This is a genomic window from Burkholderia orbicola, from assembly GCF_900100915.1.
GTDB classification, from domain to species: Bacteria; Pseudomonadota; Gammaproteobacteria; order Burkholderiales; family Burkholderiaceae; genus Burkholderia; species Burkholderia orbicola.
In genome coordinates this window covers 1085225-1142028 of the sequence record NZ_FNKW01000002.1, presented here as the reverse complement: position 1 = coordinate 1142028, position 56804 = coordinate 1085225, and the positions used below count along the sequence as shown (strand labels likewise).

The following is a 56804-nucleotide window of genomic DNA, read 5'->3' as shown; positions in this document are numbered from 1 at the left end:
ATTTCGTACGCGGATCTCATCACGACGCTGATGGTGCTGTTTCTCGCGCTGTATGTGCTTCAGCTCGCGAAATACAACGCGCTCGATGCGCGGTATCAGACGCTTGCGCGGCAGGCTGGGGGTGCTGCGACTGCCGCGGCCGATATCGCCAAGGCCGATCCTGCGCCGCCGTGGCTCGCGTTGCTCGATTCGTTGAAATCGAATGGACGCATTTCACTGGTGAAGGCGCCGCATGGCGTCGAGATCGGTATCGACGCGAAGATACTGTTCAACGTCGGCGATGCACGCTTGTTGCCCGATTCGTCGCCGGTGCTTAACCAGATTGCGCAGGCACTGAGCGAGCATGCAACCGGCGACATCCTCGTCGAAGGCCACACGGACAGCGTGCCGATCGCAAACGCGAAATACGAATCGAACTGGGAGCTTTCGTCGGCGCGCGCGGGGAGTGTGGTGCGCTACTTGACCGAGCGCGGCGTCGCGCCGCATCGGCTGGCGGCGATCGGGCGGGCGGATACGCAGCCGCTTGTTGCGGGGGACGATGCGGCTTCAAGGGCACGCAACCGGCGGGTGACGATCTTTGTTGCGTATTGACCAGTGCCTCGTATTTGCGTTGTTCCTCGTGCATATAGGCAGCCGCATATGCCCACCCATCAACAACATAACGAATCTCGAATGATCGCTATCTGAAATCAGCGATGCGGTTCTGCGCGTGCATGCCGATAACCCAATCTGGCTCAGACCGAGCGGTTATCGAGGGTTCCCCATGCATTTCTGGCGCAAGCTTTCCATTCAGAACAAGCTGATTCTCAGCATGACGAGTTGCCTGCTCGTGTTCGTCGCGATTTCGAGCGGGCTCAGCGTCCGTCTGATCGGCAACGCGGTGCGCGATCGCGTCGTCCGCGAAGAGCTGCCGACCGCCGTCAATGGCATCCGCGCCGACGTGCAGCGCCAGATGGCCGGCCCGATCGCCGCGTCGCGCATTCTGGCGCGCGATGCGTTCCTGCTGCAATGGGAAGCCGACGGCGAACCCGATGCCGGCACGCGTAGCTGGATCCAACTCGCGGAGAACGTGAAGGACGAGCAGAAGGCCGCGTCCGTGCAGTGGGTGTCGGTGAAGAGCGGCAACTACTACAACGAAGCCGGCCTGCAGCGGAAGGTGACCGACCAGGATCAGTGGCTGACCAGCTTCCTGTCGTCGGGCAAGGCGTACGACGTGAACATGGATCGCGAAGTGACCGTCGGCGGCTACATGATGTTCATCAACAGCCGCGTGGAACTCGACGGTGTGCCGGTCGGTGCGGCGTGCATGAGCCTGTCCGTCGATGCGCTCGCGAAGGGCATCTCGGCTTACCGGATCGGCGACACCGGGTTTGCGTACCTCGTGCGCCCCGACGGCGCGATCATGATGCATCGCGATACGTCGCTGATCGATGGCAAGCATTTTCTGAAGGATGAATCGGGGCTGCCGGGGGATGCATCGTCGACGTTGCTTGCGGGCAAGCCGTATGCGTACCTCAGCTATGAGGGCGATGGCGGCGCGCGCTTCATCGCGACGTCGTTCATTCCGGAGCTGAATGCGTATGTGGTCGTCCAGGTGCCGCAGGCCGAACTGCTCGGGCCGGTGACGCGCGCGATCCGCAGCGCGGCGCTGGTGGCGGCGGTGGTGGGGCTTGGGGTTGCGTTGCTCGTGATCTGGCTGGTGGGGCGCGCGATTGCCGCGCCGATTCGTCGGGCGGCTACGCTGCTGTCGGAGATCGCCAGCGGTCAGGGCGATTTGACGCGCCGCATGACGGTCGAGAGCGAGGACGAGATCGGGCAGCTGTCGGATGCGTTCAACCGGTTCGTGTCGTCGCTGTCGACGCTAGTTCATCGGATTCGGGCGGCTTCGGCTTCGATTGCGACCGGGTCGGCGCAGATTGCTTCGGGGAATGCGGACCTCAGCGAACGCACCGAAGGGCAGTCGAGCAACCTGGAGCGGACGGCTTCGTCGATGGAAGAGATCACGGCCGTGGTGCGCAACAACACCGAGACGGCGACTACCGCGGCGAAGATGATCAATGGCGCGGCGGATACGGCGGCGCGTGGTGGGCAGGTGGTGGGCGAGGTCGTGACGACGATGGAGCAGATTAGTGACGCTTCGCAACGGATTTCCGAGATCATCGTGATGATCGACAGTATTTCGTTTCAGACGAATATTCTGGCGCTGAATGCTGCGGTGGAGGCGGCGCGGGCGGGGGAGCAGGGGCGTGGGTTTGCTGTTGTCGCTTCGGAAGTGCGGAATCTGGCGCAGCGTAGCGCGCAGGCGGCGAAGGAGATCAAGTCGCTGATCGAGCATAGCGCGGGGACGGTGGGTGCCGGGTCGCGGCTTGTTAGTGAGGCGGGGAAGGTGATGAGCGATGTTGTCTCGCAGGTTCAGGGCGTTAGCGCGATGATGAGCGAGATTGCGGAGGCTAGCCTGGAGCAGAGTGCCGGGATCGATCAGATCGGGGATGCGGTGCAGTCGCTCGATCAGATGACGCAGCAGAATGCGGCTTTGGTCGAGGAAAGCGCGGCTGCGGCGGAGAGTTTGAAGCAGCAGGCGGCGGAATTGACCAAGGTGGTTTCGGCTTTTAAGGTGGGATGAGTGAGGGTTGATTTGAGGTTTGGGATTGGGGTGTTTTGGACGGCTGCCGTGGGTTCATGGCAGTCGTTTTTGTATGTCGGTGCAGAGTTTGGGGGCGTTTATATAAATGAAACATATTCTCAGATAGAGGATTGGGAGGGGTGATATTGCTTGTCGCCGTCCTTCGGCGGTGAGGCGAAGGACGGCGGGTCGCCGACGGATTCCTTATCTGTCTTATCGAGAGAAGGTTACGGCGGAGGTTGGCGCGGCTAGGCTGGAAGAGCAGGCGGATGGGCAAGAAATATGCAGCGGAGGGGAATGCGCGGCTGGTTAAGCTTTTCGAGACGATAAAGGTGAAAGGATTTTCTGTAAAGGTGGGGAGTAATGTCAAAATCGTTGCCGCGGTTGACGGGATGACAGCGGGGGGAAGGTGAGTCTGCTTATTGAGACGGTTCCTCTTTGAATATTTGGGCGAAAACGATGGACGTAAGTGGCAAGTCGCCGGATGATGTTGCTGTTATCGTTGATACCGAGACTTTTATATGGATGCGTGTGCCGATGATGCGGCGGCGTTTCTGGCTGCTGAGCGGCCGGTGAAGCGGGGTCGGTTGATGCGGTGGTGAGGCGTTACTGCTCCGGGTAAGACAAGATGGAGAGCCGAGGGGCTCAGTACTGCAGTAGGTGTGGCTACGCGCGGAGAGAGGTCTTTATATCTTCAGTTGCGAGGTGCGCTGCTGAGGATTGTGGCTTATGAGTCGGGGGGCACGACGAAGGAGAAACTGCGAGCATATTTTGAGATTCGAATGATGATTCAGATGGGCTTGCACATAGTTTATGCTTTTGGGGCGATGTAGCCATTTACTAGGTCGCGCTTGAACTGGCTACGTTGGTGCGTAGCTGTTTGGGTTGCGGTGTTATTTTATGATGATAAATAATATCAATGAAGATTAAAAAATTTGAAGCTACCAAGGTTCATGGAACATTGAATATAAATGTTTCATTTAACGATCAGCTAACGTTACTTGTTGGTATTAATGGAAGTGGGAAAACTACGGTTTTGAATATGGTCAGCTGGTTGATATCGTTAAGATTTGGGGATTTGATATCAATTGCATTTGAGTCTATATATCTTTCTTTTTCAATTGAAAATAAAGATTTTTTATTGACTGTTGGGCGGACCCAGGACCGTCTTGTATTGTCTCTTGTTGGGGATGAAAATTTGGCGATTCCAATAGTCGTTGCGCTTCGTCATCCTGAAATTGAGGCACAAGGGACCGAGTCTTATACCCGTGCTCTCAATCATGGGCTTACTCCTGATGAAGATGAGCGGCCGTTGTGGGATTTTTTGAAGCAGCTTCCTCGAATTACAAACATCACGCTAGAGCGAGTAATGGCTATCGATGATGGCGAGTCGAAGTATCGGACTCCTTGGAAAATGGAGCGAGAAAAAGAAACTCCAATGGAGCGCGTTAATGAGATTATTCGCGACATTGTTTCTGATATGCGAATAAGGATTCAGCATATTGATACGCAATTGACTCGAGATCTTCTCGTTTCCTCATTTATGCCGCGCAATAATTTGCTGCAAGGTGATTTTGTGGAGGATATGGGGGAATTTGCGAAAAATATATACTCTATTGAGCGTGATTTGAATTCCGCCTTGGGGGATGCTCAAAATAATGAGGGGTTGGCGCTCTATTTTCAGGAATTGAGAGGTGCTTGGGATAGGTTTGAGAAAATACCTGAGCATGAGCTGAAAAATGATTTCGTTTATTGGAAGCGTGAAATGACTCGTTTGAGGGCCGTTTCTCAGGCGTTTGATCGCGCGAAAGAGAAGCGGGGCCGTGTTTCGAATAAATGGGATAAATATATCGAGACGCTCAACGATTTGTTCGAAGATAGTGGAAAGAAGGTAAATCTCGGGAAAAAGAGTTCTCAGCTGACGTTTTCGTTTCTCAATGAAACGTCCCATGCTGTGGGAAATAAAATCGTGCGAGTTCCGCAAAGGAACTTGGATAAGCTTTCGTCCGGAGAAAGGCAGTTACTCATTCTTTTAACCTATGTCGCGTTTCCTCAAAAAGGATCTAAAACAATTATTATTGATGAGCCTGAACTGTCATTGCATATTAGGTGGCAGGAGAGATTTTTAAATGCGCTTATTGCTCTTGCTGATAAGGATTTGCAGATTGTGATTGCAACACATTCGCCGGCGATTGTCGGTAGAAATAAGAAAGACTGTGTTGTGATGCCGCGTCTTTATGCTGGAGTGGATGATGTTGAATGATGTTCCGGCATATAGCGAAGATGCACTCGCGGCGATTGACGTTTTTCTTTTCGAATTTAACGACTGTCTTTTTTATGTGGAAGATGTGGGGCAAGAAAATCTTTACTTAAGTATACTTGGAAAGATTATGCCTGACGTTAAAATTGATAACATATTTCCGTTGGGTGGAAAGGAAAATGTTTTGACTCATTGTCGAGAAAATCCGGCAAGTAGGAGGCCTGCATTCTATATTTTGGATATGGATTATGATGATTTACTTGGGGAGGTTGTTGAGGATGAGAGGATAATTTACTTGAAGAGATATTCGATTGAAAATTATTTCATTGAATTTGACGCAATTTTAAATCTAATTATTTCAGAATATCCTAAGAGGCATATAAATGATGTCAGGGAGAATTTGAGGTTCGATGATTTCTATAGAAAAACACTGAATGATATTAGATCTCTTGTTCGGGCGTTTATCTTGACTCAGTTGCATAAAGTCGGGGCAAAGGGGTGTGGGTTGGCAATTGAGAGATTTGTCGGTTGTAGTCGTTATATAATTGATGCAAATAAAGTTGCGCTGTACGAAGCGGGGTTGTTTTTAACCCTGAAGACTAGTGGTGTGTACTCGGATATTGATGAGATGCGTCGTGCCGGCGATCGACATATATCGTTTGATCTTGAGGATGTTGGTCGTCGGGCATGTGGAAAGCATTTGCTGGCGTTGCTTGCACATTGGTTGTCGGACGTATGGGGTGTTAAAAATATCACAAGTGATTCGTTTTGCTATAGGCTTGCAAGTGCGTGTGGGTTTGAGTCTCTTTTGTTTATTTCTGAGCACGTCAAGCGAGTCATGAGAGGAACGGCTGTTGCGGCGTAGTTTTTGGGTTTTTAAGGTGCGAAGTGGCATTAATTTTGCACGGAGTGAGATTTTTAGCCTACTCTATTGAGTCAATATAGTCATGTGAAAATTGGTCAAAAAAATACCTGGATTGAGTCTGATGTGAATGAATTGGATGGGGTCCGTCAGGAATTTCATGTTTAAGGCATAACATGCTCTCAAGGAGACTTTCTGTCTTGCAAACCGAAAGCCCAGCCGGTGGACCTGCCTGCGTTTCTGGCCGAACTGCTTGAGCAGTTCGGCAACGATCCGATGGCAGCAGAGGCCATCCACGGCGCGACGTTGGCGCTCAAGAAGGCGCTGATCGAGCGAGCTCTGGGCGGCTAGATGAGTCATCATCTCGACTGCCCTGCCTGCTCATCGTATTGCTATGCGGAAGGGCTTTCACTTGCACCTAGTACTAGTGGTGCCCGAGAAGTTGGTGTGGCGTGGGCCGCGGGTTGGGCCGCTTGCTTACGCGTAGCGGCGGCCTTTCCCATAGGTTTTTGTTTTCTGGTTTTAAGAAAATCGGAATCTATCGCGATTTTCGAGAGGGCTACGCGAAATCCCAATGCACGAAGATTTAAAATTGCATTTTTCAATGAAACTTTTGAGAAAAATGGAAGGTCGCCGGGGAGATTTTTGGTTGTTGCAATTGCGTATATGATGCGATAGTTGTTTGCGTTTGGAATTTCCGATGCGTCGCGTAGTTTGATTGATGTGGGTAGCGTGCTATTGAGTTTAATTCGAAAATCTCGATGCTTGATAAAGGTTTCTGCTGATACGCTTCCTTGGGCGAATAAATGACTCAGGGTCGCGGAGCTTCGATAGACTTTCACATGAATTAAATCATGGCCGTCGCGAATAAGATCGCAGAACTCGATCTTGTCGTAGGGTCCGCCGACGAAAATATTCTGACGGTCCAGTAATTCATATCCGCTGTTCGGTTGCGCACAGCTAATGTTGTATTGTCCCTCGTCATCATGCGCATAGGTTGGCATCGTGATAGTGTCGATTTCGACGTCCTTGAGCTCTCTGTTTACTCGGTCGACGAAATCGTCGCGAACTACGTGCCAGACACCATTTCGAAGGATATATATTTTTCCTTTGTCCGAGATCTCTGCATAGAGGCATCGATAGGCTGACCAGTGTTTGATGGGATGATAGTTGGTGTCATTTACGTAAATGTGTTGAGCATGAAAAGATTCGCTCGTGGGCGTAATGTTTTTTCGAGCCATGTAGTCAAGCAGTTGCTCAAGCTGCAGGGTGGGATGGATAGATGTTCTCTCGCGCTTATCAAACGAATAACCAGTTTGTGCTTCCCAATCTACAATTTCGGGTTCGCCAAGCCAAATATTGGTGCCAGGTGAATTCGCAGCAAGCAGATCATTCAATAGCAGGTCCAAGAGTTCTATGTCGTTGGTGTCACGTACGCGGTTAACATCGTCTACCCACGCAAAACGCTCAGGAGATTTTTGGTTGTAGCGATTAAGTGCCTCCCCTAAAATTTTTGGTAGATCGGTAAGTATTGCCTCCGGCATGATAGTTAACGCATCACGCCCCGTTACGTGGTCACCAAAAAGCGGCTCGCTAGACGCCCCTGTGAGCGCGTAAACCATGTCATTTTCAGTATCGATTCGCAGATCGAAAATGTCGGCGTCTTTGGGGCTTTGGCTGCGTGTGTTCAATGGATTCGCTTCATAACTCGCTTTGTCGAGACTTCGGAGTTTTTCCGGATCGACAGAATTGAGTGTTACTCGTAGTCCGAAATCCCGTTCGACGAGCTCAAGGTCGATTAGGTGATATCCCATGCCAAATGAAAGGGCAAAGGCTGCATCGGCTATTCGAATAATTAAAACGGCTCCTTCGGATCGATTTCCGAGGAAATAATTATCTGGCGCGTCTTGATCGGAGAATAGAAAGCTCACCCAATCAGGAATTTTGGGTCTCGAATCCTTGACGTGCAGTGTGGCCTCGCTTGAGTTGATCGAGATTTTTATCGGTGTCTTTGTATGCTCGATTTTGATTAATTGCTCATCAAGTAGCTTTGCATCTTTTATTAGATAGATGCTGAGTCGCTCTTTGCGCTGATGTGATTTCATCGTTAGCCCCACAAGTTTTCTACTTGTTAGCACGGCGATGCCTGTTTCCCCGGGCTCGCTGAGGAGACAACGATGCATCTAAACACTAGGAGTCGTCAATGAGGATATGTGAGGGAGAGTGGTAGAAAACTTGATCGCTCGAAGAACGCCATGAAGATGTACATGGGTCGTAAGTGAGACTGAGACCAAGATGCAGCAGAGCTTATGTGATTCGCTCGCAAAAAAATGCCAAGTGATTGCTCGTAGATCCAAGCCCGCGACCAGCGTAGCCCTATACCTAACGGCCAATTTCCCTCATTTCCCCATTTCTGAGATGCCAGCCCGACTACACTGGTCATGAAGCCTTGCTTCTCGCCATCGGAAGTTTGAACGCAGTCCCCTCCGCCCCGATGGTCGAAAGAAAGCCGTCTTGCCCAACAAGCCCAGCGAAGGAGGGGAGAAAGAAGGGGAAACCCAAGGCATCAAAGAAGCGCGGGCCGCATGGGCGGCAACCCATACGACCCGCTGACCACCACCAACTCAACACAGGAGTTGAAAATGGCTGACGCCAATACTAAGCCACGTCGTAGAAAGAACAAACCCGTCAACATGCAAAAGACGTTTGAGCTGGTCCTTCGCAACTACCCGGACCTTCCCAAGCGAGGTTGGCCGTACCTGCCGTGGATGCAGGCGATAGACATTGATTTCAAGATCTTCGGATTCAAGCCGGGCGATCGCATATACCTGAACACCAACTACGTGACCCGGCAGATCACGATCACGCCGGACTACGGCCAGTTGGCGCTGCGAGAGCAGCCGTACCACGATCCTGATTGGGTACCGCCGCCGCTGTAACGCTTGCATGAGCTGCTTGATGCGGCTCTAGCGAGTGGAGTGCAGGCGTTTTCCGAATGCGATTGACCGCCGGGGCGACACCGCCCCGGCCATGGCCGCTAACGCCGCGATTCCCACCTCCAGCGACCTTCAACAACTGTCACGACCACAAGGCCCGTGAGGCAGCATCGCGCCTGCGGAAATAGCCGACTGGCTTCACACATCACCGCCCGCTGGCACCCCGCTTCACAACCGCCCCCCGCTGCAACACATACTCGACCCGCGCGCCTTCATCGGCCACGACGCCAATATCCTCAAACGGATTCCCATCCAGCACGACGAGATCGGCGATCGCCCCCACCGCAACGACCCCAAGCTCCCCGGTCATATTCACAATCTCCGCCGCCACCGTCGTCGCCGACCTAAGCGCTTCCAAATTCCCAAGCACCTCCGCCCGAATCCGAAACTCCCCAGACTGAAACGCATGCATCTCGCCGAGCAGATCCGACCCGAACCCCATCTTCACGCCGGCCTTTGCATAGATCTCAAGCGACTCGCGTCCTTTCTGCTGCACGGAGGCCACCTTCGCGATGGAGTCCGCCGGCATCCCAAACTCCGCCCCATGTTTAGCCAACGCGTCATAAGTCACCAGCGTCGGCACCACAAACGCCCCTCGCTCCTGCATGAGCGTCGCCGCCGCTTCATCCACCAGATTCCCATGCTCGATCGTCCGCACGCCGCATCTCACAGCCCGCGCAATTGCCCGCCCCGTATACGCATGCGCCATCACATAAGTATTCGCGGCCTCGGCCTCATCAACAATCGCCCGAATCTCGTCCTCCGAATACTGCGTGTTAGCGATCGGATCGGTCGGCGAAGCCACGCCGCCTGACGCCATGATCTTGATCTGCGTCGCGCCTTTCTGAATCTCCTCACGCACGGCGAGCCGCACGCCTTCGACGCCATCGACGACCCGCGCAATCGCCCCCGTCCTGAAACAGCAGGAGCAGGGCTCCAGCACATCGCCGCGCGGGCGGAAATCCCCATGCCCGCCGGTCTGCGACAACGCTTTCCCCGACGGAAAAATCCGCGGCCCCGGAATCAACCCCGTCTCAACAGCCTGCATCAAACTCCAATCCGCGCCCCCCGCATCCCGCACACTGGTAAACCCACGCGACAACATCGCATCGAGAATCGGCAGCGACCGAATCGCCGCGAGAATATTCGGCTGCGTCGCATTCGCGCCGAGGTTCGCATTCGACGCCAGCACATGCACGTGGCAATCGATGAACCCCGGCATTACGGTCTTGCCGCGCACGTCGATCACCTGCGCATTCGGCAAATCCACCGGCCGATCGGTGACTTCGACGATCCGCTCGCCTTCGATCACGACATGATGATGTTCGAGCAACACGCCTCGTTCGAGGTCGAGCACGTTGCCGCCTTGAAGCACGGTAATGGTCATGGAAGAAATATCCTTATCGAGTCGTTGCGGCCGCAAGCTTCGCATCCTTCACGAAGCGCGTGCCGACGAAACTGACGGCCGCCGCGAGCATCACGTAGAACGCGGGCGCCATGTTGCTGCCGGTGCGGGCGATGAGCCACGTGATCAGGAACGGCGCGAACCCGCCGAAGATCGTCACCGCGAAGTTGTACGCAACCGATAACCCGGTCGACAGCACCTTGGTCGGAAACAGCTCCGCGAACGCCGCGAGGATCGGCCCCGTATAGGTCGCGATCAGCACGCCGAACACGGCCTGGAACACGATCAGCGACGCGAAGCCGGGCGCATGGTTGATCCACGAGAACATCGGCCACGCGAGCACAAGGATCGCGAGCGCCGAGCCGGACAGGAACACGCGCCGTCCCCACGCGTCGGCGAGTCGGCCGACGATCGGCGAGCAGCACATGATCATCAGCCCGCCGACCATGCCGGCCGTGAAGCCGGTCGATTGCGGTAGATGCAGCGTGCGCACGGAATAGGTCGGCATGTAGAACAGCAGCACGTAGGTGCAGACGGTCCACAGGATGACCATCGAGAAACTCGCGAACGTCTCGCGCGGGTAGGTGTGCAGCACTTCCTTCAGCGGCGAGCTTTCCTTCGCCTGCGATTCGACGGCGCTGAACGCGGGCGTCTCGTCGATATGGCTGCGAATGAAGTAACCGACCGGCCCGACGATGATCCCGAGCAGGAACGGCAGCCGCCAGCCCCAGCTATGGAGCGCCTGCGTGTCGAGCGACGTCGTGACGAACGTGCCGGTCGCCGCACCGAGCAGCACCGCGAAGCCGATGCTCGACTGGATCCAGCTCGAGTAATACGCGCGCTTCTCCGGCGGCGCGTATTCGGTGAGGAACGCGGTGGCGCCGCCCATCTCGCCGCCGGCCGAGAAGCCTTGCAGCAGCCGCGCGACGACGATCATCAGCGGCGCGGCGATGCCGGCCTGTTCGTATGTCGGCGCGATGCCGATCAGCGCGGTGCCGGCCGCCATCAGCAGGATCGTGAGCGAGAGCGCGGCCTTGCGTCCGACCTTGTCGGCATAGACGCCCAGCACGATGCCGCCCACCGGCCGCATGAAGAAGCCCACGCCGAACGTCGCGACGGTGAGCAGCACGGACGTCAGTTCGTTGCCGGTCGGGAAGAACAGCTTCGCGATGATCACCGCGAAGAAGCTGTAGACGGTGAAGTCGAACCATTCGAGGCCGTTGCCGATCACGGTCGCGACAATGGCGCGGCGGCGCTGTTGCACCGCCGCATCGACGGAAGGCGCGGCGCGCGGGGAAAGCGTTCCTTGCATGGTCTCTTCCTTTGTCAGAAGTCCGGAGACGGGACGGCTGCCCCGCGTGAATCCCATGCTAAGGACAGCCGGATTTTTTTCTGAAACGAAAGATTCGCATGCCTGCATGCGCTGCACGCATGCGTCGCGCGCGGGGCAGTCAGGCCCCGGTTTGCTGCTCTGCCTGTTCGAACAGCCAGCGGGTGAACAGGCGGGCGGCCTGGTTCTGCGCGCGGTCGTTCGGCGAGATCACGTAATAGCCGCCGCCGTGGCTCGCGGACGCTTCCGTCACGCGCACGAGCAGCCCGGCTTCGATGCAGGCGTCGATCATGTAGCGCCAGCCGAGCGACACGCCTTGACCGAGTATCGTCATCTGCACGATTTGTGGATAGGAGTTGATCGTGATGTCCTGCGGCTGCGCCTTCTGCCGGTCGACGTCGTTCATGTCGAACCATTCGGACCACGACATCCATTGGCGCTGGCCGTCTTCGAGGCGCAGCAGCGTTTCGTTCGCGAGATCGGCCGCATCGAGCGTGCGGCCGGCGAGATAGCCGGGCGCGCAGACGGGGAACACTTCCTCGTCGAACAGCCGGCGTGCGGTGTATTCGGCCGGCGCCTGCTGGCGCACGTAGTAGACGCCGACGTCGAATTCCGCGGGCGACATCGACGCAAGGCCATCGCGCACGATCAGGCGCAGCTTGATGTTGGGATACGCGGCGCGAAAACTCGGTAGCCGCGGCGTGAGCCACAGCACCGCGACGCCGGACGAGCACGCGATCGTCAGTTCGAGATCGCCGTACGGTTTCATCACGTCGTGCGTGGCTTCCGCGCATTGCGTGAGCAGATGGTGGACTTGTGCCGCATATTGTTCGCCAGCGATCGTCAGCCGCAGCGAACGGTGTTCGCGCACGAACAGCGAGCGGCCGAGGAATTCTTCGAGTTGCTGGATCTGGCGGCTGATCGCGCTTTGGGTCAGGTGCAGTTCGGCGGCGGCTTTCGTGAAACTCGCGTGCCGCACGGCGGCTTCGAACGCGACGAGGCACTGCAGGGGCGGGAGAGGCGTGATGCGCATGGCGGGGAGGGGATCAGAGAGGGCGCTGCCTCCATGATACGGGCGGACCCGGCGAAAATCGCACGCCGTGAAGGGTGCTGTGGGTTCGCCTCCATTCATGCGAAGATTGCGCGAAACAGCACCGACACGTACCCGAGAACGACGTGACCCTATCAAACCCTGAGAGCAAAGTGAAAGCTGCCCACCCGCCGTGGATGTCCGTCGCGCTGGCCGAACTCGGCATCCGCCGCCACCCGCCCGGCAGCATCAATCCGCGTATCGTCGAATACAACAACCAGACGAACCTGGTCGGCTACGACGACAAGATTTCCTGGTGTTCGTCGTTCGTGAACTGGTGCATGGCGCATGCCGGATTCCGCGGCACCGGCTCCGCGCTCGCGCGCTCGTGGCTGGAATGGGGCAAACCGCTGGAGCGGCCGGTCTACGGCTGCATCGCGATCCTGACGCGCGACGATCCGACGAGCTGGAAAGGGCATGTCGGTTTCTACCTGCGCCACGATGCCGAACACGTTCACCTGTTTGGCGGCAACCAGCTGGAAGAGGTTCGGGAACTTGCGTATCCGTTGACCGAAGTGATCGGCTACCGCTGGCCGATGCCGGCCGACCACGGCGCCGAGCTTGCCTAACGGTGCAGGCCGTTGACGCGGCCTGCATCCGTATCGGGCATCGGCTTCAATTCTTCGCCACAGCCTCCACGTCCGGCCCCCCCGCCGCGTCATTCCTGCTCCACCCACCCCCAAGCGACCGATACAACGCCACCGCCGCCAGCGCATGCTCCCGCTTGACCTGATTGAGCGAATCCGAATCCCGCAGATAAACCTCCTGCGCCGACAGCACGTCCAGAAAATCCGTCGCGCCGCCCTTATAAAGCTGATTCGCCAGCCCAAGCGCTTTATCGGAAGCCGCCAATGCGCTACCCAGCCTTCGCGTCGCCTCATCGGAACTGACGAGATTCGCGCGCGCATCCTCGACTTCCCGCAGCGCTTGCAGCATCGTCTGCCGTAACCCGAGTTCCGACTCGCGCATCCGGCTTTCGCTCTGCGAGATATCGGCGGTAATCCGTCCCGCGTTGAAGATCGGGCTCGTCGCACTCAGTGCCGCGCTGAACAGGTTATCGGTCAACGTCGGCAACCCGAGATAGGAAGCCGCCAGAATCCCGTCCGTCAGGTTCAACGAAAACTTCGGATACCGCTCGGCCTTTGCCACGCCGACTTGCGCCGCACGCCGCTCAACTTGAGCGTAGGCAGTCAGCACATCGGGCCGCCGCAACAACGCCTGCGAAGGCAACGTTCCCGGCGCGCCAACCGGCGGCGCGGGAATCTCCCCGGCCTGCGCCAGCACGAGCCGATCGACCGATTCCGGCGTGCGCCCCGAATACACGGCAATCAGATTCAGTTGATGCGAAATCTGCGCCTGCGTCGGCGGAATCCGCGCTTCGAGCGCATCGAGCTGGTTCTGCGCGCGCGTCACGTCGAGTTCCGTCGACAGCCCGAACGCCTGCCGCTTGCGCGTGAGTTCGAGCGCATGCTGGCGGATCTTCGCGTTGTCCTGCAGGATCTTCAGTTCCTGCTGCGCCCAGCGCAGATCGACATACGCGGATGCCGCATCGGCCGCGAGCGCGAGGCGCATCGCATCTTCCGCATGCTTCTGCCCGACCAGCTCCGCTTGAGCGGCCAGCAAATCGAGCCGTTCACCACCGAACACGTCAGGTGACCAGCTCAGCGCAAGCCCCGCACCAGCCTGCCGCACATAACCGAGCGGCGGCGGCGTGTTCTGCCGCGCGTCGGCCGCGTGTGCAGTCGCGTCGAGTTCAGGGAGCAGCACCGCGCGCTTCTGCACGGTCAGCGCCTGCGCCTGCTTCACGCGTTCCGCGGCGGCCTGCAGATCGAGGTTGCCGTCGAGCACGGTCGCGATCAGCCGGTCGAGCACGGGGTCGTGGAATTGCGCCCACCAGACGGCGGCGTCGATGTCCGCGCGCGGCACGTCGGTGTCCCACGCGGTGGGCGCGAGCGTCTGGACGGAGTCGTTCAGCGCCGGATGCTGCGCGGGCTGCACTGCACACCCGGCGGCGAATGCGCTGACGGCCAGCGCGACGAGTAGTTTCTTCATGATGATGATCCCTGGGCCTCAGTGCGCGTCCGGCGGCGGCGCGTTCAACGTAATGGGTTTGGAAAACACGACGGCGAGCAGCGCGACGACGAAGCACAGCGACAGCGCGTAGTACGCATCCGCATAGGTGAGCGTCAGCGCTTCGCGATAGATCAGCCGATGCAGGTTCGCGAGCCCGGCCTGCGCGGTGTTCAGCGTATTGCCGGCCACCGATCCCCAGTACGCGGCCTGGCGATCGAGCAGCGATGCGACCTGCGGTTCGCCGGCGCTCACGTGCTCGTTCAGCCGCAGATAGTGAAAATTCAGCCGGTCGTTGAGCATCGTCGCGCTCACGGCGATACCGATCGCGCCGCCGAGGTTACGCATCAGGTTGAACAACCCGCTCGCCGATTTCAGGCGCGACTGCGGCAGCGAGCCGAGCGCCATCGTGACGATCGGCGGCACGCTGAACTGCTGGCCGATGCCGCGCAGCGCCTGCGGCAGCAGCAATTCCCGCCAGCCCCAGTCGTGCGTGATCGGCGTGTACAGGTAGCAGCCGAGGCCGAAGCAGATCAGCCCGAACACGAGCAGCGCACGCATGCTGACGTAGCGCGCGGCGAACGCATACGCACACAACGCGATCAACTGGAACGCGCCGACCGACAGCAGCGCGATACCGATCTGCAGCGAGCTGAACGCACGCACCTGCGCGAGAAACAGCGGCGTCAGGAACACGGTCACGAAGATCCCGATGCCGGTCACGAACGACAGCAGGCTGCCGATCCCGAAGTTGCGCACGGCGAGCGCGCGCAGGTCGACGATCGGGTCTTTCGCGGTCAGCGCATGCACGATGAACAGGAAGCCGCAGATGCCGGAGATCCACGCGCAGATCACGATCGCGTCGTCGCCGAACCAGTTCTTGCGCGGGCCTTCCTCGAGCACGTATTCGAGGCAGCCGAGGAAGCCGGACATCAACAGGATGCCGAGATAGTCGCCGCGCTTGATCAGGCTGAGATCGGGCGCGTCGATATGCACGTAGCGCGGCACGAGCACGGCCACCGCGATGCCCGGCACGAGGTTCAGGTAGAACAGCCAGTGCCATGACCATTGGTCGGTGATCCAGCCACCGATCACGGGGCCGATCGCCGGCGCGAGCGACGCGAGCGCGCCGATGGTCGTCGACGCGATCAGCCGCTGCCTGCCGGGGAACAGCACGAACGCGGTGGTGAACACGGTCGGGATCATCGCGGCGCCGAGCGCGCCCTGCAGCCCGCGAAACAGGATCATCGAGTTGATGTCCCACGCGAGCCCGCACAGCATGCTGGTGATCGTGAAGCCGACGGCCGACGCGGCGAACAGCCAGCGGGTCGACATCACCTTCGACAGCCAGCCCGACATCGGGATCACGATGATCTCGGCGATCAGGTATGCGGTCTGCACCCACGACAGTTCGTCCTGGCTCGCGGACAGCCCGCCGCCGATGTCGCGCAGCGACGACGCGACGATCTGGATGTCGAGCGTCGCCATGAAGAAGCCGACGCACATCAGCGCGAACGCGAACACGCGCTGCCTGGTCGGTTGCGACGCGGGGTCGCCGGAAAACGCGGTGGTCATCGTCGGCTCCCGCTCAGTGCTGGTGATCGGTATGCACGGTCACGACCGCGGACAGGCCGGGGCGCAGCACGTGTTCGATGCCGGGCTGCGGATCGAGATGCACGCGCACCGGCACGCGCTGGACGATCTTCGTGAAGTTGCCGGTCGCGTTCTCGGGCGGCAGCACGCTGAAGGTCGCGCCGGTCGCGGGCGCCAGGCTGTCGACGCGGCCATGCAGGCGCGTGCTCGACGCATCGAGCGCGACGTCGACGCGGTCTCCCGCGCGCATCTTGCGCAGCTGGTCTTCCTTGAAGTTCGCGTCGATCCACAGGCCGGAGGCCGGCACGACCGTCAGCAGCGGTACGCCGACGTTCGCGAGCATCCCGACGCGGCCCGTGCGGTTGCCGACGTAACCGTCGACCGGCGAGCGGATCGTCGTGTATTCGACATTGAGCGCCGCGACGCGCTGCGCGGCGAGCGCGGTGTTCACGCGGGCCCGCGCATCGGCGAGCTGCGCGCCGAGCACGTCGAGCTGGCGCTTCGACGCGAGCAGCGCGGCGTCGCTGCGTTCGACGGCCGCGCCGGCCTTCGAGTAGTCGGCATCCGCGCGCTCGACGATCTGGTTCGATACGGCGTCCGACTTCACCAATTCGCGGTAGCGCACGCGGTCCGACGCAGCGCGCGTCAGCTCGGCCGACGACGCGTTCTTGTCGGCCGCGTGCTGGCCGATCACCGCGAATTGCAGTTGCTGCTTCGCTTCGAGTTCGGTCACGGCGGAGCGCGCGCTGTCGACTTCGGCGCTGGCCTGCGCGAGCTTCGCGTCGTAGTCGCGCGCATCGAGCTGCACGAGCACGTCGCCGGCCTTCACGCGCTGGTTGTCGGTCACGAGGATCTTGTCGACGAAACCGTTGACCTTCGGCGCGAGCACCGTCACGTCGCCGCCGACATACGCGTCGTCGGTGCTTTCCTGAAAGCGCAGCACGAATAGCCAGTCGAGCGCGGCGGCCGCGACCACGACGACGACGGCGCCCACCGCGATGCGCATCCACGGCACGCGGCGTTGCTGCTTCGCGGGCCGCTCGGTTGTGGCTGCTTCGCGTGACGAGGCAGCGTCTTGGGTCGTATCCATCGATTCACCTATGTATATGCACTTATCAAAACGATCGACCGCACGACGTCGATCGGGGAAGGGGTTAGCGTTCCGGCAGGTTGTGCGTGATCCGGAACAATTCGTCTCTGAGGCGGGCCGCTTGCGCCGACCCGAAGCACCGCTCGAACGCTTGCTGTGCGGCGAGCCAGTGCACGTGCGCATCGGCCACCTTCGTTTCGCCGTGCGCGGTCAGCGCGAACGTCTGACCACGGCATGGCGGCTCGATCCGCCCCGTCACCAGCGCCGCGCCGACGAGCGGCTTGAGCGCGCGCAGCAGCGCGGTGCGTTCGATCACCAGCACGTTCGACAGCGTCGCCATCGTCAGGCCGGGCCGCTCGCGCAGCAGCGCGAGGATGCTGTACTGCGACGGCGTGACGCCCGCCCGCGACAGGTAGCGCTCATAGAACTGCGAGATCCGCCGGGCGGCTTGCCGGACCGCGAAGCAATCGTCATCGGTGAGCGTGGTCTTGTGCATGTGCACATGTTAGGTGGCGAGGCGGCGCGAAGCGAGGGGCGCGGCGGGATCAGATTGGTGCCGTGGCTGTATCAATGGGCGTCGGAAACGCGCATTCGCGCGCCCGGCGTCACGCCGCTGCCGGCACGATCCAGCCTTCGCGGTCGCAGTACGCGGCCGTGTAGTCGATGAACGCCTTCACCTTCGCGGGCAGTAGCGCGCGGTTCGCGTACGCGAGCTTGATTTCGACGAACGCGTCGACGAGATCGGCGTCTTCCAGCAACTGCACGAGCGCGCCCGACGCGAGTTCGGCCTCGACCAGCGTTTTCGGGACGACGCCGATGCCGAAGTCGTGCATGACCATTTCGCGGTTGAACACGGGGCTGTTCGACGAGATGTCGAAACGGAACGGCACGGTGAGCAGGTTGCCGTCGACCCGGAACGACAGCGCCGGGCGGCGCAGCGACGGCGAGATCGGCACGAACGGATGATTGGCGAGGTCGGCCGGCGTCTCGGGGCGCGCATGTGCTTGCAAATACGCGGGCGTCGCGACGATCACGACCGGAATGCGCTCGACCAGCCGCACGACGGTCGATTCGCTCGTCAGCATGTACGGCACGACGATGCCGATGTCGTAGCCTTCGCCGACCAGATCGACCGGGCGCTCGGTCAGCGTGACGTCGAGGCGCACGTTCGGATGCGCGCTCTTGAAGCCGGCGATCAGCGGCACGAGCCGGTTCAGCGCGGCCGTCGTATGCGCGACGAGGCGCAGCAGGCCTTCGGGCTCGCGCGTGTGCGTCTGCGCTTCCACTTCCAGCGCGTCGAGCTCGTCGAGCACGGCCGCGCAACGCTCGTAGATGCGCTCGGCCGTTTCGGTCAGCGATACCTGGCGGGTCGTCCGGTGCAGCAGCCGGCTGCCGAAACGCGCCTCCAGATCCGCGACCGCACGCGATACGACCGGCCGCGCGAGGCCGTGCATGTCGGCGGCGCGCGTGAAGCTGCGCATTTCCACCACGGACCGGAAGATGCGTAGCTTGTCGATGTAGTCCATGTCCGTCTCCTTGACGCGATGGCCGGCCGCCGGCCGCTGTTACGGCGGAGTGTACATTGACTTTATGCATATGCACATATAGATTGCCAAACATGAACGACATCTCGATTGCCCAGGCGTGCAACTGTCTCGCGCTGCGTCAGGCGGCGCGCTTCGTCACGCAATTGTACGAACGCCATCTGGCCCCGGTCGGCGTCACGCCCGCCCAGTTCTCGATCATGGCGAACCTCACGCGTCATCCCGGCCTGCTGATGAGCGAACTCGCCGAGATGCTGGTGATGGATCGCACGACCTTGCTGCGTGCGCTGAAGCCGTTGCAGCGCGACGGTTTCGTGTCGACGGCGGCGTCGGAGCACGATGCGCGTGCGCATGCGCTGCACCTCACGAAGCTCGGCGAACGCACGTTCGCGCAGGCAAAAGTCGCGTGGCAGGCCGCGCAGGACGAATTCGACACGCAGTTCGGCCGCGAGCGGGCGAAGGCGTTGCGCAATGAGTTGTTCAGCCTGACGGCGGGACGTTAGGCAAGGGTTGGGCGGTTCGGCGGAGCGACCAACTGGTGCGGAATTCAAGCCATTGGTCGCCGTCGAAGCATCAGGTCGTGAAAATTGGTTCTATTGGCATCCGATTCGATCAAAATCTGGACAGTTTTTATTTCCAGTCGTAAAGTCCTCTGACTGAGTTCATGAGCCGGCGCCGCCGCGCCGGTCGGTACGCGTCACGAGGAGCAACCGATGCTGCAGTTGAGCGACCGCGACGACGCGATGTTGCGCGGGGATTTCGGCGACGGCGTCGCCCGCGCGATGCGGATCGTCGCGCGCACCGCGCAAGTGATGTCCGCGCCGCACCTGATCGACATTACGTCTGCCCATATCGACGGCTGTCTGTATCACGGCCAGACGAGCCTCGACTTCGTCGACTATTTCGTCGACACGGGCGCGAAGGTCGCGGTGCCGACCACCTTGAACGTCGGGTCGCTCGACCTGATCCATCCCGAGCTGTACCACGGCGACCGTACGATCCAGCGCGATGCGCAGCGCCTGATGGACGCGCATGTGCTGCTCGGCTGCGAATCGAGCTTCACGTGCGCGCCGTATCAACTGAAGAATCGTCCCGCGCTGGGCGAGCAGATCGCGTGGGCCGAATCGAATGCGATCGTGTTCGCGAATTCGGTGCTCGGCGCGCGCACGAGCCGCTACGGCGATTTTCTCGACCTGGCCGCCGCGATCACCGGGCGCGCGCCGTACGCTGGGCTGCATGTCGACGCGAACCGCGCCGCGCGGATCGTGTTCAATGCGCCCGATTTCAGCGGCCTGCCGTCGCGCGATATCTATTTCGCCGCGCTTGGCCTGGCGGTCGGCAAGATCGCGGGTGCGGTCGTGCCGGCGATCGTCGGGCTGCCGGCCGACACCACCGAGGACGAACTCAAGGCGCTCGGCGCGGCCGCCGCGTCGAGCGGGGCCGTCGCGCTGTTCCATGCGGTCGGCGTGACGCCCGAGGCGCCGACGTTCGACGCCGCGTTGCACGGCCGCGCGGCGCAACGCACGGTCGATATCACGATGGCCGATCTCGACGAGATTCGCCGCACGCTGAATCACGGCGCGGCCGGCGACGCGCTCGTCGCGGTCGCGCTCGGCACGCCGCATTTTTCGCTGGCTGAATTCCGCACGCTCGACACATTGCTCGACGCGTTCGACGGCAAACCGGCCTGCGATTTCTACGTGAACACGAGCCGCTTCATTCTGTGGGAGCTGGAGGAAGCCGGTCTCGCGGAGAAATTCGCCGCGCGCGGCATCCAGATCGTCGTCGATACCTGCACGTACATCACGCCGGTGATGAAGCAGTTGTCGGGGCTGGTGATGACCAACTCGGGGAAATGGGCGTCGTATGCGCCCGCGAACATCGGCGTGACGGTGGCGTACGGCAGCATGCGCGAATGCGTGCGGTCCGCGTACGAAGGCAAGGTGCGATTCGATGACTGAAGCGACGGACACATTCTTGACGGGCGACACGCTCGTGCCGGGCAGCGCGTGCGCGCGGCCTTTCGTGCTCGACAAGCCGCTCAGCTTCTGGGGCGGCTACGAGTCGGGCGCGGGCAGGATCGTCGATCGCGGGCATCCGCAGGCCGGCGCGAGCCTCGCCGGCAAGGTGATGGTGATGCCGCACGCGAAGGGCTCGAGTTCGAGCAGCAGCGTGCTCGCGGAAGCGGTGCGCAACGGCACGGGGCCGGTCGGGATCGTGATGAAGGAACGCGATTTGATCATCTCGATCGGTGCGATCGTGGCCGCCGAGCTGTATGCGATCGCGGTGCCGGTGGTGTGCGTGAGCGACGATGTGTATGACGCGATCGTCGCCGCCACGGGCGACGTGCGGATCGAAGCGGGCGAGGGGGACGGCGGCGCGCGGATTTATCTGGGCGCTGATGCTCGTTCGGGCGGATCCGGTTTGACCTGAACGACCGGCGCGCGCTGACGGCGAGTCAGGCGGTGGCCGCGGCGATGCGATCCGGAGCGAGCAGCGTCGTTCGCCGCGCGGTAGCCGCACCTGGCCCGGTCAGATGAAGCGCACGTATCGGGTTTCTTCCTGCGTGAGCGACAGCGCTTGAGCCGCCGCGTTCATTTCGCGTTTGCCGCCCGGCTGCGCCAGTCTTCTGATTTCGGGCCACACGATAACGCCGAACAGGATGCGCAGGATCGCACTGAGCACGCACAAGCCGATTACGCTCGCGCTGATCAGCGCGAACACGTCGAACGTCGATTCCATGCTGAGCGTCACCGCGGATACGATTCCGCTGACGACGGCCGCGCCGATCACGCAAATGAGCATGACGAAAAGGTCGGTTCGGGCGCCGGCGACTTTGGCGGGGCGCAGCAGATAAGCCGAACCGTCGGTCATGTTGCGGATGCCGTAGACGATCTGGCGATCCTGGTCGTCGGCATAGGCGACGTTCAATCGATCGCCATTGGCGATGAACAGGCGCGTCGTCCGGTTGGTCCTGAACACGAGGGGGGACGCGAGCGAATCGAGTTTGAGCGTGATTTCCTCGATACTTTGCGTCGTCGTGCCCAGGTTGTTGCTCCAGACCTTCGTCTCGATCGATTGCTGGCCGATTGCCGTCACGCGGCCGGATACGATCTGCATGTCGTGGTTCGTCATGGGCTGCTCCGCTCCGCGCTGAAACCGGACGGTTCGCCTAGCCAGCAATCCTGGGCTTCGCGTCGCTGCGGCTGGAAGATCAGGTCGGACAAGCCGCCGATGGCGATCAGGTTGCCCACCAGACCGACGATGGACACGACGGTGGCCAGTGCCGAGGTGAACGCCCAACCCGAATGGAGGGCCGCGGCAGCGGTACCCAGGCTCAGCACGACCAGGCACGACGCCCAGGCGAGCAGCGACAGGTTCCGTCGCTTTTGCGCGCGCACGTCGTACGGCGCGATGGCAAGACTGCCGCTCCTGATCCACGCGATTCGGCGACGGCCGCGATGCTCGAATGTGCAGGCGCGCACCGACATGCCGGGCCTCAGTTTCTCGATCTGCTTGAATGCTTCTTCGTCGACGTCGCTGGCCGTGACGAAGTAGCAGACGTTCTGCATCGTCAAACGGTATGGCGGGTTCTTCCTGACATTGGCCTTGACTCGGATGAGGTTGGTATCGACGCGGTCGATCGTGGCCTCGATCAGGGTGGTGCGATTGGGCATGGGTCGGAGAGGGCGCGGGTCCGCGCGACGTCGTTTTGATGTGGCGCCCATCATACGCCACCGCTTTCGGCCGGCCGTCCGGCATTGCCGGGCGACGGGTTGCCCGGCGCGTGGCACTGAAATTCGCGCGCAGCCGCCCCCGCACCCGCACCGTGCCGCCGGCGGCGGTTCGGCGTTATTCGCGCCGGTGCCGGGTCAACGCTGATGCCATCACCTCGCAGCCGCTTCCCGAAATGCGCTCGGCGTCTGCCCGGCCCAGCGCCGGAACGCGCGCGTGAAATTCGCCGGGTCGGTGAACTGCAGTCGTTCGGCGATCGTTTTCAGATCGAGATCCGACGCGGCGAGCAACTGCTTCGCGTCGCGAAACCGCGCTTCGTCGAGCAATTGCCGATAGCTCGACCCGGCTTCCTCCAACCGGCGCCGCAGCGTGCGCGTCGACACGAGCAGCGCGTCGGCGAGCAGGTCCGGCCCCGGATAATCCCCGGCGGCGCGCGCCAGTTCCGCCCGCACGCGCTCGACCAGATCGCCTTCCTCCTGCCGCACCTGCGCATATTCGCGTTCCACCTGCACGAGCGCCTGCCGGTGCGCGACTTCGTCGGCGAGCGGCAGCGGCCAATCGAGCACGTCGCGCGCGATCCAAAGCGCATTGGCCGCGCAGCCGAATGCCACCGGCGGCAACTGATCGCGATAGCGTGCGAAATACATGGGCTCCGGCCACGCGAATTGCAGCGTGATCGGCGGTGACGTGCGGCCCGACCATTGCGAGATGTTCTGCGCGAGCCCCGTGAGCACGAATTCGAACATCACGTGGTGCTGCAGCACGGGGTTCGCCTGCACGCCGTGCAGTTCGAGCGTCGCGCCGCGCGCGTCTTCCGCGTAAGTCAGCCGGTATTGGCGATTGCGCATCCGGAAGTAGCGCTGCGTGACCGACAGCGCTTCGCGGATGTCCCGCGCGGTCAGCGTCGCGTAGCCAAGAAAGCCATGCACGGTCGGTTTCAGCAGCAGCCCGAACGCGAGCCCGATGCCCGGATCGCCGCCGATTTCGATCGCGTTGAGCACCAGCCGCCCCCATTGCGACGGCGCGACGCGCGCGTCCGGTTCGGCCAGCACCGCGTCGCGCAGGCCCGTGCCGGCCCGCACGGCGGCCAGGTCGACGCCGCGTGCGGCCAGCGCCTGCAACAGCAGGCGCGTATAGGCGACCGGAATGGTCGGCCGGCGCAGCCCGAGGCGGTCCTTGCGAGGCGGAGAAGTCATGTCGATTTGGCCGGAAATGACAAGCATTATGGCTGTTTGTCCCCTCACGTTCAAGGCGGCGCGCGCCTACGATGGCAGGCATCGCTTATTGGCCGAATCATCATGACGACACCCTTTCCCCACCTGCTCGCCCCGCTCGATCTCGGCTTCACGACGCTGAAGAATCGCGTGCTGATGGGCTCGATGCACACCGGCCTCGAGGACAGCCGCAAGACGCTGCCGCGCCTCGCCGAATATTTCGCCGAGCGCGCGCGCGGCGGGGTCGGCCTGATCGTGACGGGCGGCTTCGCGCCGAACGTGGCCGGCTGGACCAAGCCGTTCGGCGGCACGCTGATGACGTCGGCCGCCGCGCGCCGGCATCGCGAGATCACCGGCGCCGTGCACGCGGAGGACGGCAAGATCGCGCTGCAGATCCTGCATACGGGCCGCTACGGTTATCACCCGTTCGCGGTCGCGCCGTCGAAGATCAAGTCGCCGATTTCGCCGTTCGCGCCGCACGAACTGAGCGCGCGCGGCGTCGAGCGGCAGATCCGCGCGTTCGTGCGCTGCGCGACGCTCGCACGCGAGGCCGGCTACGACGGCGTCGAGATCATGGGCTCCGAGGGCTACCTGATCAACCAGTTCATCTCGATGCACACGAACAAGCGCACCGACCAGTGGGGCGGTTCGTACGAGAACCGCATCCGCCTGCCGATCGAGATCGTCGAGCGCACGCGCGAAGCGGTCGGTCGCGACTTCATCCTGATCTACCGGCTGTCGATGCTCGACCTGATTCCGGACGGCAGCGACTGGAGCGAAACCGTGCAGCTCGCGAAGGCGGTCGAGCGCGCGGGCGCGACGATCATCAACACGGGGATCGGCTGGCACGAGGCGCGCGTGCCGACGATCGCGACGTCGGTGCCGCGCGGCGCGTTCGCGTGGGTGACGAAGAAGATGAAGGGCGAGGTCGGTATCCCGCTCGTGACGACCAACCGGATCAACCGGCCCGAAGTGGCCGAGCAGATTCTCGCGGACGGCTGCGCGGACATGGTATCGATGGCGCGCCCGCTGCTCGCGGATGCCGAGTTCGTCGTCAAGGCCGCGCAGGGCCGTGCCGACGAGATCAACACCTGCATCGGCTGTAACCAGGCGTGCCTCGATCACGCGTTCAAGAACAAGATTGCGTCGTGCCTGCTGAATCCGCGCGCGTGCCACGAGACGGAGCTGAAATACACGCCCGCGCCGCAGCCGAAGCGCATCGCTGTGGTCGGCGCGGGGCCGGCCGGGCTCGCGTGCTCGACCGTGCTCGCGCAGCGCGGCCATCAGGTCGACCTGTTCGACGGCGCGGCTGAGATCGGCGGCCAGTTCAACATGGCGAAGCGGATTCCGGGCAAGGAGGAGTTTCACGAAGCGCTGAGCTACTTCGGCCGGCAGGTCGAGCTGACCGGCGTGAAACTGCACCTGAACCGCCGCGTCGACGCGAGCGACCTGATCGCGGGCGGCTACGACGAGATCGTGCTCGCGACCGGCGTCGCGCCGCGCGACCCGAAGATTCCGGGGCAGGAGGGGGCGAACGTGCTCAGCTATATCGACGTGCTCGCGGGCAAACAGCCGGTCGGCCGACGGGTCGCGGTGGTGGGCGCGGGCGGGATCGGCTTCGATGTCGCCGAGTATCTGGTGCAGGACGGCGAGTCGCCGGCACTCGATCTGGATGAATGGAAAGCCGAGTGGGGCGTGACCGACCCGGCCACGACGCGCGGCGGCGTGACGCGTGCGCAGGTGTCGGCGCCGGCCCGGGAAGTGACGCTGTTGCAGCGCAAGGCCGCGCCGCTCGGCAAGGGGCTCGGCAAGACGACCGGCTGGATTCACCGTGCGACGCTGAAGATGAAGCAGGTGAAGATGATCGGCGGCGTGAACTACGAGCGGATCGATGCGCGCGGGCTGCATGTGTCGTACGGCGAGCAGCGCACCGACCACGAACTGATCGAAGCCGATACGATCGTGCTCTGCACGGGGCAGGAGCCGCAGCGCGCATTGCTCGCGCCGTTGCAGGCGGCCGGGCGCTCGGTGCACCTGATCGGCGGCGCCGAACTGGCCGCCGAACTCGATGCGAAGCGCGCGATCGATCAGGGTGCGCGGCTGGCGGCGCGGCTGTAACGGGCGGCCGCTGCGACGGTCATTCGGCAGATCGTCGCGTGGCGACGAGCGGCTTACGCGACGGTTCGCGGCTTCCCGCTTGATGCGCCGATTTGCGGGCGCAGAACCATAACGAGCCGCCGCGCCACCATGCAATATGGCGGCGCGCGCCCCGCAGACCGTGCCCGCAATCGACCGGCGCGGCTCAGGCCGCTTCGGCCCGCTCTTCCTCTTCCGCTTCGAGCATCGCCTTGACGATCAGGTAGATGGCCGGCAGGTCATCATCGTCGCGGCGCCAGTCGACCGGCTCCTCGACGTCTGCGGCAACCAGCCGGCTGCCACGCAGCCGGATGAATGCGTCGACGACGGCCGGATCGTTGCGGTTCAGGAAGCCGGGATTCGAGAACGCCAGCTCCTCGACGTTCAGCAGCGCCTGCCAGCTCATCGTGCGCACGGCCGCCGGGTGGGTGCGGCGGCGCAGACCGAGCGCCCGCTGCGCGGGGCCGCCCGCGACACGCTGCAGATCGACGACCGCCCGCTGCGCGGCGCGCTCGAAGTGGACGGGATTGAAACCGGGTTGCTCGGGATCGAATGCGGAAGCCTGGAACATGGTCGCCTCACAAAAGTCCGTTCGTCTGTGGATGACGGAATTCGGGTCAAATGGTGCAAAAGTACTGTAAATATATACAGTGTTCGGCGCGGTTTCAAGCCCCGAATGCAGAATTTCGTGCGTCGGCGCTCGGCGCTCGACGCGGGCGATCGCATCGATCGGGCGGACGATCTACACCGCCGCAGCAATCGTCTCCCGCAGCCACCGATGCGCGGGATCGCGATGCACGCGCTCGTGCCACAGCATCGACATTTCATAGCCGGGCACCTCGACCGGTGCGTCCACCACGCGCAACGCGGGCACGTCGCGCACCAGCCGCTCGGGCAGCATCGCGACGAGATCGGTGCTCGCGACGGCCGACATCACGAACAGGAAGTGCGGCACCGACAGCACGACGCGCCGCGTGGCCCCCGCCTTCGCGAGCACTTCGTCCGTCACGCCGAAGAAGCCGCCGCCGTCGGGCGACACGATCACGTGCTCGAGCGTGGCGAACTGCGCGAGCGTCGGGCGCCGCTTCAGCTTCGGATGACCGGCGCGGCCGATCAGCACGTAACGCTCGACGAACAGCGGCAGCCGTCGCATGCCGGGCGGCGACCCCTCGGTCGTATGAAAAGCCAGGTCGATGCCGTTTCGTTCGGCATCCTGCTCGATGCGCGGCGGCACGAGTTCGACGACGGCCAGCCGCGTGCCGGGCGCGGTCGAACGCAGCGTGCGCAGCGCGGGCAGCACGATCGTCGATTCGCCGTAGTCGGTCGCGGCCACGCGCCACGTGTGCGTCGCGGTCGCGGGATCGAACGGCGTGGCCGGGATCACCGCGCGCTCGACCGCTTCGAGCGCATCGCGCAACGGCTCGCGCAGCGCTTCCGCGCGCGCGGTCGGCCGCATCCCGCGCGGGCCGGGCAACAGCAGCGGATCGCCGAACACGTCGCGCAGTTTCTGCAGCTGCACGCTGACCGACGGCTGCGACATGTTCAGCTTCTCGGCCGCGCGCGTGACGTTGTGCTCGGCGAGCAGCACGTCCAGCGTGACGAGCAGGTTCAGATCGAGCCGTCTGAGATTATTCATGGCTATACCTGGGATATCAGGAATTCATTTCAAATATACCGTTGAAGGCCGCATCCTGCAGTCATTCAATCCACGGAGTGACGAACATGAATGTGCTGATCGTGTATGCCCATCCCGAACCGCGTTCGCTGAACGGCGCGCTGCGCGACTTCGCCGTCGCGCATCTCGAAGCGGCCGGCCACGCGGTGCAGGTGAGCGACCTGTATGCGATGAACTGGAAGTCGGCACTCGATGCGAGCGACGTGACCGATCGCGTGCCCGATGCGCGGTTCGATCCGACGCTCGATTCGAAGCGCGCGTTCGCGGCGGGTACGCAAAGCGAAGACATCGCGCGCGAGCAGGACAAGCTGAAGTGGGCCGACGCGGTGATCCTGCAGTTTCCGCTGTGGTGGTTCTCGATGCCGGCGATCATGAAAGGCTGGTTCGAGCGCGTGTATGCGTACGGTTTTGCGTACGGCGTCGGCGAACATTCCGATACGCACTGGGGCGACCGCTACGGCGAAGGGATGTTGGCAGGCAAGCGGGCGATGATCGTCGTCACGACGGGCGGGTGGGAATCGCACTACAGCCGGCGCGGCATCAACGGGCCGATCGACGACTTGCTGTTCCCGATCCAGCACGGCGTGCTGTATTACCCGGGGTTCGACGTGCTGCCGCCGTTCGTGATCTACCGGACGGGCAAGATGAACGCCGCGCGTTTCGACCAGACGTGCACGGCGCTCGGTCAGCGTCTGAACGATCTGTGGACCACACCGCCGATTCCGTTCCGCCGGCAGAACGCGGGCGACTACGAGATTCCGGCGCTGACGTTGAAGGAGGACATCGCGCCGGGGACGGTGGGGTTTGCCGCGCATTTGACCGCCTGACGGTTACTGCGCACCCCGCTGCAGAGGAGGCACGGACAACCGCCGCCAACCGCAAGATGCCAAACGCAGAATGCAAACGACCCGGGCGGCCTGCGTGACATCGCCGGCCGCCCGGATCGTGCTTCTCGTGGCATCTCGCGGCACCTCGCGGCCATGGGTCACGGCCGCGATTCATCGTCGCTTAACGATCGTCGTCCCGCACCGAAGACGGATGCCGGCACAGCGCCCGCACCTCCATCTCCATATACGGAAACAGCGGCAACTGGCTCAGCACGTCATGCAGCTGCTGCACGCTTTCGACGTCGAAGATGCTGACGTTCGCATACTGCCCGGCGATCCGCCACAGATGACGCCAGACGCCTTCGTTCATCAGCCGCTGGCACATCGCCTTTTCTTCGGCCTTCAGCGTGGCCGCCTTCACCGGGTCCATGTCCGCCGGCAGGCGAACGGTCATTTCCACATGAAACAGCATCCTGCACTCCTTGCGTTGTCGATTCGTCGAACGGGAAGGGCGCTCACGCCTGCGCGCGGGCCCGCTCGACTTCGCTGCCCGGCACGTCCTGCTTGTCCTTGAGCAGCGAGAAGTCGAAGTCGATCAGCGCGAACTGCCCGTCGACGCCGTACGGCTTGCCTTCCGCGCCCTCCGCCTGGCGGACCGGCGGGATCAGCCCGTCGCGCGTCGCGAATGCGAAGTCGTCCCACAGATGCGGATCGCCATCGATGTTGATCTGCGTCGTCAGCTTACGATAACCGTCCGCCGAAACGAAGAAGTGGATGTGCGCCGGACGATGGCCGTGGCGGCCGAGCTGGTCGAGCAGTTGCTCGGTCTTGCTGCCCGGCGGCACGCTGTAGCCGACCGGCAGCACGCTGCGGAAGCTGTAGCGGCCTTCGGCATCGGTGCGGATCGAGCGGCGCAGGTTGAACGCGGGCTGCGACGCGTCGAAGTACGAGTAATTGCCCAGATGGTTCGCATGCCACACCTCGACCAGCGCGTTCGCGAGCGGTGCGCCGTCCTGGCCGAGCACCCGGCCGCGCATGATCAGCGTCTGGCCCGGATCGGTGCCGTCGTCGAGCCGCGCGTGGCCGACCGATTCCGGCGCGCCGGCGACGTACAGCGGCCCTTCGATCGTGCGCGGCGTGCCGCCCTGGATGCCGGCCTTTGCCTCGGCTTCGTCCATCCGCACGTCGAGAAAGCGTTCGAGGCCGAGGCCCGCGGCGATCAGCCCGAATTCGCGGCCGGCTTCGTTCAGGTAGTTCAGGGCCGTCCAGAATTCGCTCGGCTGCACGTCGAAGTCCTCGATCGTGTAGCAGAGGTCCTTCACGATCCGGTTGACGATCGCGCGCACGCGCGGGTTGCCGGGCTTCTCGGCGGCGTCGTCGAAGGTCTTCAGCAGGGCGTCGATGGCTTGCTTGTTCATCTGTGTCTCCGGTGTCGGTTGTCGTGTGGGGATCAGCGGGCGCCGCGTCGCATCCGTTCGATGCGGGCCCAGTCGAAGGTGATGCCGAGGCCGGGCGTCGCCGGCAGATGCAGCTTGAAATCCTCGTAACGCAGCGGCTCGACGAGGATTTCTTCGGTGAGCAGCAGCGGGCCGAACAGTTCGGTGCCCCATTTCAGCGAGTCGAACGTGCTGAACAGTTGCGCGGACGCCATCGTGCCGGCCGCGCCTTCGAGCATCGTGCCGCCGTACAGTTCGATGCCGGCCGCCGCGGCGATCGACGCGACGCTCGCCGCGCCCTGCAGGCCGCCCGATTGCGCGATCTTCACCGCGAACACGTCGGCCGCGCGATCCTGCGCGAGCGCGAACGCATCGACGGGGCCGTGCAGCGCCTCGTCGGCCATGATCGGCACCTGCGCGAGCTGCGTGAGGCGTTTCAGCCCCGCGCGGTTGGTCGCGGCGATCGGCTGCTCGACGAGGCTCACGCCGGCGTCGGCCAGCCGCGCGCCGGCCCAGATCGCGTCGGTTTCGCTCCACGCCTGGTTCACGTCGACCCGCACGTCGCCGCGCTCGCCGAGCGCGCGCTTGATCGCGACCACGTGCGCCACGTCGTCGGCGACCGCGTTCGAGCCGATCTTCAGCTTGAACGCGCGATGGCGGCGGGCGTCGAGCATCGCTTCGGCTTCCGCGATGTCGCGCTGCGTGTCGCCGCTCGCGAGCGTCCACGCGACATCGACCGTATCGGTTCGGCGGCCGCCGAACAGCTCGGACAGCGGCACGCCGAGACGCCGCGCCTGCGCGTCGAACAGCGCGGTCTCGATCGCGGACTTCGCGAAGCGGTTGCCCTGGAACAGCTTGCGCGCCCGCGCCATCGCGGCGCCCGGACGCGTCGCGTCCAGGCCCTGCAGCAGCGGCGCGAAGTAGGTATCGATGTTGACCTTGATGCTTTCGGGGCTCTCCTCGCCATAGGCGAGGCCGCCGATGGTCGTCGCCTCGCCGACGCCTTCGATACCGTCCGTGCATCGAACGCGAACCAGCACGAGGGTCTGGCAATTCATCGTCGCGACCGACAATTTGTGGGGCCGGATCGTCGGCACATCGACCAGCAGCGTCTCGATGCGTTCGATGGTGGCGGCAGTTGCTATCATGCGATTCCTCCTGTTGGTGCACATGGTAGGAATTCCCGCCCCGCGTCGTCCAACACTCTTTCCGACTACTTCCATACCTTTGAGGCATGAAATGGAATTGCGTCAGCTCCGTTACTTCATCGCCGTCGCCGAGGAAATGAACATCACGCGGGCGGCGGAGCGGCTGCACATGACGCAGCCGCCGCTGAGCCGCCAGCTCCAGGCGATCGAGGAGGAGATCGGGCTGCCGCTGTTCGAGCGCGGCGCGCGGCCGCTGAAACTGACCGATGCCGGGCGCGTGTTCTATGCGCAGGCGAAACGTCTGGTCGACCAGGCCGACGAGCTGGGGCCGCTCACGCGGCGGCTCGCGCAACTGTCGGAGCGGATCGTGATCGGCTTCGTGCCGTCGGCGCTGTACGGCGCGCTGCCGGACGTGATCCGTGCGTTTCGCGAGGCGCAGCCGGACGTCGAGCTGTCGCTGATCGAAATGTTCACGCTCGAACAGCTCGGCGCGCTGAAGGGCGGGCGGATCGACGTGGGGTTCGGCCGCCTGCGCTTCGACGACGACCAGCTGGTGCGCGAGGCGCTGATCGAGGAAAAGCTGATCGCGGCGCTGCCGGCCGGGCATCGGCTCGCCGATCCGGCCCGGCCGCTGACGCTCGCGGATCTCGCGAACGAGACGATGATCGTGTACCCGAGCACGCCGCGGCCGAGCTTCGCCGATCAGCAGTTGTCGGCGCTGCGCGACGGCGCGGTCGTGCCGGCGGCCGTGCACGAGGTGCGCGAGTTGCAGACGGCGCTCGGGCTCGTGGCCGCGCAGGTGGGCGTGTCGCTGGTGCCGGAGAGCGTGGAGGGCGTGCGCGTGAAGGGCGTCGTCTACCGGCGGCTGCCGGAGCCGGGCGCGACGTCGCCGATCATCATGAGCCGCCGGCTGCACGGCGAAAGCGCGGCCACGGCGGCGTTCTGCGCGATTGCGCGGGAGATGATCGTGCCGGCCGCATGACGGTTGCCGGACGCCCCCAAAAACGCTCGCCGTGCGGGCCGATTATTGCCGCACATGGTTTTTTCTATCCTGCCCGTGCCGGATAAACCGGCAAGGTCGCTCTCCGTAAACAGGGTTGGAAGCGGGGTTTCCCGTTCCGCATCGACCTGGAACATTCGAGGAGAGCAGCGTGAGCCGATTTGGGAAAAGCATAAAGTTCAGGATCTTTTTCGCGCTTGCCGCGTGTGTCGCGCTCATGGTCGCCATCGGCGTGTTCGGCCTGTTCGGTCTGTCGAGGCTGAATTCGAACGTCCACGATGCCTATACGGGCAATACCTTGCCGATTAGCGAGTTGTCGGAAATTCGCGCCGCGACCTTCGAGACGCAGCTGCGGCTGCGTGCGGCGGCGTCCGAGCGCGATCCCGCGCGGCTCCGGAGCGGGATCGACGAGACGCGTGCCGAGCAACGCCGTCTCGACACGATATGGAACCGCTACTACGGCCAATCGATCACGAGCGAGAAGGAGCAGCGCATCGCCGACCGCATTCGCGACGTGCTGCCCCGGTTCCGGGCCGGCGTGGACGCGGCGCTCGCGGCGGTGGACGGCGGGGACCGCGATGCCGCCACGGCGGCGATCGACCGGCTGGCGCCCGCCGCCGGCGCGCTCAAGCAGGCGCTCGACGACGACATCGCCCTGAACATCGATCAGGCGAAGTCGTTCGTCGACGACAGCGCGTCGACCTTCGTCACGATCTTGTGGATCGCGATCGGCCTGATCGGCATCGGCGTGCTGGTCGCGGCCTGGGTGTCCGCGCACCTGATGCGGCACATCTCGACGCCGCTCGGGCAGGCCGTGAGCGTGGCCGACGAAATCGCCGGCGGGTCGCTGGACAACCGGATCGACATCGCTTCGCACGATGAATTCGGCCGGTTGCTCGGGGCGCTGGCGACGATGGACCGGCAGCTCAGTACGACGGTGCGCGGCATCAAGCGCAGCGCGGAAGCGGTGGCGGTCGCGTCGCGCCAGATCGCGAGCGGCAATGCCGATCTGTCGGCCCGCACGGAAGAGCAGGCCGCGTCGCTCGAGGAAACCGCGTCGAGCATGACGCAACTGACCGAGACCGTGAGGCAGAACGCCGACAACGCGCAGCAGGCCAATACGCTGGCGACGCGCGCGACCGGCATGGCCGATGCCGGCAACGATGCCGTGCAGAGCATGGTCGCGACGATCGGGCAGATCAGCAGCAGTTCCAGCCAGGTTTCCGACATCACGGGCGTCATCGAGGGCATCGCGTTCCAGACCAACATCCTCGCGCTCAACGCCGCGGTGGAGGCCGCGCGCGCCGGCGAGCAGGGGCGCGGCTTCGCGGTGGTCGCGAGCGAGGTGCGCAGCCTCGCGCAGCGCTCGGCGGCCGCCGCGAAGGAGATCAAGGAACTGATCGGCGCGTCGGTGTCGATGATCCGGGACAGCGCGCAGCAGGCCACGGGCGTCGGCGCGACGATGGGGGACGTGAAGCTCGCGATCAAGCAGGTGTCCGATATCGTCGCCGAAATCGCGGCGGCCTCGCGGGAGCAGAGCCAGGGGATCGGGCAGGTCAATCTGGCGATCGAGCAGATGGACCAGGTGACGCAGCAGAACGCGGCGCTCGTCGAGCAGGCGGCCGCGGCGGCGCATTCGCTCGAGGAGCAGGCCGGCCGCCTGCAGGCGGCGATGGCCACGTTCAAGCTCGCCCCGGACGCCGTCGATGTGCCGGCCGTGGCGTCGGTCGCGCCTGCGCCTGCATCCGCGCTCGCCCTCGCGCCGACGAAACCGCCGGTGGTAGCGCCGGCGGCGGGGCTGACCGCCCCTATTGCGGGCGCAGCCGTCGACTGGAAGGCATTTTGATCGGGATAACGGTTCGCAGCCTGCTGCGACGGGAGTATCGACCCTTGAAAGGCTCTACGCGTTCTGCTCACGTGGTACTCACGCTCGATGCGCTCGTCGACGCATGCGTGCGTTTCGATCCGTCGGACGGGGATCAGCGGCTGATCGTCCGGACGCTGGTCGTGCCGATGCTCGCACGGCGGCTTAAGTGGCTGGGGCTGTTGCTGCGCGCGAGCCCGCGCAGCGAGGCCACGCGCACGATGCTCGAACGGATCGAAGGGGCGCTCGCGTGCGCGGCGGCACGGCTCGAGGCTGCGTGCCGGCCGTCCGCGGACAGGGCGACGAATGCCGTGCCGCGGCGCGGACCGCGGGCGTAGATCCCGAGGTCGTCGCGGGAGCGAGGGCCGACCGTCGATCGGAGCGCGGCCGCCCGCACGAACGGAAGGCGAATGGTGGGGACGGCGATTAGCAGGACCGCGCGCGAAATGCCGCGTGCGGCGTGAAGCGGCGCGCTGACGGCTCCTCAGCGCCTGGCGTCGAGCGTTTCCGACGGCGATTCGCCGAACTTCTCCCGATACGCGATCGCGAACCGGCCCAGGTGGGTAAACCCGCAATCGAGCGCGATATCGGCGATCCGCCGGTCGGATGCCGCGCCGCGCAGCAGTTCGCGCGCGTGCGCGAGCCGCGTCGCGCGCAGGTATTGCATCGGGCTCATCCCGCGGAATTGCAGGAATGCGTCGCGTAGCGTCCGTTCGGGCACGTTGGCGGCCTGGACGATATCGGCGAGCTGCAGCGGCTGCGCGTAGTGCGCATCGACGAACTCCTGCGCGCGCCGCACGAAACCCGGCGCCGGATCGCGGTGCGCCGCCTGCAGCACCGACGGCGGATGGCCTTCGATCAGCAGGTCGATCAGCAGATGCTCGAGCTGCGACGCGACCCGCGGGTTCGCGTTCGCGCGCTCGAGCAGCTCGGGCGACCGCGCGACGAGCATCAGTTGCTGGCGCCACGCGGCGAGCGCGGTGTCGCTCACGTGCAGCACCGGGTCGAGCATCGCGCGCGGATCGCCGGTCAGCGCGCCGACGGTCGCCGCGTCGATGCGCAGCACGAACTGCTCGCAATCGGCCGACAGCACCGCGTCGAAGCGCTCGCCGGGCGCGCACAGCACGCCGGTCTGGCCGTCGACGCCGAGTTGCCGCCCCATCGCGCGCACTTCGGCCTGGCCGGACAGGCAGAACATCAGCAGGTAGTAGCCGTCGACGGCATCGACCTGCACGCGCATCGCGTCGCCGAACGCGATCGTGCCGATCCCGAGCCCGCCCAGCTTGACGAAATCCATGTGCGACGCGCCCCGCACGCGGCCGCTCGGCAGCAGCGCGTGCGGCTGCATCACGCGCGAGATCCGCTCGCGCGTCTCGTCGAGATCGCGGGATTCGAACAGCCGGTGCGCGCGCAGCGCGAGCGGCTCGAACGACGTTGGGGACATGGGCCTGTGCCTTGGTATGGACGACGCGCGCTTCGATCCGACGAATGGGTCGCGATCGTGCGGCGGCCGCGTGTGCCGCCATGCTAGCGCAGAAATCCGCCGAAAGTGGATATTGCGCCGCCGCAATCGCACTTTCCGGATAGACGCCGAATATTAGCTTTTCAAAAATCGGCTCCATGCATTCAACGCAACGGAACCACAAGGAGTCCGACATGGAGCAGACAGAATCGCCCGTCGTTTTCGCCGCGCGCGGCGACGCGTCCGACGTGACCTTCCCGCACGACGACGGCTCGCGCGTGCCGTACAAGGTGTTCAGCTCGCGGGCGGTCTACGATCGCGAGCAGGAACGCATCTTCCGCGGGCCGACGTGGAACTTCGTCGCGCTCGAAGCGGAAATCCCGAACGCCGGCGACTTCAAGAGCACGTTCGTCGGCGACACGCCGGTGGTCGTTACGCGCACCGAGGACGGCGCGCTGTCCGCGTGGGTGAACCGCTGCGCGCACCGTGGCGCGCAGGTGTGCCGCAAGTCGCGCGGCAACGCGAGTTCGCACACGTGCGTGTATCACCAGTGGAGCTTCGACAACCAGGGCAACCTGCTCGGCGTGCCGTTCCGGCGCGGCCAGAAGGGGATGACCGGGATGCCGGCCGATTTCGACCCGAAGCAGCACGGGCTGCGCAAGCTGCGCGTGGACAGCTATCGCGGGCTCGTGTTCGCGACCTTCAGCGATGAAGTGGCGCCGCTGCCCGAGTATCTCGGCGAGCAGATGCGCCCGTGGATCGACCGGATCTTCCACAAGCCGATCGAGTATCTCGGCTGCACGCGCCAGTATTCGAAGTCGAACTGGAAGCTGTACATGGAGAACGTGAAGGACCCGTATCACGCGAGCATGCTGCATCTGTTCCATACGACCTTCAACATTTTCCGCGTCGGCATGAAGGCGCGCTCGATTCCGGATGCGAACCACGGGCTGCACAGCATCATCACGGTGACGAAGACGGGCGACGATACGTCGGCCGCGTACAAGCAGCAGAACATCCGTTCGTTCGACGAAGGCTTCCATCTGGAAGACGAATCGATCCTCGATCTCGTGTCGGAATACGACGAGGATTGCACGAACCATATTCAGCCGATCTTTCCGCAGCTCGTGATCCAGCAGATCCACAACACGCTGGTCGCGCGGCAGATCCTGCCGAAGGGCCCGGACAACTTCGAGCTGATCTTCCACTTCTTCGGCTACGCGGACGACACGCCCGAGCTGCGCGCGCTGCGCATCAAGCAGGCGAACCTCGTCGGGCCGGCCGGCTACATCTCGATGGAAGACACGGAGGCGACCGAGCTCGTGCAGCGCGGCACGGTGCGCGATGCCGACGCGACGTCGGTGATCGAGATGTCGCGCGGCAATCCGGACCAGCAGGACACGGTGATCACCGAGAGCCTGATCCGCAAGTTCTGGGTCGGCTACCAGAAGCTGATGGGCTATTGAGGCGGGAGCAAAAAATGACGGAAGACATGAAGACGTGGTTCGAGATTTACATGCTCCAGAACCGCTACATCGGGCACCTCGACAACGACCGGCTCGAACATTGGCCGGAGATGTTCACCGAGGACTGCACGTACGAAATCGTGCCGAAGGAGAACGCCGATCTCGGGCTGCCGGTCGGGATCGTCCACTGCACGAACCAGCGGATGCTGCGCGACCGCGTGGTGTCGCTGCGGCACGCGAACATCTACGAGGAGCACACGTACCGGCACATGACGTCGGGCCTGACGATCGTCGCCGAACGCGACGGTGAAATCGATACCGAGAGCAACTACGTGGTCGTGCAGACGCGCAGCAACGGCGAATCGAACGTGTACCAGGCCGGCAAGTACTACGACACGGTCGTGCGCACGCCCGACGGCTTGCGCTACAAGACCAAGCGCGTGATCTACGACACGTCGCGCGTGCAGACGCTGCTCGCGACGCCGATCTGATCGATCTGACCGCTCTGACGAAGCAAGGAACCGACATGACCGAAGCAACGCTGGCCGAGTGGCATCCGCTCGGCGCTTTCGACGAATTCTCCGAAGACGAACCGGCGGCGCGCGTCGCCGGCCAGAAGCCGATCGCCGTGTTCCGGATCGGCGACGAACTGTTCGCGATGCACGACCTCTGCACGCACGGCCATGCGCGGCTGTCCGAAGGCTATGTGGAGGATGGCTGCGTCGAATGCCCGCTGCACCAGGGCCTGATCGACATTCGTACCGGCGCGCCGAAATGCGCGCCGATCACCGAGCCGGTGCGGACCTATCCGATCCGGATCGTCGACGGACAGGTGGAAGTCAATGTTGGCTGATCCGTTCGTGATCGTCGGCGCCGGCCACGCGGCGCGGCGTACCGCAGAAGCACTGCGCGAACGCGATGCAACGGCGCGCATCGTGATGATCGGCGCGGAACGCGAGTTGCCGTACGACCGGCCGGCGCTGTCGAAGGATGCGCTGCTGACGGACGGCGGCGAACGGCGCGCGTTCATCCGCGATGCCGCGTGGTACGACACGCAGCGTATCGAGCTGCGGCTCGGTACGCGGGTCGACGCGATCGAGCGCGACGCGCGGCGGGTGCGGCTCGACGACGGTGCGACGGTGCCGTACGGCAAGCTCGTGCTCGCGACGGGCTCGCGCGTGCGCCCGTTCGGCGGGGCGATCGATGAAGGTGTCGCGGTGCACTACGTCCGCACGGTCGACGATGCGCGTGCGTTGCGTGCGCGACTGGCGCCCGGGCGCCGCGTGGCGGTGCTCGGCGGCGGCTTCATCGGCCTCGAGGTCGCGGCGGCGGCACGCCAGCTCGGTTGCGACGTGACGGTGATCGACCCGGCCCCGCGATTGCTGCAGCGCGCGTTGCCGGAAGTGGTCGGTGCGTACGCGCGCCGGTTGCACGAGGCGCGCGGCGTGATCTTCCAGTTGGCGACGCTGCCGCGCGCGATTCGGCGCGCGCCGGGCGGCGGCGCAGTCGTCGAGACCGATCGCGGCGACGTGCCGGCCGACATCGTCGTGGTCGGCATCGGCGTCGTGCCCAACATCGAACTGGCGCAGGCGGCCGGACTCGACGTCGACAACGGGATACGCGTCGATGCGGGCTGCCGCACGACCGATGCCGCGATCTTCGCGGCCGGCGAGGTGACGATGCACTTCAACCCGCTGCTCGGGCGGCATGTGCGGATCGAATCGTGGCAGGTGGCCGAAAACCAGCCGGCCGTCGCGGCCGCGAACCTGCTCGGCGCCGACGAGACCTATGCCGAGCTGCCGTGGCTGTGGTCCGATCAGTACGACTGCAACCTGCAGATGCTCGGGCTGTTCGGCAGCGAGCGCACGATCGTCGTGCGCGGCGATCCGGCAAGCGGGCCGTTCACCGTGTTCGGGCTCGGCGACGACGGCAGGATCGTCGCGGTGGCCGCGGCGAACCTGGGGCGCGACATCGGTGCGTCGCGCCGGCTGATCGCGGCAGGGGCGGTGCCCGATCAGGCGAAGCTGGCCGATCCGTCGGTGAACCTGAAAACGTTTCTGTGACGCGGTGAACGAACGCGGCCGGCGTGGCCGCGTTCGCGCCGGGCAACTGGCACGTGGACGGAAGCCCGTGCCGGGCGGCATGCCCGGCGTGCGGGTTTGTCGTCGGTCGGCGATCGGTGCATATTAGCGGCATTGCCGTTTCACCGGTCGCCCATGACGCCAGACAAAGCTCTCGAACTGAAACGCAGCAAGCGCCGCGCGCTATGGCTGCTCCTGGCCGCCGTCGCGGTGTTCGTCACCACCATCCTGCTGCCGCGCGGCCCGTGGGTCGACGGTTTCAAGGCCGTCGCCGAAGCCGCGATGGTCGGTGCGCTCGCCGACTGGTTCGCGGTCGTCGCGCTGTTCCGTCGCGTACCGATCCCGTTCGTGTCGCGCCATACCGAGATCATTCCGAAGAACAAGGACAAGATCGCCGACAACCTCGCGGTATTCGTGCGCGAGAAATTCCTTGGCCCCGATGCGCTCGCCGCGCAGATCCGCCAGCACGATCCCGCGCAGAAGCTCGGCGCGTGGCTCGGCGAGCCGGCGAACACCGACGCGCTCGGCGGCTACGTGACGAAGCTGATGAGCTTCGCGCTCGACATGACCGACGACGCGCGGATCCAGTCGTTCGTCCACGATGCATTCCGCGCGGTGATCGACCGGGTCGACCTGTCGCAATCGGCCGGCGCGATCCTCGACACGCTGACGAAGGACGGCCGCCACCAGGCGCTGCTCGACGACGCGATCGAACAGGTGGTCGACGTGCTCGACAAGGAAGAGAACCGCGAGGTGATCGCGGGCTTCATCGTCGAGTGGCTGAAGACGCAATACCCGAAGGTCGAGAAGATCATGCCGACGCAGTGGTTCGGCGAGAACGGCGCGCGCATGCTCGCGAGCGCGGTGAGCCGCGTGCTCGAAGGCGTGGCGGCCGACCCCGAGCACGAGCTGCGGCAACGCTTCGACCGGACGGTCGTGCGGCTGACCGAGCGGCTGAAGCACGACCCCGCGTTCATCGCGAAGGGCGAGGAGATCAAGCGCTATATTCGCGACGGCGATGCGTTCAACGAGTATGCGCGCGACTTGTGGGACCAGTTGCGTGCGTGGCTGAAGGCCGATCTCGCCCGCCCCGATTCGGCGCTGCACCGGCAGGCCGCGACGCTGGGCGGCTGGCTCGGCGCGCGGCTCGCCGAGAGCCCGGCGCTGCGTGCGTCGCTGAACGAGCATGTGGAGCGGGCCGTGCACGAGATGGCGCCCGATTTCGCCGATTTCCTGATGCGCCACATTCGCGACACGGTGCGCAACTGGGATGCGCGCGAGATGTCGCGACAGATCGAGCTGAACATCGGCAAGGATCTGCAATACATCCGGATCAACGGCACGCTGGTCGGCGGGCTGATCGGGCTCGGGTTGTATCTGGTGTCGCTGGTGCCGCGCTGGGCGGCCGGGTGGCTGCACTGACGCGGGTACGGGCATTGCACCCGCGGCGCGACGCCGTGCACCGCCGGCTCACGCGGCAGCCTTGGCGCCGTGCAATTGCAGGCCGAGCGCCTTGATGACCTTCAGGATCGTGCCGAAGCTCGGATTGCCGTCGTGCGACAGCGCCTTGTACAGCCCTTCGCGCGACAGGCCCGCATCGCGTGCGACCTGCGACATGCCGCGGGCACGGGCGATCACGCCGAGCGCATGCGCGATGAAGGCCGGATCGTCGCCGGCCTCCTGCAGGCAGGCGTCGAAGTAGTCGGCCATGTCGTCTTCGGTTTTCAGGTGTTCGGCCGAATCCCACGGCCGCGTCTTGATCTTGTCCATCGATCACTCCATGTCGAGGTGCGCGAGCATTGCGTGCGCGGCGCGGATGTCGGCCTGTTGCGTCGACTTATCGCCGCCGCAGAGCAGGATGACCCATATCGTTCCGCGCCTCACGTAATAGACGCGATAGCCGGGGCCGTGGTCGATACGCATTTCGACGACGGGGGAGCCGGCGGATTTCCAGTCGCCCGGATTGCCCATCGACAGACGGTCGATGCGCGCTTGGATGCGCCGCCGCGCGACGCGATCCGGCAGGCCGGCGAACCACGCTTCGAAGACGTCGGTGGTCCGGATGCTGAACGTAGGCGCACTGTAGGGCACGGATTGCAGGATGTCAACCATGGTTCACATGTTCGATGAATGGAATTCGGTTGCGCCTACGGTAGCGCCGCGCGCGTCGTTCGAGGTGGAATTGGCCGTCAGGCCGATCCCGTCGCGCGGCGGGAGCCGGCCATCCGGTCGAAGTCGGAATCTCGCGAATCCGTCTACAATCAAAAACGTCTTTGCCGCCCGCGCGTGCTTGCCGCGCGCGGGCGGGTCCGTTCGTCCTCCGGTATCCGGAGGCGCCGCCGTGCATCCCGCATCGAGCATCGCGTGTTGCGCGGCGAGCAGTGCCGTGGTCTGTGTCCAGTAGGTAAGGCGTCCGCGTGCCGTAGGCCGGCGCGCGTCCTGAACGCCGCGTGTCCGTAGGCCGGGCAGGCGGCATAACCGAGAGTCCCCATGAAAGCATCGGATCTGTTCGTGAAGGCGCTGGAAGCCGAAGGCGTCGAGTACGTGTTCGGCATTCCCGGCGAGGAAAACCTCGATCTGCTCGAATCGCTGCGGCGATCGAAGATCAAGCTCGTGCTGACCCGGCACGAGCAGGCGGCCGGGTTCATGGCCGCCACCTACGGCCGTCTCACGGGCCGCACCGGCGTGTGTCTCGCGACGCTCGGGCCAGGCGCGACGAACTTCGTGACGGCCGCCGCGTATGCGCAGCTCGGCGGGATGCCGATGCTGATGATCACCGGACAGAAGCCGATCAAGTCCAGCAAGCAGGGCCACTTCCAGATCGTCGACGTGGTCGACATGATGCAGCCGCTCACGAAATTCACGCGGCAGATCGTGTCGATCGGCAACATCCCGTCGGCGGTGCGCGAGGCGTTCCGCCGCGCGGAGGAAGAGCGCCCGGGCGCCGCGCACCTCGAACTGCCCGAGGACATCGCGCACGAGGAGGGCGACGGCAAGCCGATCCCGCGCAGCTACAGCCGGCGGCCGGTGGCCGAGGAGAAGGCGGTCGCGCACGCGGTCGAAGCGATCCAGGCCGCGCGCCATCCGCTGCTGATGATCGGCGCGGGCGGCAACCGCAAGACCACCTGCAAGATGCTGCTCGAATTCGTCGACAAGACGGGCATCCCGTTTTTCACGACGCAGATGGGCAAGGGCGTGATCGATGAGACGCACCCGCTGTGGCTCGGCAACGCGACGCTGTCCGACGGCGACTTCGTGCATCGCGCGATCGAGCAGGCGGATTGCATCATCAACGTCGGCCACGACGTGATCGAGAAGCCGCCGTTCTTCATGCGCACCGACGACAAGACCGTGATCCACGTGAACTTCCTCGGCGCGCAGGTCGATCCCGTCTATTTCCCGCAGATCGAGGTGGTCGGCGACATCGCGAATGCGGTGTGGCAGATGAAGGAGGCGCTGACGCCGCAATCGCACTGGGATTTCGAGCGCTTCAAGATGATCAAGGCGCATTTCGACGCGCACCTGGAAAAAGGCCAGCACGATCCGCGGTTCCCGATGTACCCGGTGCGGATCGTCAACGACCTGTACAACGCGTTGCCGGTCGACGGCATCGTCTGTCTCGACAACGGGATGTACAAGATCTGGTTCGCGCGCTACTGGCGTGCGCACGAGCCGAACTCGCTGCTGCTCGACAACGCGCTCGCGTCGATGGGCGCGGGCCTGCCGTCGGCGATCGCGACGAAGATCGTGCATCCGCAGCGCAAGGTGATCGCCGTGTGCGGCGACGGCGGCTTCATGATGAATTCTCAGGAGCTCGAAACGGCCGTGCGGCTGAAGCTCGACATCGTCGTGATGATCCTGCGCGACGATGCATTCGGGATGATCCGCTGGAAGCAGGAGAACATGAATTTCCCCGATTTCGCGATGACGCTGCAGAACCCCGATTTCGTGTCGTACGCGCAAAGCTACGGCGCGCACGGGCATCGCGTCGAGTCGGCCGACGATCTCGAGCCGTTGCTGCGCGAATGCTTCTCGTCGCCGGGCGTGCACGTGATCGACGTGCCGATCGACTACTCGGACAACGAGCGCGTGCTGAACCGCGAGATCAAGCGCCTGTCGGCGCAACTTTGAATTCCCGTTCACAGGAAGGAGTCGTTCCATGTTGAAGGAAACCTATCCGTACTATCTCGCCAACGAAGCCGTCTACGCGAACACCGATCTGGAGGTGACCGACAAGTTCAGCGGCAAGGTCGCCACGCGCGTCGCGCTGGCCGACGCGAAGGCGATCGATGCGGCGATCGCCGCGGCCGTCGACGCCACGAAGCCGATGCGCGAGATGCCGGCCTACCAGCGGCAGGCCGTGCTCGATCATTGCGTCGCGCGCTTTCGCGAGCGTTTCGACGAACTGGCCGAGGCGCTGTGCATCGAGGCCGGCAAGCCGATCAACGATTCGAAGGGCGAAGTCACGCGGCTGATCGACACGTTCCGCGTCGCGTCCGAGGAATCGGTGCGCATCGACGGCGAGATCGTCAACCTCGAAATCTCCGCGCGGGCGCAGGGCTATACGGGCTACACGAAGCGCGTGCCGGTCGGCCCGTGCTCGTTCATCTCGCCGTTCAACTTCCCGCTGAACCTGGCCGCGCACAAGGTCGCCCCCGCGCTCGCGGCCGGCTGCCCGTTCGTGCTGAAGCCCGCGAGCCGCACGCCGGTCGGCGCGCTGATCATCGGCGAGGTGCTCGCGGAAACCGACCTGCCGAAGGGCGCGTTCTCGGTGCTGCCCGCGCATCGCGACGGCGCCGACCTGTTCACGACCGACGAGCGCTTCAAGCTGCTGTCGTTCACCGGCTCGCCGGCCGTCGGCTGGGCGCTGAAGGAGAAGGCCGGCAAGAAGAAAGTCGTGCTGGAGCTCGGCGGCAACGCGGCCGCGATCGTCGATGCGGACCAGCGCGACCGGCTCGACTACGTGGTCGAGCGGCTCGCGTTCGGCGCGTACTACCAGTCGGGCCAGAGCTGCATCGGCGTGCAGCGGATTCTCGTCCATGCGGATCTTTACGACGCGCTGCGCGAGAAGCTGATCGCGAAGACGCGTTCGCTGAAGATGGGCGATCCGAAGGACCCGTCGACCTTCGTCGGCCCGATGATCTCCGAATCCGAGTCGCGCCGGCTGTCGGGCTGGATGGACGCGGCCGTCGCGGCGGGCGCGAAGATCGTCGCGGGCGGCAAGGTCGACGGCGCGATGTTCGAGGCGACGCTGCTGGAGAACGTCGGGCGCGAGCAGGACCTGTACCGCAAGGAGGCGTTCGGCCCGGTCGCGATCCTCGAGAAGTTCGACCGCTTCGACGACGCGCTCGCCCGCGTGAACGACAGCGACTTCGGGTTGCAGGCCGGCGTGTTCACCGATTCGCTCACGCATGCGCACCGCGCATGGGACGAGCTGGAGGTCGGTGGCGTGGTGATCAACGACGTGCCGTCGTTCCGCGTCGACAACATGCCGTACGGCGGCGTGAAGGATTCGGGCCTCGGCCGCGAAGGGATCCGCTACGCGATCGAGGACATGACCGAGCCGCGGCTGATGGTCGTGCGGCGCCGGTAACGCACGGCAGGCGGCGCGGTGCCATGACGGCACGCGGGCGGGCGATCGTGCCGGCCCGCGTGCCGTTTTTCATGGCGGCGCGCGCAGCGGCACGGCGCCGCGCGCGCACCGTGCGGCAGGCCGCCCGAAACAGGCTCGACTACGAGCCTCCCCTCGTGATGTAATCGCGCGAAACTGCCGACCGGGGTACGACGCCGGAACGCGCGAATTCATTCTTCACGAGGTCGATTCATGTCCCCCGTCTCGGCATTCAAGCTGGTTCTGCTGTCATTCCTCGCGATCGTCGCGCTCGAATGCATCGCCAAGCGGCTACGGCTGCCGCCCGCGGCCGCGCTGCTGATCGGCGGCATCGGCATCGCATTCATCCCCGGGCTGCCGCCGATCAACCTCGATCCCGAGCTGGTGCTGCTGGTGTTCCTGCCGCCGCTGCTGATGGACGGTGCGTACTTCTCCGTGTGGGAAGAATTCAAGCGCAACGTCGGCGGCATCCTGATGCTGGCGATCGGTGCGGTGGTATTCACGACGTTCGCGGTCGGCTTCGCCGTGCACTGGGTGGTGCCGGCGCTGCCGTGGGCCGCGTGCTTCGCGCTCGGCGCGATCGTGTCGCCGCCCGATGCGGTCGCCGCGAAGGCCGTGCTCGAACGCGTCGCGCTGCCGCGCCGGTTGATGGTGCTGCTCGAAGGCGAGAGCCTGCTGAACGACGCGGCCGGCCTCGTGCTGTTCCGTTTCGCGGTCGCGGCCGCGCTCACCGGCGCGTTCAGCCTCGAGCACGCGGTCGTGCGTTTCGCGGAGCTGGGGCTCGGCGGCGTGGTGGTCGGCTTCATGGTCGGCAAGCTCGTGGTGTGGTTCCTGAAGCTGCTCGACGACGACTATCTCGTGATCACCGTCGCGGTGATCGCCGGCTGGATCGCGTACATCGCGGGGGAAATGGTCGAGGTGTCGGGCGTGATCTCGACCGTCACGGCCGGCATGATCATCGGCTGGCATCAGCACGAGGTGTTCTCGGCGGCCGTGCGCACGCGCGGCACCGCGTTCTGGCAGGTCATCGTGTTCCTGCTCGAGGCGATGGTGTTCGTGCTGATCGGGCTGTCGCTGCGCGGCGCGATCCATCGACTCGGCGGCTTCGAGCAGGTGCTCGGCACGATGGTGCCGCCCGTGCTCGCGGTGCTGGCGGCGGTGGTCCTGTCGCGCTTCGTGTGGATCTACGCGGTCGAGGCGCTGAAGTGGCCGGTGCGCGGCCTTGCGCGGCGCGGCGAGGCGCCCGACTGGAAGGCCGCGACGATCATGAGCTGGGCCGGCATGCGCGGCGTGGTGACGCTGGCGATCGCTCTGTCGCTGCCCGAGGCGCTGCCCGGCCGCGACGTGATCCTGGTCGCGTCGTTCGCGGTGATCCTCGTCACCGTGCTGCTGCAGGGCACGACGATCGGGCCGCTGATCCGGCTGCTGCGCCTGCCGCAGCGTGAGGAGCGCGCCGCGCACCACCTGACCGAGCCGCAGACGTGGGCGTACGTCGAAGCCGCGCAGCTCGCGGCGATCCAGCCGCTCGTGCGCGACGAGAACGGCGTCGTGATCCATCCGCGCCTGCTCGAGCAATACACGTATCGCGCCGAGCTGACCGAACGGGCGAAGAACGAGCCGGCGTATCCGGCGGAAGTGCGCATGGCGCACTACGACGTGGTGCTGGCCGCGATCCGGGCGGGCCGTGCCGAACTGTTGCGCCTGCACCGGTCGGGGCGTATTCACGACGAGATGCTGCACGCGCTCGAACGCGATCTCGACCTGCAGGAAGTATCCGCGCAGCACGCGCGAGGGTGAGCGGGCACGCGGCTCACGCATCGCACCACGGGCCGGCGTCCTGCCGGCCCTGCCGCGCGCGGGTCGAGCGCCCGTTGCGCGATTGTCTCTTTTCCGCCTGCCGATTGGGGTTATTCGAATCCGGCCCTCAATAAGATCGGCCGCCAGCCTTGCAACGCATGCAAACCTCGTGGCGGCGGTCTCGCAAACGTTATCGTCTTTCGAATCCGGAAATGATCCGATTTATCTGTTTCCGTCTCTTTCTGCATATTTGGCAAAACTAAACCGGAAGGAGATAGATGCTGTGTTCTAATTTCATTTAGAATCAGCCGGTTATGTTTATTGAGAGAAAGAATGCGGAGGTAATGCGGTCGCCGACGGGGAAACAAGCGGCGTCCGAGGCCCCGCAAGGCAGTGCCGACAGGCCAAATCGGCGGAATCAGGCGGGTTTTTCAACTGCCAATATAAGATAGCGTCCAAGTCGGATAAACAACTCCTATGAAAGAATCGATTGGAGATTCGGCGTTTGAAACTGTATTTATGAAAGAATCGAGCAGTGATAATGCCTCGGATTGCCTCGAATCGGGGTTATCGGTCCTCCTCGTCGACGACCAGCCGTTCGTCGGCGAGGTGATCCGCCGCGCGTTGCGCAGCGAGCACGACATCGACCTGCACGTGTGCACCGACGCACACCGGGCGATGGCGGTCGCGCGCGACGTGAAGCCGACGGTCATCCTGCAGGATCTCGTGATGCCGGAGATCGACGGCCTCGATCTCGTGCGCGCCTGGCGCGCGGATGCCGGCACCGCACGCGTGCCGATCATCGTGCTGTCCGCGAAGGAGGAGCCGATCGTCAAGCGCGAGGCGTTCATCGCCGGCGCGAACGACTATCTGGTGAAGCTTCCCGACGCGATGGAGCTCACCGCGCGCATCCGCTATCACTCGAATTCGTACCTGATGTCGCGCCAGCGCGACGAGGCGCTCGATTTCCTGTCGCACGACATGCGCTCGCCGCAGACGTCGATCCTCGCGCTGCTCGACGTCTACCGGACCGAACACGGCGACATGCCGGCGATCATGGAGCGCATCGCCGGCCATGCGCGGCGCGCGCTCGCGCTCGCCGACGGCTTCATCCACCTGACCCGCGCGCAATCCGAGCGCCGTGCGCACGAGGTCGTGAGTCTCAACGAGATCGTGCTCGATGCCGTCGACCAGCTGTGGGAAAAGGCGGCCGGGCTCGGCTGCCGGGTGATCGCGCACGTGCCGGATACCGAGTGCGTGACGATGGGCGACCGCATGATGCTGACGCGCGCGGTCGCGAACCTGGTCGACAACGGGCTGAAGTACGGGCCGGCAGGGATGGACGTTCATTGCACGCTGACCGGCGAGGGCGGCGCCTGGCTGATCGGCGTCGAGGATGCCGGCACCGGCATCGCGCCGGAACAGCGCACGGCCGCGACCGAGTCGTTCGTGCAGCTCGAATCCGCGCACGGCGCGGCGCGCGGCGGCTTCGGCCTCGGGCTCGCGTTCGTCCGCGCGACGGCGGCGCGGCATCGCGGCCAGATCCTGATGCGCAATACGGCGCGCGGCTTCATGGTCGCGCTTCGGCTGCCGGCGCAAGCGGAGCGGTGATTTCGCGGCGCGGCCTGCCGGCGCCGCGCCGCCCGCGAGACCCCGACGCGCTCGTGGCGCGCCCTCCGGCGCGCAGGCGGGCGTGGATTTTTTCAACGCAGAATTTAGAAAGCCCATAACGAACATGGCCACCGTGACGCCCCGCGCGACCAATGAAAGCCTGCATCCGACGATCGGCGCTGCCCGGCTGACGCTCGGCAATCGCATCCTGCTCAGCTTCGGCGTGCTGTTCGTGCTGATGCTGGTGACAGCCGGCGTGTCGTACGAGCGACTGCGCGCGATCAACGCCGAAGCCGTCAGCATCGAGCGCGACTCGTTGCCCGGCGTCTACCTCGCGTCATCGCTGCGCGCGGCGGTCAACGAAACGTTCGTCATGCTGCAGCAGGCGACCTTCGTCGAGACCGACCCCGACGCCGTGCAGCGCGATCTCGCGAAGATCGCGGACGCGACGAAGCAGGTCGAGTCGCTGTCGGTCGACTACCAGGCGTCGATCTTCCGCGACGACGACCGCGCGCGTTTTGCGACGTTTCGCGGCGCATACGATCGCTACCTGCCGCTGTTGACCGACGCGGTACAGAGGCACCGCGGCTCGCGCGACGAAGCGGTCGCCGCCTACGCGAAGGTGTTGCCGGGGTGGGCCGAGGTCGTGCAGGACGCGAACATCATGGTCCAGGAGAACCGCAAGTTCGCGGACCAGTCCGCGAGGGTGATCCGCGAATCCGTGCAGGACACGGAAGTCGTGCTCGTCGGCGCGCTGACGATCATGCTGCTGTCCGCGCTCGGGCTCGGCTACATGCTGTACCGCTCGGTCACCGTGCCGATGGCGCGGCTCGTCGAGGTGCACGACGTGATGCGCACCGGCAACCTGACCCATCGCCTCGATCTGCGCCGCCGCGACGAATTCGGCACGCTCGAGACCGGCTTCAACCGGATGGCCGACGAATTGACCGAGCTGGTCGCGCGCGCGCAGCAGTCGTCGATGCAGGTGACGACGTCGGTGGCCGAGATCGCGGCGACGTCGCGCGAACAGCAGGCGACCGCGAACGAGACCGCGGCGACGACGACCGAGATCGGCGCGACCTCGCGCGAAATCTTCGCGACGTCGCGCGACCTGCTGCGCACGATGAATGAAGTGGCCGGCGTGGCCGAGCAGTCGGCGACGCTCGCGGGCGTGAGCCAGAGCGGGCTCACGCGGATGGGCGAGACGATGCGCAGCGTGATGGACGCGGCCGGCTCGGTGAACGCGAAGCTCGCGATCCTCAACGAGAAGGCGCTGAACATCAACCAGGTGGTCGCGACGATCACCAAGGTGGCCGACCAGACCAACCTGCTGTCGCTGAACGCGGCGATCGAGGCCGAGAAGGCCGGCGAGTACGGTCGCGGCTTTGCGGTCGTCGCGACCGAGATCCGCCGCCTGGCCGACCAGACGGCGGTGGCGACCTACGACATCGAGCAGACGGTCAAGGAAATCCAGTCGGCGGTGTCGGCGGGCGTGATGGGGATGGACAAGTTCTCCGAGGAAGTGCGCCGCGGGATGCTCGACGTGCAGCAGGTCGGCGGGCAGCTGTCGCAGATCATCGCCGAGGTGCAGACCCTCGCGCCGCGCTTCCAGATGGTCAACGAAGGGATGCAGACGCAGGCGAACGGCGCCGAGCAGATCACGCAGGCGCTGTCGCAACTGTCGGAAGCCGCGCAGCAGACGGCCGAGTCGCTGCGCCAGTCGTCGCAGGCGATCGACGACCTGACGCTCGTCGCGAACCAGTTGCGCACCAGCGTGTCGCGCTTCAAGGTCGACGCGTGACGCGCGCCGATCCGCAGAACGGCGCCCACGCGCTGTTCCTGATGTTCGAGCTCGACGGCGAGCGTTATGCGCTCGACGCGGCCGGCATCGACGAGGTGCTGCCGCTCGCCGTCATGAAGGCGGTGCCCGGCGCGCCCGACTGGATCGCCGGGCTGCTGATGCGCGGCGGCCAGCCGGTGCCGGTGATCGACGTGCCGATGCTGGCGCTCCGGCGGCGCGCGCAGGCGCTGCGCTCGACGCGGCTCGTGATGGTGCGCCATCGCGCCGGTCACGCCGGTCACGCCGATGGCGAGCGCACGATCGGCCTGATCGTGGAGCGCGCGACGCAGACGATGCGGATCGACCGCGCGGCGTTCCGCGCCAGCGGCATCTCCACCGCGCGCACGCGCTGGCTCGGGCGGGTCGCGAACACGCCCGACGGCGTCGTGCAGCAGGTGTCCGTGCCCGACCTGGTCGACGACGTTGCACGCCTGTATCTGTTCGACGGCCTGCCGGGCCACGGGGAGGAGTCCGCATGAACATGTCCGAATCGCGATTTCGCGGCTGGTTGCTGCGCGAGACCGGCATCGACCCCGATTCGCTCGGCAACGATTTCCTGATGCGGGCGCTGGCGGATCGCGTGCATGCGCTGCAGGCGGACGGCGAGCGCGTGCCGTCGGCCGCGCGGCCGCCCGTGACGCCGGAAGCGCTCGACGCGTACTGGCAGCAGCTCAACGCGTCGGCCGATGAACGGCGCGCGCTGATCGAGCTGTTCGTCGTCCCCGAGACGTGGTTTTTCCGCGACCGCGAGGCCTTCGCGACGCTCGCGCGGCTGGCCGCCGAACGGCTCGCCGCGATGCCCGGCCGCGTGATCCGCGTGCTGAGCGCGCCGTGTTCGACGGGCGAGGAACCGTATTCGGCGGCGATGGCATTGCTGGATGCGGGGCTCGAACCGGCCAGCTTCGCGATCGACGCGATCGATCTCAGTGCGCGTGCGATCGAGCAGGCGCGGCTCGGCTGTTACGGGCGCAATGCGTTCCGCGGGACGGCGACGGAGTTTCGTACGCGGTATTTCACGCCGACCCGCGACGGCTGGCTGCTCGACGAGCGCGTGCGCGCGTGCGTGCAGTTCAGTCATGCGAACCTCGTCGAACCGGTGGCCGATACCGGCATTCGCTACGACTTCGTGTTCTGCCGCAACGTACTGATCTATTTCGACCGCGATGCGCAGGATCGCGTGATCCGCTCGCTCGACGCGCGTCTTGCCGACGACGGCATGCTGTTCGTCGGGCCGGCGGAGACGGGCGTCGCGATGCGGCACGGGATGCGCTCGGCGCGCGTGCCGCTGGCGTTCGCGTTTCATCGCGAGCCGGCCGGCGCGGCGGCCGATGCCTGCGCGGCGCGGCCGGCGGCGCCGCTGTCCGCGGCGGCGCCTTACCCGGGCGCGGAGCGCTTCACGGTTGCGCCGCTCGCCGCGCCGCGGCCGGTGCTGGCTGTCGCGCCGCCGGCCTGGCTCGGCGACGTGCGTCAGCCGTTTGCGGCGCCGCCGCCGGCCGTGACGACGGCTGCGATCGACGCACGGGCCGACCTGGCGGTGGCCGCCGCCGCGGCGGCCGCACCGGCCAACGACGGTATCGCGCCGACGCTCGACGAGGCGCCGACGCTGGAGGATGCGCAGGCGCTGGCGAACGCTGGCGCGCTCGACGAGGCCGAGCGCGTGCTCGCGCAGTTCTCGGCGCGCGTCGGCCCGCATGCCGATGCGTTCTACCTGAACGGACTGATCGCGGATGCGCGCGGACGCGCCGCGGAAGCGAGCGACTTCTACCGCAAGGCGCTGTACCTGCGCCCCACGCATCACGAGGCGCTGACGCATCTCGCGACGCTGCTCGACGTCGGCGGCGATCGTGCGGGCGCGCAATGGCTGCTCGAACGCGCCCGGCGTTCGGCCGGCTGACACGACGACGGGAATGGGACCGACACCGCGATGACCAGAGGAACGCTTGACGTCCTCCACCGCCTAAAGGCGGAGGATTCCCACACCTGGCGATGCACGTCCGCATCGGAGAATGTTCAGCGCAGCGTTGATATCACGATCATGCTCGACACCACAGTCACTGCAGGCCCATTCTCTTATTCGCAGTCCCGCGATACCTTTCGGCCGCGTCGTGCTGTCTTTCGATCCGCACGCCGAACAGGACTGGGTCGAACCGCTTTCGTCGACTTCCTCGAACGTGGCCCCGTGCGCGATCGCTTTGTAGCGGAGCTTGTTCCGGAAGGACGACCAGGACGCGTCGTAGACGCTCTTCGCCATCCTGGTTCTGGCGAGTTTCGCGGGCGACACGTTGCCGACCGCGATGTAATCGAAGCACCGCACCAGATCGTCCTTCCCGCCATCAATGGCGGAGTTTCTCGGAGCAAATTCTGATGAACCGCGCCGCCACTGACGACGCGACGCTCGACGTCGACGATTGCTGGAACCGGATCGGCACGCGCGGCGACCGCTCGTGCGAGCGGCTGAACGACTGCCTGCGCTGCCTGAACTGCCCGGTCTACGCGTCGAACGCGGCGAAACTGCTCGAGCGTCCGCTCGACGTGGCCGAGATGACCGACGTCACGCGCCGGATGAGCGCGTTCGGCACGGCACACGCGAGCGACGACGACGGCGTGGCGCGTCATGCGGCGCTCGCGTTCCGGGTGGCCGACGAATGGCTCGCGCTGCCGATCGGCGTGCTGCGCGAGATCGCCGGCACGCGCCCGATCCATTCGCTGCCGCATCGCCGCAATTCGGCCGTGCGCGGCGTGGTCAACATCCGCGGCACGCTGCGCATCGCGATCTCGATCGGCGCGCTGCTCGGCCTCGATGCCGGCAAGGCCGGCAGCGGTGGCGGCGACGGCCGTTTCACGCGGCTGCTGGTGGCCGCGCACCAGGGCGAACCGGTCGTGTTTCCGGTGGACGAAGTCGAGGGCGTGCTGCGCTTCGGCGCCTCGGACTGGGTGCCGGTGCCGGCGACGGTCGGGCGCGCGAGCGCCGGCCTGTCGCGCGGCGTGCTGTCGTGGCGCGGCAAGTCGGTGGGGCTGCTCGACGACGATCGTCTGTTCGACGCCGTGACAAGGAGCATGCGATGAGCGGCGATGACGACCTGAGCCACCTGTCGCTGCTCGAACTGTATCGCGAGGAGACGCGCACGCAGACCCAGGCGCTGTCGGAGCGGCTGCTCGCGCTCGAATCGGGCGAGCCCGATGCCGTCGCGCTCGAAGCGTGCATGCGCGCCGCGCATTCGCTGAAGGGCGCCGCGCGTATCGTCGGCGTGCCGCTCGGCGTCGAGATCGCCGGGCGGATGGAAGAATGCTTCGTCGCCGCGCAGGCCGGCACGATCGCGCTGACGGCCACGCACGTCGACGTGCTGCTGGCCGGCGTCGATTTGCTGGTGCGGGTCGGTGATCCGCAGGGGCAGCCCGTGTCGCAGACCGAGATCGACGTGTTCGCGGCGGCGCTGACGGGCGCCGACGGCGCGCAGACGATGCAGGCGCCGGCCGCCGCGCCACCGCCCGTGCCGCCGTCGTTCGCGCCGTATCGCGATCACGACGGCGCCGCGAACGAGCCGGTCGGGGCGAGCGCCGCGGTGCCGCCGCTCGCCGTGTCGGGCGCGGTGCCCCATCCGGCCCAGGCCGGCCGCGTGTCGGGCGCCGGTGCGATGCGCCGCGTACGCGCCGATACGCTGAACCGGCTGCTGAGCCTGTCCGGCGAATCGCTGGTCGAATCGCGCTGGCTCAAGCCGTTCGCCGAATCGATGCTGCGCGTGAAGCGCGCGCAGCGCGACGCGGCCCGTTCGCTCGACCTGATGGTCGAGCAGTTCGCCGACGATCTCGACGCGGGCATGCTCGCATCGATGAACGAAGTGCGGCACATGCTCAACGACCTGCAGCGCTCGCTTGCCGAGCGCATGGACGAATTCGACCGCTTCGAGCGGCGCAGCACGCATATCGCCGAGCAGCTGTACGACGAGGCGCTGCAATGCCGGATGCGGCCGTTCGGCGATGCGACGCGTGCGTATCCGCGCATCGTCCGCGATCTCGCGCGCTCGCTCGGCAAGCAGGTGCGTTTCTCGATCGTCGGTGAAGGCACGCAGGTCGATCGCGACATCCTCGACCTGCTCGACGCGCCGCTCGGCCACCTGCTGCGCAACGCGATCGACCACGGCGTCGATTCGCCCGACGCGCGCCACGCGCGCGGCAAGCCGGCCGAGGCAAGCGTCACGCTCGAGGCGCGCCACAGCGCAGGCTCGCTGCTCGTCAGCGTGATCGACGACGGGCCGGGGGTCGACATGGACGCGCTGCGCGCGGCCGTCGTGCGCCAGCGCCTGACCGACGACGAGACGGCCGCGCGGCTGTCCGATCCGGAATTGCTCGAATTCCTGCTGCTGCCGGGCTTCTCGATGCGCGATGCGGTGACCGACGTATCGGGCCGCGGCGTCGGTCTCGACGCGGTGCAGGAGATGGTGCGCGGCGTGCGTGGCGCGGTGCGGATCTTCAACGAGCCGGGGGCCGGCATGCGCTTCGTGCTGCAGTTGCCGCTCACGCTGTCGGTGATCCGCAGCCTGCTCGTCGAAGTGGGCGGCGAGCCCTATGCATTCCCGCTCGCGCACGTGCGCCGCACGCTCGAACTCGCGCACGACGACATCGACGTGCTCGAAGGGCAGCCGCATTTTCCGTTCGACGGCCGGCGCGTGGGCCTCGTCGCCGCGCACCAGCTGCTCGATGCGGGCGAACCGGACGTGGCGCGCGCCAGCACGGCGGTCGTGGTCGTCGGCGGCGAGCCGGAGCTGTACGGCGTCGCGGTCGACCGCTTCCTCGGCGAGCGGATGCTCGTCGTGCAGCCGCTCGACAGCCGCCTGCACAAGATCCAGAACATCGCGGCCGGCGCGTTGCTCGAGAACGGCGACCCGGTGCTGATCGTCGACGTCGAGGACCTGATCCGCTCGGTCGACAAGCTCGTGCGCGGCGGCCAGCTCGCGCGGCTCACGCGCGATCCGCAGCTCGCGCTCGCCGACCGGCGCCGCCGCGTGCTCGTCGTCGACGATTCGCTGACGGTGCGCGAGCTCGAACGCAAGCTGCTGGAAAAGCGCGGCTACGACGTGACGGTCGCGGTCGACGGGATGGAAGGGTGGAACGCGGTGCGCAGCGATGCGTTCGATCTCGTCGTGACCGACGTCGACATGCCGCGCATGGACGGCATCGAACTCGTCACGCTGATCAAGGGCGACCCGATGCTCAAGCGTGTGCCGGTGATGATCGTGTCGTACAAGGATCGTGACGAGGATCGCCGCCGCGGGCTCGACGCCGGCGCCGATTACTACCTCGCGAAGAGCAGCTTCCACGACGAGGCGCTGCTCGATGCCGTGCACGACCTGATCGGAGATGCGCGCGGATGAACATCGGTATCGTCAATGATCTGCCGCTGGCCGTGGAGGCACTGCGCCGCGTGATCGCGCTGCGCGCGGATCATCGCGTGCTGTGGGTCGCGACCGATGGCGACGAGGCGGTGGATTTCTGCGTCGCGCATCCGCCCGACGTCGTGCTGATGGACCTCGTGATGCCGAAGGTCGATGGCGTCGCCGCGACGCGCCGGATCATGGCACGCGCGCCGTGCGCGATCCTGATCGTGACGGCGAGCGTCAGCGCGAACACGTCGTCGGTGTACGAGGCGATGGGCGCCGGCGCGCTCGACGCGGTCGACACGCCGACGCTCGCGCTCGGGCTGTCGACCGACGCATCGCCGCAGGCGCTGCTCGCGAAGATCGACCAGATCGGCCGGCTGCTCGAAAGCCGCACCACGGCGCTCGTGCCGCCGGGGCCGGCCCCCACGCGCGGACAGCCGACGCTCGTCGCGATCGGTGCGTCGGCGGGCGGGCCGACCGCGCTCACCGCGCTGCTGCGCGCGCTGCCGGCCGACTTTCCGGCGGCGATCGTGATCGTCCAGCACGTCGACCAGGCATTCGCGTACGGCATGGCCGAATGGCTCGACGGCTATACGCGGCTGCCGGTGCGCGTCGCGCGGCAGGGCAGCGTGCCCGAGGCCGGCGCGGTGCTGCTCGCGGCGACCAACGACCATCTGATGCTGTCGCCGCGCGGCGTGCTCGGCTATACGCGGCATCCGGCCGAAACGCCGTACCGGCCGTCGATCGACGTGTTCTTCAACAGCGTCGCGGACGGCTGGCAGGGCGATGCGCTCGGCGTGCTGCTGACCGGCATGGGACGCGACGGCGCGCTCGGCCTGAAGGCGATGCGGGCGAAGGGCTGCTACACGATCGCGCAGGACCAGGCGACCAGCGCCGTGTACGGGATGCCGAAGGCCGCGGCGGCGATCGGCGCGGCGTCGGCGATCCTGCCGCTCGACCAGATCGCGCCCCAGTTGATCGCGCGGATCGCATTGACATCGCGCGACTGACCGCGCATCGGGCGGGCGCCGTTGGTTCGGGGCGCACCGGTGGCTGCATTGCGTGCGTGGCGAGGCGTCGCGTACAATTGCGGCCTGCGGAGATGGCATGCCTCCCTGCGGTCGTTCCCGGCGCATGGCGCGCGGTGCGGCCCTCAACCGCCGGTTCGCCCGGCTGATGATGCCTGCGTGTTCCTGGGTCGTCAGGAGGTCGCAGGCCGTCCACGCGGTATTCTGCCGCCCAGGTTTTGATATCCCGTCGAATCTGGAAATCATGTTTTTCACCACTTCTGCCGATCTTTTCGCGACCGTGCGCTACGTGTGCCGCTGGCTCGCGCTTTCAGCCCTGCTCGGCGCGCTCGCCGGCACGGCTTCCGCGCTGTTCCTGATCGCGCTCGACTGGGCGACCGGCACGCGCGTCGCGCATCCGTGGCTGCTGTGGGGGCTGCCGGCCGCCGGTTTCGCCACCGGCTGGGTCTACCATCGGTTCGGCCAGTCGGTCGCGCGCGGCAACAACCTGCTGATCGACGAGATTCACGACCCGAAGGCACTCGTGCCGAAGCGGATGGCGCCGCTCGTGCTCGTCGCGACCGTCGTCACGCACCTGTTCGGCGGCTCGGCCGGCCGCGAGGGCACGGCCGTGCAGATGGGCGGCGCGCTCG

50 protein-coding genes, 2 pseudogenes and 1 riboswitch (2 of these 53 running past the window's edge) are annotated in these 56804 nt (G+C 65.0%); of the genes and pseudogenes, 31 read left to right on the top strand and 21 right to left on the bottom strand.

The window, feature by feature from the left end; translation table 11 throughout:
* From BLS50_RS22005 to BLS50_RS35495, 5 genes and pseudogenes are all read left to right on the top strand, one after another.
* Positions 1-591, top strand: partial view of an OmpA/MotB family protein gene (locus BLS50_RS22005; protein WP_074804064.1) — the 3' portion only. 81 nt of this gene lie to the left of the window's left edge; 591 of the gene's 672 nt are visible here — the last part of the coding sequence; its start codon lies beyond the left edge, outside the window; it ends in the stop codon at positions 589-591.
* A gap of 172 nt (positions 592-763) precedes the next feature.
* The gene (locus tag BLS50_RS22000; RefSeq protein ID WP_074804062.1) at positions 764-2623 is read left to right on the top strand and encodes a methyl-accepting chemotaxis protein; all 1860 of its coding nucleotides are present in this window, start codon (positions 764-766) and stop codon (positions 2621-2623) included.
* Positions 2624-3542: 919 nt separating this feature from the next.
* Positions 3543-4886: an AAA family ATPase gene (locus BLS50_RS21995; protein WP_080486906.1), complete on the top strand. Its 1344-nt coding sequence runs from the start codon at positions 3543-3545 to the stop codon at positions 4884-4886.
* On the top strand, positions 4876-5748 hold the full coding sequence (locus BLS50_RS21990; RefSeq protein ID WP_176934274.1) for a DUF4435 domain-containing protein: 873 nt from the start codon (positions 4876-4878) through the stop codon (positions 5746-5748). Before BLS50_RS21995 ends, BLS50_RS21990 begins: the two co-directional genes overlap by 11 nt.
* 192 nt (positions 5749-5940) lie before the next feature.
* Positions 5941-6093: pseudogene (locus BLS50_RS35495) on the top strand (IS256 family transposase); the annotation flags it as partial.
* A gap of 44 nt (positions 6094-6137) precedes the next feature.
* Here BLS50_RS35495 and BLS50_RS21985 read toward each other — a convergent pair.
* Positions 6138-7850 carry a TIGR04141 family sporadically distributed protein gene (locus tag BLS50_RS21985; RefSeq protein WP_074804056.1) on the bottom strand — a complete coding sequence of 571 codons (1713 nt, stop codon included), beginning with the start codon at positions 7848-7850 and terminating at the stop codon, positions 6138-6140.
* A gap of 480 nt (positions 7851-8330) precedes the next feature.
* Between BLS50_RS21985 and BLS50_RS21980 the strand changes: the two genes are divergently transcribed.
* Positions 8331-8684 carry a hypothetical protein gene (locus BLS50_RS21980; RefSeq protein WP_256334107.1) on the top strand — a complete coding sequence of 118 codons (354 nt, stop codon included), beginning with the start codon at positions 8331-8333 and terminating at the stop codon, positions 8682-8684.
* Positions 8685-8886: 202 nt separating this feature from the next.
* Here the strand turns inward: BLS50_RS21980 and BLS50_RS21975 are convergent, their stop codons facing one another.
* From BLS50_RS21975 to BLS50_RS21965, 3 genes are all read right to left on the bottom strand, one after another.
* Positions 8887-10128: a metal-dependent hydrolase family protein gene (locus BLS50_RS21975; RefSeq protein ID WP_074804054.1), complete on the bottom strand. Its 1242-nt coding sequence runs from the start codon at positions 10126-10128 to the stop codon at positions 8887-8889.
* Between the two features lie 13 nt (positions 10129-10141).
* Positions 10142-11458 carry an MFS transporter gene (locus BLS50_RS21970; protein WP_011548265.1) on the bottom strand — a complete coding sequence of 439 codons (1317 nt, stop codon included), beginning with the start codon at positions 11456-11458 and terminating at the stop codon, positions 10142-10144.
* Between the two features lie 139 nt (positions 11459-11597).
* Positions 11598-12509: a LysR substrate-binding domain-containing protein gene (locus BLS50_RS21965; RefSeq protein WP_074804052.1), complete on the bottom strand. Its 912-nt coding sequence runs from the start codon at positions 12507-12509 to the stop codon at positions 11598-11600.
* A gap of 194 nt (positions 12510-12703) precedes the next feature.
* On the opposite strand from BLS50_RS21965, the gene BLS50_RS21960 reads away from it, so the two are divergent.
* Positions 12704-13135 carry a TIGR02594 family protein gene (locus BLS50_RS21960; protein ID WP_176934331.1) on the top strand — a complete coding sequence of 144 codons (432 nt, stop codon included), beginning with the start codon at positions 12704-12706 and terminating at the stop codon, positions 13133-13135.
* A gap of 46 nt (positions 13136-13181) precedes the next feature.
* Here the strand turns inward: BLS50_RS21960 and BLS50_RS21955 are convergent, their stop codons facing one another.
* From BLS50_RS21955 to BLS50_RS21935, 5 genes are all read right to left on the bottom strand, one after another.
* Complete coding sequence (locus tag BLS50_RS21955) at positions 13182-14618, bottom strand: efflux transporter outer membrane subunit (protein WP_074804048.1); 1437 nt, start codon at positions 14616-14618, stop codon at positions 13182-13184.
* An 18-nt stretch (positions 14619-14636) separates the two neighbouring features.
* A complete protein-coding gene (locus tag BLS50_RS21950; RefSeq protein ID WP_074804046.1) occupies positions 14637-16211 on the bottom strand; it encodes a DHA2 family efflux MFS transporter permease subunit in 1575 nt (524 codons plus the stop codon).
* A 13-nt stretch (positions 16212-16224) separates the two neighbouring features.
* The gene (locus BLS50_RS21945) at positions 16225-17319 is read right to left on the bottom strand and encodes an HlyD family secretion protein (protein WP_074804043.1); all 1095 of its coding nucleotides are present in this window, start codon (positions 17317-17319) and stop codon (positions 16225-16227) included.
* 64 nt (positions 17320-17383) lie between these two features.
* Positions 17384-17815 (bottom strand): MarR family winged helix-turn-helix transcriptional regulator, encoded by a 432-nt coding sequence (locus BLS50_RS21940; RefSeq protein ID WP_074804041.1) that lies wholly within the window; start codon positions 17813-17815, stop codon positions 17384-17386.
* A 109-nt stretch (positions 17816-17924) separates the two neighbouring features.
* The gene (locus tag BLS50_RS21935; protein WP_074804039.1) at positions 17925-18845 is read right to left on the bottom strand and encodes a LysR family transcriptional regulator; all 921 of its coding nucleotides are present in this window, start codon (positions 18843-18845) and stop codon (positions 17925-17927) included.
* Between the two features lie 92 nt (positions 18846-18937).
* Here BLS50_RS21935 and BLS50_RS21930 point away from each other — a divergent pair, with 92 nt between their 5' ends.
* The 3 genes from BLS50_RS21930 (at position 18938) to BLS50_RS21920 (ending at position 21296) form a co-directional block, all read left to right on the top strand.
* Complete coding sequence (locus tag BLS50_RS21930; RefSeq protein ID WP_074804037.1) at positions 18938-19366, top strand: MarR family winged helix-turn-helix transcriptional regulator; 429 nt, start codon at positions 18938-18940, stop codon at positions 19364-19366.
* A gap of 210 nt (positions 19367-19576) precedes the next feature.
* The gene (locus tag BLS50_RS21925) at positions 19577-20824 is read left to right on the top strand and encodes an aconitase X (RefSeq protein WP_074804035.1); all 1248 of its coding nucleotides are present in this window, start codon (positions 19577-19579) and stop codon (positions 20822-20824) included.
* Complete coding sequence (locus tag BLS50_RS21920) at positions 20817-21296, top strand: aconitase X swivel domain-containing protein (protein ID WP_074804034.1); 480 nt, start codon at positions 20817-20819, stop codon at positions 21294-21296. The genes BLS50_RS21925 and BLS50_RS21920 overlap by 8 nt, the downstream gene beginning before the upstream one ends.
* Before the next feature lie 99 nt (positions 21297-21395).
* Here the strand turns inward: BLS50_RS21920 and BLS50_RS21915 are convergent, their stop codons facing one another.
* The 3 genes from BLS50_RS21915 to BLS50_RS21905 form a co-directional block, all read right to left on the bottom strand.
* Entirely contained in the window at positions 21396-21998 is a 603-nt protein-coding gene (locus tag BLS50_RS21915) for a hypothetical protein (RefSeq protein ID WP_074804032.1), read from the bottom strand.
* Positions 21995-22540, bottom strand: a complete 546-nt coding sequence (locus BLS50_RS21910; protein ID WP_256334106.1) for a hypothetical protein — start codon at positions 22538-22540, stop codon at positions 21995-21997. The genes BLS50_RS21915 and BLS50_RS21910 overlap by 4 nt, the downstream gene beginning before the upstream one ends.
* 210 nt (positions 22541-22750) lie before the next feature.
* Entirely contained in the window at positions 22751-23821 is a 1071-nt protein-coding gene (locus tag BLS50_RS21905; RefSeq protein ID WP_074804028.1) for an AraC family transcriptional regulator, read from the bottom strand.
* Positions 23822-23896: 75 nt separating this feature from the next.
* On the opposite strand from BLS50_RS21905, the gene BLS50_RS21900 reads away from it, so the two are divergent.
* Positions 23897-25930 (top strand): oxidoreductase, encoded by a 2034-nt coding sequence (locus BLS50_RS21900; RefSeq protein ID WP_074804026.1) that lies wholly within the window; start codon positions 23897-23899, stop codon positions 25928-25930.
* Between the two features lie 184 nt (positions 25931-26114).
* Here BLS50_RS21900 and BLS50_RS21895 read toward each other — a convergent pair whose 3' ends face one another.
* Together BLS50_RS21895 and BLS50_RS21890 are read right to left on the bottom strand one after the other, a co-directional pair.
* Positions 26115-26519: a DUF2471 family protein gene (locus tag BLS50_RS21895; protein WP_006479558.1), complete on the bottom strand. Its 405-nt coding sequence runs from the start codon at positions 26517-26519 to the stop codon at positions 26115-26117.
* 171 nt (positions 26520-26690) lie between these two features.
* Positions 26691-27584, bottom strand: coding sequence for a LysR family transcriptional regulator (locus BLS50_RS21890; RefSeq protein ID WP_069230805.1), 894 nt, complete (start codon positions 27582-27584; stop codon positions 26691-26693).
* Between the two features lie 86 nt (positions 27585-27670).
* Between BLS50_RS21890 and BLS50_RS21885 the strand changes: the two genes are divergently transcribed.
* The gene (locus BLS50_RS21885; protein ID WP_074804023.1) at positions 27671-28450 is read left to right on the top strand and encodes an NAD(P)H-dependent oxidoreductase; all 780 of its coding nucleotides are present in this window, start codon (positions 27671-27673) and stop codon (positions 28448-28450) included.
* 181 nt (positions 28451-28631) lie between these two features.
* On the opposite strand, the gene catC is transcribed toward BLS50_RS21885, so the two are convergent.
* From catC to BLS50_RS21870, 3 genes are read right to left on the bottom strand one after another with little or no spacing between them, the layout of a single operon-like run.
* A complete protein-coding gene (catC, locus tag BLS50_RS21880) occupies positions 28632-28922 on the bottom strand; it encodes a muconolactone Delta-isomerase (protein ID WP_006479534.1) in 291 nt (96 codons plus the stop codon).
* A gap of 43 nt (positions 28923-28965) precedes the next feature.
* Positions 28966-29868, bottom strand: a complete 903-nt coding sequence (gene catA, locus BLS50_RS21875) for a catechol 1,2-dioxygenase (RefSeq protein ID WP_027811475.1) — start codon at positions 29866-29868, stop codon at positions 28966-28968.
* 32 nt (positions 29869-29900) lie between these two features.
* Positions 29901-31034, bottom strand: a complete 1134-nt coding sequence (locus tag BLS50_RS21870; protein WP_074804021.1) for a muconate/chloromuconate family cycloisomerase — start codon at positions 31032-31034, stop codon at positions 29901-29903.
* A 91-nt stretch (positions 31035-31125) separates the two neighbouring features.
* Here BLS50_RS21870 and BLS50_RS21865 point away from each other — a divergent pair, with 91 nt between their 5' ends.
* The 3 genes from BLS50_RS21865 to BLS50_RS21855 all read left to right on the top strand — a co-directional run bounded on the left by BLS50_RS21865 (position 31126) and on the right by BLS50_RS21855 (position 34236).
* Positions 31126-32016 (top strand): LysR family transcriptional regulator, encoded by an 891-nt coding sequence (locus tag BLS50_RS21865; RefSeq protein ID WP_011548240.1) that lies wholly within the window; start codon positions 31126-31128, stop codon positions 32014-32016.
* 169 nt (positions 32017-32185) lie between these two features.
* A complete protein-coding gene (locus tag BLS50_RS21860; RefSeq protein ID WP_074804019.1) occupies positions 32186-33880 on the top strand; it encodes a methyl-accepting chemotaxis protein in 1695 nt (564 codons plus the stop codon).
* A 44-nt stretch (positions 33881-33924) separates the two neighbouring features.
* The gene (locus BLS50_RS21855) at positions 33925-34236 is read left to right on the top strand and encodes a hypothetical protein (protein ID WP_012338517.1); all 312 of its coding nucleotides are present in this window, start codon (positions 33925-33927) and stop codon (positions 34234-34236) included.
* A gap of 146 nt (positions 34237-34382) precedes the next feature.
* Here BLS50_RS21855 and andR read toward each other — a convergent pair whose 3' ends face one another.
* Positions 34383-35342: an anthranilate 1,2-dioxygenase regulatory protein AndR gene (gene andR, locus BLS50_RS21850; protein ID WP_053524995.1), complete on the bottom strand. Its 960-nt coding sequence runs from the start codon at positions 35340-35342 to the stop codon at positions 34383-34385.
* Between the two features lie 212 nt (positions 35343-35554).
* On the opposite strand from andR, the gene andAc reads away from it, so the two are divergent.
* The 5 genes from andAc (at position 35555) to BLS50_RS21825 (ending at position 40329) form a co-directional block, all read left to right on the top strand.
* Positions 35555-36826 carry an anthranilate 1,2-dioxygenase large subunit AndAc gene (gene andAc, locus BLS50_RS21845; RefSeq protein ID WP_012338515.1) on the top strand — a complete coding sequence of 424 codons (1272 nt, stop codon included), beginning with the start codon at positions 35555-35557 and terminating at the stop codon, positions 36824-36826.
* Between the two features lie 14 nt (positions 36827-36840).
* Entirely contained in the window at positions 36841-37317 is a 477-nt protein-coding gene (gene andAd / locus BLS50_RS21840) for an anthranilate 1,2-dioxygenase small subunit AndAd (RefSeq protein ID WP_006490977.1), read from the top strand.
* Between the two features lie 35 nt (positions 37318-37352).
* A complete protein-coding gene (gene andAb, locus BLS50_RS21835; RefSeq protein ID WP_006479527.1) occupies positions 37353-37679 on the top strand; it encodes an anthranilate 1,2-dioxygenase ferredoxin subunit AndAb in 327 nt (108 codons plus the stop codon).
* Complete coding sequence (gene andAa / locus BLS50_RS21830; RefSeq protein ID WP_074804017.1) at positions 37669-38889, top strand: anthranilate 1,2-dioxygenase system ferredoxin--NAD(+) reductase; 1221 nt, start codon at positions 37669-37671, stop codon at positions 38887-38889. The genes andAb and andAa overlap by 11 nt, the downstream gene beginning before the upstream one ends.
* A 153-nt stretch (positions 38890-39042) precedes the next feature.
* The gene (locus BLS50_RS21825) at positions 39043-40329 is read left to right on the top strand and encodes a DUF445 domain-containing protein (RefSeq protein WP_074804015.1); all 1287 of its coding nucleotides are present in this window, start codon (positions 39043-39045) and stop codon (positions 40327-40329) included.
* 48 nt (positions 40330-40377) lie between these two features.
* Here BLS50_RS21825 and BLS50_RS21820 read toward each other — a convergent pair whose 3' ends face one another.
* Positions 40378-40677: an addiction module antidote protein gene (locus BLS50_RS21820; RefSeq protein ID WP_006490972.1), complete on the bottom strand. Its 300-nt coding sequence runs from the start codon at positions 40675-40677 to the stop codon at positions 40378-40380.
* Between the two features lie 3 nt (positions 40678-40680).
* A complete protein-coding gene (locus BLS50_RS21815; protein ID WP_006479524.1) occupies positions 40681-41019 on the bottom strand; it encodes a type II toxin-antitoxin system RelE/ParE family toxin in 339 nt (112 codons plus the stop codon).
* Positions 41020-41397: 378 nt separating this feature from the next.
* On the opposite strand from BLS50_RS21815, the gene BLS50_RS21810 reads away from it, so the two are divergent.
* From BLS50_RS21810 to BLS50_RS21775, 7 genes are all read left to right on the top strand, one after another.
* Positions 41398-43038: an acetolactate synthase large subunit gene (locus BLS50_RS21810; RefSeq protein ID WP_074804013.1), complete on the top strand. Its 1641-nt coding sequence runs from the start codon at positions 41398-41400 to the stop codon at positions 43036-43038.
* Positions 43039-43066: 28 nt separating this feature from the next.
* On the top strand, positions 43067-44500 hold the full coding sequence (locus tag BLS50_RS21805; protein WP_074804011.1) for an aldehyde dehydrogenase family protein: 1434 nt from the start codon (positions 43067-43069) through the stop codon (positions 44498-44500).
* Between the two features lie 231 nt (positions 44501-44731).
* A complete protein-coding gene (locus tag BLS50_RS21800) occupies positions 44732-46315 on the top strand; it encodes a Na+/H+ antiporter (RefSeq protein ID WP_074804009.1) in 1584 nt (527 codons plus the stop codon).
* Between the two features lie 477 nt (positions 46316-46792).
* Positions 46793-47926, top strand: a complete 1134-nt coding sequence (locus tag BLS50_RS21795) for a hybrid sensor histidine kinase/response regulator (RefSeq protein WP_006479520.1) — start codon at positions 46793-46795, stop codon at positions 47924-47926.
* A gap of 124 nt (positions 47927-48050) precedes the next feature.
* On the top strand, positions 48051-49727 hold the full coding sequence (locus BLS50_RS21785; RefSeq protein WP_074804004.1) for a methyl-accepting chemotaxis protein: 1677 nt from the start codon (positions 48051-48053) through the stop codon (positions 49725-49727).
* The gene (locus tag BLS50_RS21780; protein WP_074804002.1) at positions 49724-50245 is read left to right on the top strand and encodes a chemotaxis protein CheW; all 522 of its coding nucleotides are present in this window, start codon (positions 49724-49726) and stop codon (positions 50243-50245) included. The genes BLS50_RS21785 and BLS50_RS21780 overlap by 4 nt, the downstream gene beginning before the upstream one ends.
* On the top strand, positions 50242-51660 hold the full coding sequence (locus BLS50_RS21775; protein WP_074804000.1) for a CheR family methyltransferase: 1419 nt from the start codon (positions 50242-50244) through the stop codon (positions 51658-51660). The genes BLS50_RS21780 and BLS50_RS21775 overlap by 4 nt, the downstream gene beginning before the upstream one ends.
* Positions 51661-51723: 63 nt before the next feature.
* Here the strand turns inward: BLS50_RS21775 and BLS50_RS21770 are convergent.
* Positions 51724-52086, bottom strand: a pseudogene (locus BLS50_RS21770) (RNA-guided endonuclease InsQ/TnpB family protein); the annotation flags it as partial.
* Positions 52087-52130: 44 nt separating this feature from the next.
* Here BLS50_RS21770 and BLS50_RS21765 point away from each other — a divergent pair.
* From BLS50_RS21765 to BLS50_RS21750, 4 genes are all read left to right on the top strand, one after another.
* Positions 52131-52832, top strand: a complete 702-nt coding sequence (locus tag BLS50_RS21765; RefSeq protein ID WP_074803998.1) for a chemotaxis protein CheW — start codon at positions 52131-52133, stop codon at positions 52830-52832.
* Positions 52829-55138, top strand: coding sequence for a hybrid sensor histidine kinase/response regulator (locus BLS50_RS21760; RefSeq protein ID WP_012338506.1), 2310 nt, complete (start codon positions 52829-52831; stop codon positions 55136-55138). Before BLS50_RS21765 ends, BLS50_RS21760 begins: the two co-directional genes overlap by 4 nt.
* Positions 55135-56154, top strand: coding sequence for a chemotaxis response regulator protein-glutamate methylesterase (gene cheB / locus BLS50_RS21755; protein ID WP_006479514.1), 1020 nt, complete (start codon positions 55135-55137; stop codon positions 56152-56154). Before BLS50_RS21760 ends, cheB begins: the two co-directional genes overlap by 4 nt.
* 79 nt (positions 56155-56233) lie before the next feature.
* Positions 56234-56337: riboswitch (Fluoride riboswitch) on the top strand.
* Between the two features lie 79 nt (positions 56338-56416).
* Positions 56417-56804: the 5' portion of a voltage-gated chloride channel family protein gene (locus BLS50_RS21750; RefSeq protein WP_074803996.1), read on the top strand. 854 nt of this gene lie beyond the right edge of the window; 388 of the gene's 1242 nt are visible here — the first part of the coding sequence; it begins with the start codon at positions 56417-56419; the stop codon falls past the right edge of the window.

Excerpts from the sequence above, each read along its gene's own strand:
- BLS50_RS22000 (WP_074804062.1), top strand. The coding sequence starts at position 764 with ATGCATTTCTGGCGCAAGCTTTCCATTCAGAACAAGCTGATTCTCAGC.
- BLS50_RS21995 (WP_080486906.1), top strand. The coding sequence starts at position 3,543 with ATGAAGATTAAAAAATTTGAAGCTACCAAGGTTCATGGAACATTGAAT.
- BLS50_RS21990 (WP_176934274.1), top strand. The coding sequence starts at position 4,876 with ATGTTGAATGATGTTCCGGCATATAGCGAAGATGCACTCGCGGCGATT.
- BLS50_RS21985 (WP_074804056.1), bottom strand. The coding sequence starts at position 7,850 with ATGAAATCACATCAGCGCAAAGAGCGACTCAGCATCTATCTAATAAAA.
- BLS50_RS21980 (WP_256334107.1), top strand. The coding sequence starts at position 8,331 with ATGGGCGGCAACCCATACGACCCGCTGACCACCACCAACTCAACACAG.
- BLS50_RS21975 (WP_074804054.1), bottom strand. The coding sequence starts at position 10,128 with ATGACCATTACCGTGCTTCAAGGCGGCAACGTGCTCGACCTCGAACGA.
- BLS50_RS21970 (WP_011548265.1), bottom strand. The coding sequence starts at position 11,458 with ATGCAAGGAACGCTTTCCCCGCGCGCCGCGCCTTCCGTCGATGCGGCG.
- BLS50_RS21965 (WP_074804052.1), bottom strand. The coding sequence starts at position 12,509 with ATGCGCATCACGCCTCTCCCGCCCCTGCAGTGCCTCGTCGCGTTCGAA.
- BLS50_RS21960 (WP_176934331.1), top strand. The coding sequence starts at position 12,704 with ATGTCCGTCGCGCTGGCCGAACTCGGCATCCGCCGCCACCCGCCCGGC.
- BLS50_RS21955 (WP_074804048.1), bottom strand. The coding sequence starts at position 14,618 with ATGAAGAAACTACTCGTCGCGCTGGCCGTCAGCGCATTCGCCGCCGGG.
- BLS50_RS21950 (WP_074804046.1), bottom strand. The coding sequence starts at position 16,211 with ATGACCACCGCGTTTTCCGGCGACCCCGCGTCGCAACCGACCAGGCAG.
- BLS50_RS21945 (WP_074804043.1), bottom strand. The coding sequence starts at position 17,319 with ATGGATACGACCCAAGACGCTGCCTCGTCACGCGAAGCAGCCACAACC.
- BLS50_RS21940 (WP_074804041.1), bottom strand. The coding sequence starts at position 17,815 with ATGCACAAGACCACGCTCACCGATGACGATTGCTTCGCGGTCCGGCAA.
- BLS50_RS21935 (WP_074804039.1), bottom strand. The coding sequence starts at position 18,845 with ATGGACTACATCGACAAGCTACGCATCTTCCGGTCCGTGGTGGAAATG.
- BLS50_RS21930 (WP_074804037.1), top strand. The coding sequence starts at position 18,938 with ATGAACGACATCTCGATTGCCCAGGCGTGCAACTGTCTCGCGCTGCGT.
- BLS50_RS21925 (WP_074804035.1), top strand. The coding sequence starts at position 19,577 with ATGCTGCAGTTGAGCGACCGCGACGACGCGATGTTGCGCGGGGATTTC.
- BLS50_RS21920 (WP_074804034.1), top strand. The coding sequence starts at position 20,817 with ATGACTGAAGCGACGGACACATTCTTGACGGGCGACACGCTCGTGCCG.
- BLS50_RS21915 (WP_074804032.1), bottom strand. The coding sequence starts at position 21,998 with ATGACGAACCACGACATGCAGATCGTATCCGGCCGCGTGACGGCAATC.
- BLS50_RS21910 (WP_256334106.1), bottom strand. The coding sequence starts at position 22,540 with ATGCCCAATCGCACCACCCTGATCGAGGCCACGATCGACCGCGTCGAT.
- BLS50_RS21905 (WP_074804028.1), bottom strand. The coding sequence starts at position 23,821 with ATGCTTGTCATTTCCGGCCAAATCGACATGACTTCTCCGCCTCGCAAG.
- BLS50_RS21900 (WP_074804026.1), top strand. The coding sequence starts at position 23,897 with ATGACGACACCCTTTCCCCACCTGCTCGCCCCGCTCGATCTCGGCTTC.
- BLS50_RS21895 (WP_006479558.1), bottom strand. The coding sequence starts at position 26,519 with ATGTTCCAGGCTTCCGCATTCGATCCCGAGCAACCCGGTTTCAATCCC.
- BLS50_RS21890 (WP_069230805.1), bottom strand. The coding sequence starts at position 27,584 with ATGAATAATCTCAGACGGCTCGATCTGAACCTGCTCGTCACGCTGGAC.
- BLS50_RS21885 (WP_074804023.1), top strand. The coding sequence starts at position 27,671 with ATGAATGTGCTGATCGTGTATGCCCATCCCGAACCGCGTTCGCTGAAC.
- catC (WP_006479534.1), bottom strand. The coding sequence starts at position 28,922 with ATGCTGTTTCATGTGGAAATGACCGTTCGCCTGCCGGCGGACATGGAC.
- catA (WP_027811475.1), bottom strand. The coding sequence starts at position 29,868 with ATGAACAAGCAAGCCATCGACGCCCTGCTGAAGACCTTCGACGACGCC.
- BLS50_RS21870 (WP_074804021.1), bottom strand. The coding sequence starts at position 31,034 with ATGATAGCAACTGCCGCCACCATCGAACGCATCGAGACGCTGCTGGTC.
- BLS50_RS21865 (WP_011548240.1), top strand. The coding sequence starts at position 31,126 with ATGGAATTGCGTCAGCTCCGTTACTTCATCGCCGTCGCCGAGGAAATG.
- andR (WP_053524995.1), bottom strand. The coding sequence starts at position 35,342 with ATGTCCCCAACGTCGTTCGAGCCGCTCGCGCTGCGCGCGCACCGGCTG.
- andAc (WP_012338515.1), top strand. The coding sequence starts at position 35,555 with ATGGAGCAGACAGAATCGCCCGTCGTTTTCGCCGCGCGCGGCGACGCG.
- andAd (WP_006490977.1), top strand. The coding sequence starts at position 36,841 with ATGACGGAAGACATGAAGACGTGGTTCGAGATTTACATGCTCCAGAAC.
- andAb (WP_006479527.1), top strand. The coding sequence starts at position 37,353 with ATGACCGAAGCAACGCTGGCCGAGTGGCATCCGCTCGGCGCTTTCGAC.
- andAa (WP_074804017.1), top strand. The coding sequence starts at position 37,669 with ATGTTGGCTGATCCGTTCGTGATCGTCGGCGCCGGCCACGCGGCGCGG.
- BLS50_RS21825 (WP_074804015.1), top strand. The coding sequence starts at position 39,043 with ATGACGCCAGACAAAGCTCTCGAACTGAAACGCAGCAAGCGCCGCGCG.
- BLS50_RS21820 (WP_006490972.1), bottom strand. The coding sequence starts at position 40,677 with ATGGACAAGATCAAGACGCGGCCGTGGGATTCGGCCGAACACCTGAAA.
- BLS50_RS21815 (WP_006479524.1), bottom strand. The coding sequence starts at position 41,019 with ATGGTTGACATCCTGCAATCCGTGCCCTACAGTGCGCCTACGTTCAGC.
- BLS50_RS21810 (WP_074804013.1), top strand. The coding sequence starts at position 41,398 with ATGAAAGCATCGGATCTGTTCGTGAAGGCGCTGGAAGCCGAAGGCGTC.
- BLS50_RS21805 (WP_074804011.1), top strand. The coding sequence starts at position 43,067 with ATGTTGAAGGAAACCTATCCGTACTATCTCGCCAACGAAGCCGTCTAC.
- BLS50_RS21800 (WP_074804009.1), top strand. The coding sequence starts at position 44,732 with ATGTCCCCCGTCTCGGCATTCAAGCTGGTTCTGCTGTCATTCCTCGCG.
- BLS50_RS21795 (WP_006479520.1), top strand. The coding sequence starts at position 46,793 with ATGAAAGAATCGATTGGAGATTCGGCGTTTGAAACTGTATTTATGAAA.
- BLS50_RS21785 (WP_074804004.1), top strand. The coding sequence starts at position 48,051 with ATGGCCACCGTGACGCCCCGCGCGACCAATGAAAGCCTGCATCCGACG.
- BLS50_RS21775 (WP_074804000.1), top strand. The coding sequence starts at position 50,242 with ATGAACATGTCCGAATCGCGATTTCGCGGCTGGTTGCTGCGCGAGACC.
- BLS50_RS21765 (WP_074803998.1), top strand. The coding sequence starts at position 52,131 with ATGAACCGCGCCGCCACTGACGACGCGACGCTCGACGTCGACGATTGC.
- BLS50_RS21760 (WP_012338506.1), top strand. The coding sequence starts at position 52,829 with ATGAGCGGCGATGACGACCTGAGCCACCTGTCGCTGCTCGAACTGTAT.
- cheB (WP_006479514.1), top strand. The coding sequence starts at position 55,135 with ATGAACATCGGTATCGTCAATGATCTGCCGCTGGCCGTGGAGGCACTG.